The organism is Paenibacillus cymbidii (genome assembly GCF_004764705.1).
Lineage (GTDB): Bacteria > Bacillota > Bacilli > Paenibacillales > NBRC-103111 > Paenibacillus_AN > Paenibacillus_AN cymbidii.
In genome coordinates this window covers 115343-173013 of record NZ_SHLX01000004.1, presented here as the reverse complement: position 1 = coordinate 173013, position 57671 = coordinate 115343, and the positions used below count along the sequence as shown (strand labels likewise).

The 57671-nt window shown below is 56.5% G+C and carries 50 protein-coding genes and 1 pseudogene (2 of these 51 running past the window's edge); 6 read left to right on the top strand and 45 right to left on the bottom strand.

Features of this window, described 5'->3' with window-relative positions; genetic code table 11:
- On the bottom strand, positions 1–1403 hold the 5' portion of the coding sequence (locus EXY20_RS07760; protein WP_167859064.1) for an S-layer homology domain-containing protein. Its footprint begins 2050 nt before the window's first position; only the first 1403 of its 3453 coding nucleotides appear in the window; its start codon is at positions 1401–1403; its stop codon lies off the left edge, out of view.
- A gap of 184 nt (positions 1404–1587) precedes the next feature.
- On the opposite strand from EXY20_RS07760, the gene EXY20_RS07755 reads away from it, so the two are divergent.
- The 3 genes from EXY20_RS07755 (at position 1588) to EXY20_RS07745 (ending at position 5805) form a co-directional block, all read left to right on the top strand.
- Positions 1588–4209, top strand: a complete 2622-nt coding sequence (locus EXY20_RS07755) for a LuxR C-terminal-related transcriptional regulator (protein WP_135549392.1) — start codon at positions 1588–1590, stop codon at positions 4207–4209.
- Between the two features lie 121 nt (positions 4210–4330).
- Positions 4331–5515 (top strand): hypothetical protein, encoded by a 1185-nt coding sequence (locus tag EXY20_RS07750; protein ID WP_135549390.1) that lies wholly within the window; start codon positions 4331–4333, stop codon positions 5513–5515.
- Complete coding sequence (locus EXY20_RS07745; RefSeq protein WP_135549388.1) at positions 5512–5805, top strand: CD3324 family protein; 294 nt, start codon at positions 5512–5514, stop codon at positions 5803–5805. Before EXY20_RS07750 ends, EXY20_RS07745 begins: the two co-directional genes overlap by 4 nt.
- A gap of 48 nt (positions 5806–5853) precedes the next feature.
- Here EXY20_RS07745 and EXY20_RS39765 read toward each other — a convergent pair whose 3' ends face one another.
- From EXY20_RS39765 to EXY20_RS07625, 23 genes and pseudogenes are all read right to left on the bottom strand, one after another.
- Positions 5854–6393: an ABC transporter ATP-binding protein gene (locus tag EXY20_RS39765; RefSeq protein WP_235885435.1), complete on the bottom strand. Its 540-nt coding sequence runs from the start codon at positions 6391–6393 to the stop codon at positions 5854–5856.
- Between the two features lie 400 nt (positions 6394–6793).
- A pseudogene (locus tag EXY20_RS39760) lies at positions 6794–9429 on the bottom strand (ABC transporter transmembrane domain-containing protein); the annotation flags it as partial.
- 202 nt (positions 9430–9631) lie between these two features.
- Positions 9632–9871 (bottom strand): ABC transporter substrate-binding protein, encoded by a 240-nt coding sequence (locus EXY20_RS07725; protein WP_135549380.1) that lies wholly within the window; start codon positions 9869–9871, stop codon positions 9632–9634.
- Positions 9872–9948: 77 nt separating this feature from the next.
- Positions 9949–10473, bottom strand: coding sequence for an ABC transporter substrate-binding protein (locus EXY20_RS07720; RefSeq protein WP_167859062.1), 525 nt, complete (start codon positions 10471–10473; stop codon positions 9949–9951).
- Between the two features lie 136 nt (positions 10474–10609).
- Positions 10610–11437, bottom strand: a complete 828-nt coding sequence (locus EXY20_RS07715; RefSeq protein ID WP_135549373.1) for a helix-turn-helix domain-containing protein — start codon at positions 11435–11437, stop codon at positions 10610–10612.
- A gap of 108 nt (positions 11438–11545) precedes the next feature.
- A complete protein-coding gene (locus EXY20_RS39755) occupies positions 11546–11701 on the bottom strand; it encodes a dihydrofolate reductase (RefSeq protein WP_235885409.1) in 156 nt (51 codons plus the stop codon).
- A 728-nt stretch (positions 11702–12429) separates the two neighbouring features.
- A complete protein-coding gene (locus tag EXY20_RS07705; RefSeq protein ID WP_135549371.1) occupies positions 12430–12936 on the bottom strand; it encodes a DUF1854 domain-containing protein in 507 nt (168 codons plus the stop codon).
- Positions 12936–15125, bottom strand: coding sequence for an ABC transporter ATP-binding protein (locus tag EXY20_RS07700; RefSeq protein ID WP_207671237.1), 2190 nt, complete (start codon positions 15123–15125; stop codon positions 12936–12938). Before EXY20_RS07700 ends, EXY20_RS07705 begins: the two co-directional genes overlap by 1 nt.
- Before the next feature lie 170 nt (positions 15126–15295).
- The gene (locus EXY20_RS07695) at positions 15296–16300 is read right to left on the bottom strand and encodes a mannonate dehydratase (protein WP_207671236.1); all 1005 of its coding nucleotides are present in this window, start codon (positions 16298–16300) and stop codon (positions 15296–15298) included.
- Positions 16297–17289, bottom strand: a complete 993-nt coding sequence (locus EXY20_RS07690) for a glycoside hydrolase 5 family protein (RefSeq protein WP_135549369.1) — start codon at positions 17287–17289, stop codon at positions 16297–16299. Before EXY20_RS07690 ends, EXY20_RS07695 begins: the two co-directional genes overlap by 4 nt.
- Before the next feature lie 10 nt (positions 17290–17299).
- A complete protein-coding gene (locus EXY20_RS07685; protein WP_167859061.1) occupies positions 17300–17995 on the bottom strand; it encodes a cyclase family protein in 696 nt (231 codons plus the stop codon).
- Between the two features lie 46 nt (positions 17996–18041).
- Positions 18042–18809, bottom strand: a complete 768-nt coding sequence (locus EXY20_RS07680; RefSeq protein ID WP_135549365.1) for an SDR family NAD(P)-dependent oxidoreductase — start codon at positions 18807–18809, stop codon at positions 18042–18044.
- Positions 18810–18845: 36 nt separating this feature from the next.
- Positions 18846–19826 (bottom strand): C-terminal binding protein, encoded by a 981-nt coding sequence (locus tag EXY20_RS07675; RefSeq protein ID WP_167859060.1) that lies wholly within the window; start codon positions 19824–19826, stop codon positions 18846–18848.
- Positions 19827–19849: 23 nt separating this feature from the next.
- On the bottom strand, positions 19850–21853 hold the full coding sequence (locus tag EXY20_RS07670) for a hypothetical protein (protein WP_135549361.1): 2004 nt from the start codon (positions 21851–21853) through the stop codon (positions 19850–19852).
- 40 nt (positions 21854–21893) lie between these two features.
- Positions 21894–22775 (bottom strand): carbohydrate ABC transporter permease, encoded by an 882-nt coding sequence (locus tag EXY20_RS07665; protein WP_135549359.1) that lies wholly within the window; start codon positions 22773–22775, stop codon positions 21894–21896.
- A 12-nt stretch (positions 22776–22787) separates the two neighbouring features.
- A complete protein-coding gene (locus tag EXY20_RS07660; protein WP_135549356.1) occupies positions 22788–23687 on the bottom strand; it encodes an ABC transporter permease in 900 nt (299 codons plus the stop codon).
- Between the two features lie 76 nt (positions 23688–23763).
- Positions 23764–25485, bottom strand: a complete 1722-nt coding sequence (locus EXY20_RS07655) for an extracellular solute-binding protein (RefSeq protein WP_135549354.1) — start codon at positions 25483–25485, stop codon at positions 23764–23766.
- A gap of 149 nt (positions 25486–25634) precedes the next feature.
- Positions 25635–27314, bottom strand: a complete 1680-nt coding sequence (locus EXY20_RS07650; RefSeq protein WP_135549352.1) for a response regulator transcription factor — start codon at positions 27312–27314, stop codon at positions 25635–25637.
- On the bottom strand, positions 27307–29043 hold the full coding sequence (locus tag EXY20_RS07645; RefSeq protein WP_135549350.1) for a sensor histidine kinase: 1737 nt from the start codon (positions 29041–29043) through the stop codon (positions 27307–27309). Before EXY20_RS07645 ends, EXY20_RS07650 begins: the two co-directional genes overlap by 8 nt.
- Before the next feature lie 155 nt (positions 29044–29198).
- Positions 29199–29591 carry a VOC family protein gene (locus EXY20_RS07640; protein ID WP_135549348.1) on the bottom strand — a complete coding sequence of 131 codons (393 nt, stop codon included), beginning with the start codon at positions 29589–29591 and terminating at the stop codon, positions 29199–29201.
- 6 nt (positions 29592–29597) lie between these two features.
- On the bottom strand, positions 29598–29969 hold the full coding sequence (locus EXY20_RS07635; protein WP_135549342.1) for an ArsR/SmtB family transcription factor: 372 nt from the start codon (positions 29967–29969) through the stop codon (positions 29598–29600).
- The gene (locus EXY20_RS07630) at positions 29966–30610 is read right to left on the bottom strand and encodes an SRPBCC family protein (RefSeq protein ID WP_207671235.1); all 645 of its coding nucleotides are present in this window, start codon (positions 30608–30610) and stop codon (positions 29966–29968) included. The genes EXY20_RS07635 and EXY20_RS07630 overlap by 4 nt, the downstream gene beginning before the upstream one ends.
- Positions 30611–30714: 104 nt before the next feature.
- The gene (locus EXY20_RS07625; RefSeq protein ID WP_135549340.1) at positions 30715–31605 is read right to left on the bottom strand and encodes an AraC family transcriptional regulator; all 891 of its coding nucleotides are present in this window, start codon (positions 31603–31605) and stop codon (positions 30715–30717) included.
- A 126-nt stretch (positions 31606–31731) separates the two neighbouring features.
- Between EXY20_RS07625 and EXY20_RS07620 the strand changes: the two genes are divergently transcribed.
- Positions 31732–32481 (top strand): phytanoyl-CoA dioxygenase family protein, encoded by a 750-nt coding sequence (locus EXY20_RS07620; RefSeq protein WP_135549338.1) that lies wholly within the window; start codon positions 31732–31734, stop codon positions 32479–32481.
- A 67-nt stretch (positions 32482–32548) separates the two neighbouring features.
- On the opposite strand, the gene EXY20_RS07615 is transcribed toward EXY20_RS07620, so the two are convergent.
- From EXY20_RS07615 to EXY20_RS07545, 16 genes are all read right to left on the bottom strand, one after another.
- Positions 32549–34183: an apiosidase-like domain-containing protein gene (locus EXY20_RS07615; RefSeq protein WP_135549336.1), complete on the bottom strand. Its 1635-nt coding sequence runs from the start codon at positions 34181–34183 to the stop codon at positions 32549–32551.
- A 413-nt stretch (positions 34184–34596) separates the two neighbouring features.
- Positions 34597–35058: a GyrI-like domain-containing protein gene (locus EXY20_RS07610; protein WP_167859059.1), complete on the bottom strand. Its 462-nt coding sequence runs from the start codon at positions 35056–35058 to the stop codon at positions 34597–34599.
- Positions 35058–36071, bottom strand: coding sequence for a hypothetical protein (locus tag EXY20_RS07605; protein ID WP_135549334.1), 1014 nt, complete (start codon positions 36069–36071; stop codon positions 35058–35060). The genes EXY20_RS07610 and EXY20_RS07605 overlap by 1 nt, the downstream gene beginning before the upstream one ends.
- A 32-nt stretch (positions 36072–36103) precedes the next feature.
- On the bottom strand, positions 36104–36334 hold the full coding sequence (locus tag EXY20_RS39750; protein WP_235885408.1) for a sigma factor-like helix-turn-helix DNA-binding protein: 231 nt from the start codon (positions 36332–36334) through the stop codon (positions 36104–36106).
- 41 nt (positions 36335–36375) lie between these two features.
- Positions 36376–36711 (bottom strand): RNA polymerase sigma factor, encoded by a 336-nt coding sequence (locus EXY20_RS39745; protein ID WP_235885407.1) that lies wholly within the window; start codon positions 36709–36711, stop codon positions 36376–36378.
- Between the two features lie 314 nt (positions 36712–37025).
- Positions 37026–37838 (bottom strand): Cof-type HAD-IIB family hydrolase, encoded by an 813-nt coding sequence (locus EXY20_RS07595; protein ID WP_135549332.1) that lies wholly within the window; start codon positions 37836–37838, stop codon positions 37026–37028.
- Between the two features lie 124 nt (positions 37839–37962).
- Positions 37963–40797 carry a right-handed parallel beta-helix repeat-containing protein gene (locus EXY20_RS07590; protein ID WP_167859058.1) on the bottom strand — a complete coding sequence of 945 codons (2835 nt, stop codon included), beginning with the start codon at positions 40795–40797 and terminating at the stop codon, positions 37963–37965.
- Between the two features lie 74 nt (positions 40798–40871).
- The gene (locus EXY20_RS07585) at positions 40872–42518 is read right to left on the bottom strand and encodes an extracellular solute-binding protein (RefSeq protein WP_135549327.1); all 1647 of its coding nucleotides are present in this window, start codon (positions 42516–42518) and stop codon (positions 40872–40874) included.
- 106 nt (positions 42519–42624) lie between these two features.
- A complete protein-coding gene (locus tag EXY20_RS07580; protein ID WP_135549325.1) occupies positions 42625–43518 on the bottom strand; it encodes a carbohydrate ABC transporter permease in 894 nt (297 codons plus the stop codon).
- 36 nt (positions 43519–43554) lie between these two features.
- Positions 43555–44508, bottom strand: a complete 954-nt coding sequence (locus tag EXY20_RS07575) for an ABC transporter permease (protein WP_207671234.1) — start codon at positions 44506–44508, stop codon at positions 43555–43557.
- A gap of 225 nt (positions 44509–44733) precedes the next feature.
- Positions 44734–45504 carry a response regulator transcription factor gene (locus EXY20_RS07570; RefSeq protein WP_167859057.1) on the bottom strand — a complete coding sequence of 257 codons (771 nt, stop codon included), beginning with the start codon at positions 45502–45504 and terminating at the stop codon, positions 44734–44736.
- Positions 45505–45541: 37 nt separating this feature from the next.
- Positions 45542–47404 (bottom strand): cache domain-containing sensor histidine kinase, encoded by a 1863-nt coding sequence (locus tag EXY20_RS07565; RefSeq protein ID WP_135549320.1) that lies wholly within the window; start codon positions 47402–47404, stop codon positions 45542–45544.
- A gap of 167 nt (positions 47405–47571) precedes the next feature.
- Positions 47572–48861 carry a sialate O-acetylesterase gene (locus EXY20_RS07560; protein ID WP_167859056.1) on the bottom strand — a complete coding sequence of 430 codons (1290 nt, stop codon included), beginning with the start codon at positions 48859–48861 and terminating at the stop codon, positions 47572–47574.
- Positions 48862–49050: 189 nt separating this feature from the next.
- Positions 49051–49398, bottom strand: coding sequence for a VOC family protein (locus EXY20_RS07555; RefSeq protein ID WP_135549316.1), 348 nt, complete (start codon positions 49396–49398; stop codon positions 49051–49053).
- 46 nt (positions 49399–49444) lie between these two features.
- Positions 49445–49888, bottom strand: a complete 444-nt coding sequence (locus EXY20_RS07550; RefSeq protein WP_135549314.1) for a protein-tyrosine phosphatase family protein — start codon at positions 49886–49888, stop codon at positions 49445–49447.
- A gap of 95 nt (positions 49889–49983) precedes the next feature.
- A complete protein-coding gene (locus EXY20_RS07545) occupies positions 49984–50400 on the bottom strand; it encodes a MerR family transcriptional regulator (protein WP_135549312.1) in 417 nt (138 codons plus the stop codon).
- 96 nt (positions 50401–50496) lie between these two features.
- On the opposite strand from EXY20_RS07545, the gene EXY20_RS07540 reads away from it, so the two are divergent.
- Complete coding sequence (locus EXY20_RS07540) at positions 50497–51339, top strand: SDR family oxidoreductase (protein ID WP_135549310.1); 843 nt, start codon at positions 50497–50499, stop codon at positions 51337–51339.
- A 98-nt stretch (positions 51340–51437) separates the two neighbouring features.
- Here EXY20_RS07540 and EXY20_RS07535 read toward each other — a convergent pair whose 3' ends face one another.
- The 5 genes from EXY20_RS07535 to EXY20_RS07515 form a co-directional block, all read right to left on the bottom strand.
- Complete coding sequence (locus EXY20_RS07535; protein ID WP_235885406.1) at positions 51438–52463, bottom strand: AraC family transcriptional regulator; 1026 nt, start codon at positions 52461–52463, stop codon at positions 51438–51440.
- A 254-nt stretch (positions 52464–52717) separates the two neighbouring features.
- Positions 52718–53743 carry a BadF/BadG/BcrA/BcrD ATPase family protein gene (locus EXY20_RS07530; protein ID WP_135549308.1) on the bottom strand — a complete coding sequence of 342 codons (1026 nt, stop codon included), beginning with the start codon at positions 53741–53743 and terminating at the stop codon, positions 52718–52720.
- Positions 53744–53795: 52 nt separating this feature from the next.
- A complete protein-coding gene (locus EXY20_RS07525; RefSeq protein ID WP_135549306.1) occupies positions 53796–55652 on the bottom strand; it encodes a DUF4838 domain-containing protein in 1857 nt (618 codons plus the stop codon).
- Positions 55653–55682: 30 nt separating this feature from the next.
- Entirely contained in the window at positions 55683–56384 is a 702-nt protein-coding gene (locus EXY20_RS07520; protein WP_135549304.1) for a sugar isomerase domain-containing protein, read from the bottom strand.
- A gap of 30 nt (positions 56385–56414) precedes the next feature.
- Complete coding sequence (locus EXY20_RS07515) at positions 56415–57182, bottom strand: sugar isomerase domain-containing protein (RefSeq protein ID WP_135549302.1); 768 nt, start codon at positions 57180–57182, stop codon at positions 56415–56417.
- Positions 57183–57401: 219 nt separating this feature from the next.
- Here EXY20_RS07515 and EXY20_RS07510 point away from each other — a divergent pair, with 219 nt between their 5' ends.
- Positions 57402–57671: the start of a DeoR/GlpR family DNA-binding transcription regulator gene (locus EXY20_RS07510; RefSeq protein ID WP_135549300.1), read on the top strand. 492 nt of this gene lie beyond the right edge of the window; only the first 270 of its 762 coding nucleotides appear in the window; its start codon is at positions 57402–57404; the stop codon falls past the right edge of the window.

Genomic DNA, 57671 nt, shown 5'->3' with positions numbered 1-57671 from the left:
CGCCCGCTGTCTACCGCAATGCCCTGCGGCCGGAAGTAGTAGCTGCCCGCATCCGTTTCGCCCTCCCACGTCAGGCGGTCGCCGTTCGGCAGCAGCTTGACGACGAGATGACCGACGGTGTCCGCCACGTATAGGTTGCCGGCGTCGTCGACGGCGACCGCCCGCGGCTCGCCGAAACCGCCCGCCACCAGCGCCGTCGTCCCGTCGGTCGAATTGTACTTGTACAACTCGCTGTAGCCGGTGATGTAGAGGTTGCCGAACGAGTCGGAAGCTACACCATAAGGAACGAAGGAATCGGGATCGTCCGGGTTGCCCCGCTCCTCGATATAGGCCAGCTGCGAATCGAATTTCTGCACGCGATTGTTGCCGGAATCGGCCACATACACCGCTCCGTCCGGGCCAACCGCAACCCCTTCGGGATAATAAAACTGCCCCGCTTCGCCGCCGAGGCTGCCCCAGGTCGCCACATGCCGCAGCTCCGCATCCAGCTTCTGCACGCGGTAATGCAACGTATCGGCCACATAAACGTTGCCGCTGCCGTCCACCGCGATGCCGTAAGGGCCGTCGAACTGGAGATTGCGCACTCCCGTTCCGCCGGGCGTCGACGTCACGCCGTTCCCGTCCCACCGCATCGCCACGTTGCGATCGTTGTCCGTCGTGTAGATCGTGCCTTGCGCATCCACATCGATGGCGGCGATCGAATGGGAATCGGCCGTACTATAGTCGCGAATGAACGTTCCCTGCGGGGTCAGCTTGACGATGCGGCTGCCGTCCTCCACGACGTACACGTTGCCGTTGTCGTCAACAGCCACCGCGGAAATCGACACGAACGGCACCGCAACGTCCGATGCGTCGATGTATGTCGTCCAGGCGGTGACCGAACCGTCTTCGCCCACCAGCCAGACGGCATTTTCGTCTTCATCGGCCGCATAGAGCACGCCACGCGCGGAGTCGAACGCAAGCCCCGTAATGTAGCCGAATTGTCCGCTTCCCCACGTCTGCAGCGGCAGCGGCGAAGCACCGGCTGTGTCGATCATGGAGACCGCGCCGCCGCTCGAGGCATAAACGATGCTCGTGACGCCGGCAGCGATTGCGCGCGGGGTGAAGCCGCCTTCGCCTTGCCAGACGGCGAGAATCGTCCCGTTCGCGTCCAGCTTCACGATTTGGCGGTTCGTATAGTCTGCCGCATATACATGGCCTTCGCTATCCGTATCCACGTCCATGATCGATTTGAACGTATAAGCGTGCTGCGGCGCAAGCCGCTCGAATGCGTATCCGGGAGCGATCTCCGCGGCCGCCGCCGGACCGGGCCGCAGCGGCAGTCCCGCGGGGAGCGCAAGCAGCGCCGCCAGCATGACAAACAGCATGCGCCGCATGAGTTTATTGCGTTTGCTTAGAGCCACGAAACATCCATCCTTTCGGTTCAAATGAGAGTCCTCTCCCATCGTAGCACGGCGTTCCGCGGCAAACGATTAACCAAAGTTAACTCTTGCACTCGATCTTGCCGGGACAATGCGGTTATAATGGGGCTACCATTTCAAGCAGAAACGGCATGAACGAAACGCCGTTTACCATAACGGAGGAATCATGACCCTATCCCGCGATCGCGACCCGATTTTGCTCCATGCGAAAATAAGCCCTCCCGCCGCCCGCATGAACCTGGTGGCGCGGCAGCGGCTTGTGGCGAGCCTCGAGGACGGCGCACGCGGCAGGCTGACGCTGCTCATCGCCCCCGCCGGCTATGGCAAAACGACGGCGCTGAGCCAGTGGGCGCAGCAAACAGCCAACGCGACGGCTTGGCTCTCGCTTGGCGAAGCGGACAACGATCCCGTCCGTTTCTGGCGCTATGTGGGCCAGGCGCTTGCGGACGCGCTGCCGCCGGAGACGGGCGAGCGCGCCTTGCAGTTGGTCCGCACCGCGCCGAGCCTGTCGGTCAGCACGTTTCTCGACGCGCTCCTTCATGAGCTCGACCTTGTCGAACAGCCGACGGCGCTCGTGCTCGACGACTTCCACGCCGTGAAGGACGCGGGCATCCATGACGGACTCGTTTATTTCATTGCGAATATGCCGCCGACGCTTCGCCTTGTGATCGCAAGCCGCAATGAATTGCCGTTTCCCACGGTGCAGTGGCGCTTGCGAAACGAGTTGACGACCGTCGATGCCGAGCAAATGAAATTCACCTTGTCCGAGTCGGAGACATTCTACCGGGAAACGGCGAGTTTGCCGCTGTCCTCCGGCCATGTCGCCCGGCTGCAGCAGCAAACGGAAGGCTGGATTGCAGGGCTGCAATTGCTGGCGATTTCCTTGCGCAGGGCAACCGACTACGATCGTTTCATCGCCGGCTTCACCGGCTACAACCGCGACATCGCCGATTATTTGTTCCACGAGGTCATGTCCGGGCTGCCTGCGGACATGCAGGCGTTCCTGCTGCGCACCTCCGTCCTGGAACGGCTGGACGCCGCCGTCTGCAACGACATTACCGGACGGACGGATGGCGCGCGCATGCTGGAGCAGTTAAAAGCATGGAACTTGTTCCTGCTGCCGCTCGATGATCGGGACAGCGCGTACCGCTATCACCATCTGTTCACCGAATTTCTACGCAATCTTGTCGGACGGCAGCACCCGGACCTGCAGGCGGCGGCGCACCTTGCGGCCAGCCGCAGCCTGGCGGCGCGCGGCTATATGGACGAAGCGATCGATCATGCGTTCGCCGCCCGCGACTACCGCACTGCCGCAGACTACTTGTCGCGGCATATCGCCGATGTGCTGCAGCGCGGTGAATTTCCGACGCTGCTGCGCTGGTTCGACTGTTTCCCCGAAGCGGTCGACGTAACGCCCGAGCTGTCGCTCCTGCACGCCTTTGTGCTTGTGGTCACCGGCCAGGCGGAGCGCGCGGAGCGGCAACTGGCCCGGATCGAGCGACACTTCAGCGGCATGGAGTCAGGCCCGGAGCGCCGGCAGATTCAGAGCGGGCTGCTGTTCGTCCGGTCGAATCTTGTGTTCGCCAGCGGCCAATTCGCACAGTGGTTCGCCTTCAGCGAAGGCATTCTCGACGAGCTGCTGCCGCACAGCCCGATTTTTTACAACTTCAATTACAACAAGTCGGAGCCGCTTGTGCGGCGCACCGCCTTCGGGCTGCGCGGCGCACTGTCCGCGGAGACGGAAACGATCGGCAAGCTGTTCTCGGGCGTGCTGGAGAAACACGGCTGGGGCGATTCGCTCATCAATCTGTATGTGCTGCAATCGATGGCCGAAGGCTTCTACGAATGGAATCGGCTGGAGGAAAGCCAGGCGCTGCTGCACCGGCTCGAACGGGTGCCGCGCCTGCGGCATATCCCCGGGCTGTACGTGCCCGGTCGCATTACCCAGGCGTACCTCTACGCGGCCACCGGCCGGCCCGAGCTCGCTCGCGACGCGATGGAGGAAGCGACCGCGGCGGCGCTGAAGCTGCCGGAAACGCACTGGGCCGCCTATTTGCGCGCCTGCCGGCTCCGGCTTCATCTGATGCTGGATGAGCTGCCCGCCGCAAAAGTGGCGGCTGAAGCCCTCCACCTGTCCGCCAAGGACAAGCCGACCTTCAACCGGGAATACGAGTATATCGCCTTTGCCCGCTTGCTCGGCGCCCGGCACAAAGAAGCGGAAGCGCTGCGGCTGCTTGAATTGCTGCAGCCGCAGGCGCTTCGGGAGAACAGCCTGGCGAGCCGGGTGGAAATCGCGATCGCGCAAGCGTGTCTGCAGGAGCAACGAGGGCAGCGGAACCTGGCGCTGGTTGCGCTGCACGAAGCGCTCACCGTCGGCGAAGCGAATGGCTACGTCCGCAGCTTCGTCGATGCCGGCAACTCGATGGCGAAGCTGCTGCAGCTGTACGCCGCAAAGGCGCAGCAACCGGACGCGGCGGCGGTTTTTGCGCCTGCTCCGGCCACGGCCGCTTATGTGCAGCGGCTGCAGGATGCGTTTCCGACGGTCGTATCGCCGCAAGCGGCAGCCGTGCCGTCGTCTGCTCCGGTCGAGCCGCTCACGCGCACGGAGCTTGAGCTGCTGCAGTTGATCCGGGAAGGCGAATCGAACCGGCGCATTGCCGCCAGACTTCATCTGTCGGTCGGCACGGTCAAGGTGTACGTGTCCCGGTTGTACGGCAAGCTGGGCGTCTCCTCTCGCACGCAAGCGCTAGCCAAGGCGCAGGAATGGCGGCTGCTTCGCGAGGAATAGAATAGGCAATGTTTTATGGCCTATTTCGCCAAATTCGGGCAGCCTCTCCAAAATAACCAGTGAAATCACTGGCTATTTCGGCTAAAAGACCCGATTGGGGGCCTGACGGAGCAAATAAGCCATGTTTTCGCTGGTTATTTCCGAAGAGGCCGGCCAAATCGGGCAAATAGGCCATTTTTCATTGGTTATTTTCGTTATTGGGCCCGGCATGGTGCCGCGGCCGCTCTTCCTTCCCTGCCAACCCTACCTCTATGTTAAGAATATTTCATACGGATGTTCAATATTTCGTATGCTTCTGCCATGTGGCATGATTGAAATATACATTTTCGTAGGAGGTTGGCTTGGTATGGCAATAACCGATTATATCGTTCGGCCAATAACGCCGGAAGACGATTTCGAACGAATCGAATATTTATTTTACCGAACTCATATCGAGGGCAAACAAGAATGGATGGCTAAACACAAGATTGCCTATAGAAGAGAGAATTGGAGGCAGCTCTTGTTTCCCGATTCAGGCGGGAGTCGGCCGGTAGTGTTAAAAGCATTGTCTCTAAGCGGTTTTGCGGCCGAAAAAGACGGGGTTGTGTCCGCCTTTGCGACCGTAGGTATTTCAACGCAATCGCGCAACGGTTATTTGGATTACGGCTTCGAACAGGGTTGTAGTCACATGTTGAAAGAGCTGTTGGCGTGCTGTGGAACAATGGTGAAAGAAAAAGGCGGCACCCGTATTTACAAATTAACGGAAATGCCCTTGGGTCACATTCGAAACGATCAAATCAGCTTATGGGAGTCTCATGGTTTTGAGTGCAATCCCTTCTATCATGTGTTTGTTGATAACCGAAATATCGTTTCATGGAATCCGCCAGAAAATGTAGACTTGAGCAAGATCCAACTGCCTTCGAAGATTGAAATTGAAGCGATTGCAAAACTATTGGAGGAGGATCGCGAGTTTTTCCTTGCCGAAGAATTTCGGGGGAACTTCGCTCAATTGACTCCGGATCATGTATTCCTTTGCTTGTATGATGACGAAAAAGAAATCAAAGGAATCTCCTACTATAAAGTATGGGCAAAACAAGAAGGCTCTTTCGTGGCGGCGTTTGGAGTCCATTTTAGACCGGAATATGAAGTTTCCCGAGATGAAGTACGCAAACTCATTCAAGCGACGTTAGTATCCATGCAGCAAATTGGAGTAACAGCAGCCTGGGCGAGAGTATCTTCACAAAACTTCAACACGATCCTGGCGACAGCAGCCGAAGGATTTGAACTCTCGCCTAACCATAATGTCGTGATGGTCAAGCCGGTATGAGCAAATATGTAAACGCCAAGCGGGTGCTGCCGGAAAGCCTCGTTAAAGAAATCCAGAAGTATGTTCAAGGAGCTCACATCTACATCCCCAGTACAGAACGCAAATCATGGGGGACAGAAAGCGGGATCCGGGAAGAACTCGAACAACGCAATTTGGAAATCATAGTCAAGTTTAGAACCGGGCACGAGATTTCTACCTTATCCGAGCTGTACTGTCTCAGTGAAGAGCGAATAAAAGCCATCGTCTATGGAAGTGAAAACAAACTTGATTTGCCACTACAAAAAACATGACTGAGCGCTGTTTTCTCAGTCATGTTTTTAATAGTCTCTCCAAGGCAATCAAACCCGACTGGAAAACGTTTGGTTTCGCGCCTGGCTGCTTTTCCCCCAGAAGGAGCGGTATAGACCTTGGGCGGCAAAAAGCTCGTCGTGCGTACCCTTCTGTACGATGCGCCCCTGCTCGATCACGACAATCTGATCGGCATGTTGAATCGTGTTGAGGCGATGGGCGACGACAATCAGCGTTTTGTCAGCCGACAAGGCCCGAAGCGCCGCCTGGATTTCCGCTTCATTCTCGGGATCGATGCTGGCCGTCGCTTCGTCCAGCAGCACGATCGGCGCGTTCTTGAGCATCGCGCGGGCGATGGAGATACGCTGCTTCTCGCCACCGGACAACGTCGAGCCGCCTTCGCCGACCGGCGTATCGTAGCCCTGCGGCAGCGCGGCGATAAAATCATGGCAGCGCGCGGCCCGGGCAGCAGCCTTGATCTCTTCCGTTGTCGCTTCCGGACGGCCATAGCGAATGTTGTTGCCTATCGTATCCTGGAACAGATACACATCCTGGAACACCACGGAAATATGCTTCATCAGCGTGTCCATCCGCATCTGCCGCACATCGGCGCCTCCAATGAGGACAGCGCCTTCCTGCACATCCCAGCGTCGTCTTCCCTCCCCCCGACGGGCCAACCAGCGCCACCATGCTGCGTGCGGGAATAAACAAACTAATGCCGTTAATTGTTTTTCCGGACAAGGGTTGTCCCGTCTCTTGCTTGTTATAGGAGAAGCCGACTTGCTGCAATTCCACATCGAAACCCGCCGGCCGCTGCTCGTCCGCCCGCTTTGGTTCGCTCAGCGGCGGCTCGTCCAGAACCTCCGTCAACCGTCCCGCGGAAGCCAAATAATGACGACGGGAGATCGTATAGTCGAGCAGCGGAATCGGCTCATGGAAGCCCGGCATCACAATCATAAACAAAAGCAGCGCCATGCCTTCCAGGGTCCCTGCCGCATACAGCGCGCTGCCAACCAGCAAAACCGCGGCAAACCCGATCTCAAACACCGAATCGTACCACGATTGGTACGGGGTTAACCGATTCTGTACGGACAGATTCGCATCGCGATATTCCGCCATCGCCGCTTCGTAACGATCAAACCGCGTATCGCCGGAAGCAAAGGAGCGAATCAGCGGAATCCCCTGGATATACTCGATGATCCGGCTATTCGCCGCCGTTCGTGCCGCGGTCTGCCGTTTCATCGTTTCGTCAAACACGCGGTTGATCTGCGACGTCATCCACAAGTAGACCGGTACTCCCGGCAAAGCGCACAAGGCAAGCCGCCAATCCAACCATACCATGACGAAAAACAGCAGCAAAGACGCCACCAATCCGCGAATCACTCTGGCAATGGAATCGTAAACGGCAATTCCCGCTACATCGTCCGTCAGCCTCGTCTGAATCGTTCCTGCCTCCCGCGACAGGAAGAAGCCCATCGGCAACCTGCGCAGATGCTGCCCCAAATAAATGCGCAGCCGCTTGGTGACCGCCTGATCGTAACGCTCGAATCCTCGGAAGGAAGCGCTCATCAGCACGATCTGCCCGAGAAGTGTCAGCAGCAGTAAACCGGCGTACCGCCATGCGGCTGCGATTTGCGACTCGGCTAACGAATCAATGACAAGCGCTACCGAAAGCGTGGTCCAGCTGATCAGCAGCCCGGCAATCAGCGGATACAGGCACGCCCTCAGCAAGTGCCCCCGCTCCGTCCCCGCAAGCTGCAGCAGCTTGCGCCAATAGCCGCTCGCTCCCGTCAGTCCGGCATAAGCTTGGTCCTCTCCCCTTGCATCCGCTGCGGCAGCCGGCGCCGCAACGGCTTGCCCGCGTCCCTCATCCCCACGTCGAACATCCTCTGCCGCCGCGATCCGGTTCCCGCGTTCCGGCGCGATCCCATGCTCGGCCGCGATGAACGCTTGCCACATCGCCGCATAACGCGCGTTGCCCGCAAGCAGCTCCTCATGCGTTCCCGCCGCTTCTACCTGGCCTTCGTGCATCACGAGAATTCGATCGGCCTGCGCAAACCCCAGGCGGTGAGCGACTACCAGCAGCGTCTTCGGTTTCCCGCCCGCCGGATGCAGCAGTTCGGACAGCGCCTCCTGAATATGCGCCTCATTCTCCGCATCGACGAATGCCGTCGCTTCGTCCAGCAGCAGAATCGGCGCATCCTTGAGTATCGCCCGCGCAATGCTGATCCGCTGCCGCTGTCCGCCGCTGAGACGCCCGCCATTTTCGCCAAGCAATGTTCCGTATCCGTTCGGCAGCGCAGCAATAAACTCGTGGCAACGAGCCGTCTTCGCCGCGGCAATCACCTCCGCGTCCGTCGCTCCCGGCTTGCCGATACGAATATTTTCAAGCACCGTGTCATTGAACAGGAACACTTCCTGAAATACGCACGACACTTGTTTGGCCAGCTCCACGAGGTCATCTCGCGCACATCCACCCCGCCGATCGTTACCTTCCCGCCGCCGACATCCCTGAAACGCGACACGAGACGCACAATCGTCGACTTGCCCGATACCGAAGCTCCGACCAGCGCAGTCACCTTGCCTTCCGCAGCCGCAAACGACAGCTTGCGGAGCACCTGCCTTGACCCGTCATAAGTAAACGCGACGTCTTCGAACCGTACATCATGACGCTGCGGCACTTGCGGCTGCAAAGGCTCCGCCAACGACGGCTCGTTCAGAAATGCCGTCACACTCTCCATGCTCTGTTTGACCGTATCCATCGCATGACTGCCGCTGTGCACCGCGTTGAATACCGTTTTGCCGAAGCTCAGCGTCATCAGCACGAAAAAGACGAACACCGGAATCGTCAGACTTCCAGCCGCGTACAACCAGATGCCCGCAGGAACAACGAACAGCAAGCCGGCCCGCGACAAGCCCACGACCACCCCTTTGTACCGCAGCATAACCAGGTTGATCGCTTTCATGTTCGCCGAAGTGTCTTCGATGACAGCGCGGAACTCGTCGCAGCTTTCCTCGGAACGGGCGAATGTCTTGATGACCTTCATGCCGTAAACATAATGCAGCACCATCCTAATCACCCGAACCTGCTGCTGCTGGAGCCCGGGGCCCAACACCTTGAGCCTGCCAACCACCCACTTGAAGCTGAAATACACGACCGTCACATACAATAAGGCTGCCATCCCCATCCGCCAATCGACCGCGAGCATGGCGGCCACTGTCAGAAGAGGCACGGCTGTCGAAGCCGTCATATCGGGAATAAAATGGGCGATGCCGCGCTCCAGCCGCTCCACTTTTTCATTCATCGTGTTTTTGATCCGGGCCGTGTCAATTACCTGAAAAAAACCGAGCGGCAGCGTCGCCAGCTTCCTTGCGAGCGCGATGCGAATGTCGTACAGCACCGGAAAAGCGGCATAATGCGCGAACTTCGTCGCCTGTGCGAACAGCCAGCTTTTGCCCAGTATCGCCGCAAGCGCAGCCGAGCCCAGCACCAAATAAGACTGGCTTTGCAGCCATCCTTCCCCTGCGCCGAGCACTTTCTCGGCAATGAGGTACACAATCAGATAAGGAACAAGGCGGAGCGCAGTCGAAAATACAGCCAGAACAGCCCCCGCGATCAACAACATCCGCCGCTTGCCCAGGAAGGACAACAGCCGTTTGAGCGGCGGGGCTTCTTTTGCGCTTCTCGTTGCTCTTGCTTCAGCCAACTCCCGTTCTCCCCTCTCATGCAAACAGGCACATCCCGGCCAGGGCGTGTCTGAAAACCCGCTCAGGCGCATCTTCGGGGCTTCCATACACACCTACGGGTGCGCCTGTTTACTCGGACATTTATTTCATGGCATTAACGACTGCATCAATCCCGTACGTTTGGCCGATCGGGCCGATGCCGAGAGCAAGCTCGCCATTGATTCCGTAAACGCGATTGTTTTTGACCGCTTTAAGGCTTTTCCAGACCTCGCTCTTCTGCCAATCGTCAGTAAGCGCGGGGAGAGACTTATCCGTCCAATTAAAGTAACCGAGGACAAGATGATCCGGATTGATGGCGCTTAAGCCTTCCAGCGTAATCATTGCCGTGGCCGCCAAGCCTTTATCGGATGGAGGCGTCAGGCCAAGCCCTTTGTAATACTGAGGAAGCGAATCGGCGCTCAATCTTGACGGACATTGATTTTTTCCTCGTCGACCCATACGGTCGGGGCAATTTTCTCCAGTTGATCCTTGATCGCGGCGTTCGTCTTGCTCCCCGCCACAATAACGTCCGGCGCATAGGCGAGCATCGATTCCAGATTCACCTGGGCGCTTTCACCCACAACCTTCAATTCCTTGAATTTGTCGGCGTAAGGCTTGTACACTTCCGATTCCAACGACGATTTTGCCGCGGCGAACGGAACCGTCAAGCCGACCGAAGGCACGTCGAACAGAAACATCATTTCCATAAATGTCCAGGATGCTACGCCTACCTTCAGCGGCTGCTTCTGAATCGTCAGCGTTTTGCCGGCACTCGTGATATCGCGAGGAAAGGCCGATTTTGTTGGCTCCGGCGACGGTTTAACCGATTGCGGGGCGACGCTCGGCGACGCGCCTCCATCCTTCGTCCCTCCGGACCCCGATCCGCATGAAGACATCACCAGCACAATCGCCAACATCATAATTCCCAGTATACTTCTTCTCATCCTTGTTCCCCTGCCCTGTTTGTGTGATTTTGATATGATAATGATTATCAATATTACTCTCACAGTATACAAACAGGCTTCCCGAAAAGGAATAGAGGATTTCCCCAAACATATCTGGACAATTTCTGCAAACGTGCTAGCGCATTCGCTGCTGGGCTCTGCTTTGTTTGGGCGGCATGCCGGCGTGCACGCGATATATTCGGCTGAAATAATTCGGATCGGCATAACCTACCGCTTCGGCAATTTCATGAATGCTGACGTCCGTAGAAAAAAGCAGTTCCATCGCCCGATTCATCCGATAACGAATCAGGTAATCAATCGGGGCGATTCCCGTATATTTGTGGAACAGGTAGGAGAAATATTTTCCCTTCATCTGAAAACGCGCCGCAAGCTTGTCCAGCGTTAGCGGCTCCGCATAATGCGTCTGGATGTAAGCGACAGCATCGTCGACGAGCGCGGAGCTCCCCTGATTTTGCAGATCGCGTTGCGATTGGAGCAGCATATACAGCATCCGGTAGAACAGGCTTTTCTTCTCCAGAATGCCCATGCTGTCCGGTACGGAAGCAACGCGCAGCAACTGCTCCTGCACTTGCAGCAATTCGGAAGCAAGCTCGACATGGAACAGCGATATTTCAGTCAACAGCTTCGTGTTCAACGCTTCTACAGACGCGGGCAAATAATGAATGAGGAAATATTCGAAGCCCTCATCCCCTGTGCGAATTTCCAATCGCTTGTCCAGCGCGCCGACAAACCCGCGGCCGGGCGTCAGCCGATGGCATTCCGTTTCGTTGAATATAAAGTCGGCTTGCCCCCTCAGTCCGATCAGAATGGCGCATTTGGAGGTTGGTTGGCGGACATGACCGCTGAAAATTTGATTCGCTTCCTTGGCTGATCGGAAGACGCCATATACATCGACAGGCAGTTTTAAAAATTCATTCGCCAGTTGCTCGTATAAGTACGCCATATCGGATCACTCCACGGATTCATTTGCTAAATACCCCCTCCATTTTATTGATAATGAATATCATTATCAAACTCTTTGCGATAAATAGAATACCTCAAATCGATTCCATCACAAGTCCGAATTCGTGCCTCTTCTCACCGGCTCATACGTCAGCACAACGACTCCCGTATCAAACCTTTGCAATTCAATGAGCTTAAGCTCTTGCCGCGGGATTCCTTCTTTAAAAAGACGTTTTCCATTCCCTATGACGATGGGATGAATCATCAGCCGCAGCTCGTCGATGGTTCCACGCCAGATGCTCCAAAGTTGTTGTCGCCACATATTTCGGCAGGCTGTTCATCCGATCGGCGAAACCGTGTTCATCCGTCCTTGAAGGCCAGGCATCTGGAAAACCTTGATAAGTAACGCGCCCCAAAAGAAGGGCGTCGCAGGAAAAAATTTCTTCGACTTTGTACGAAAAATACTGTTCATTGGCGAAGGGAAAACTCCACCCGCCGCAATCGACAGGACAGGAAGATTTTTTTTCATGTTAGAAAAGTCGCTGGCGTTTCTCCAACCCCCGCTCTTCGCTCCCGCTCCCTCACGAAGCAGACACGTCTCACAAAACGCGGTATTCTCCCTCCACCAACTAACAAATTCGCTTTTTATGCCGCTCCGATGAAGCTCCCTGAAAAAATAGTCCCTATTTTATTGCTTATTTCCCCAAAACAGGCACGCCCTCCAAAATAGCCAGTGAAATCACTGGTTATTTCGGTAAAAATGCCCGATTAGGGGTATGGCGAAGCAAATAAGCCATGTTTTCACTGGCTATTTCCGTCGAGGCGGGCCAAATCGGGCAAATAAGCCATTTTTCATTGCCTATTTTGATTTCCCCGACCCGGCGTGATGCCGTGGCCAATCGCGGTGCGCAGGGCCGGATTTCATCCTTTCCGATAGGCTAAAAAGCCCGCGATAAACGCGGACTTGATTGCCTCCCTTACCCCCGATTCCGCTCACAAAATATCTTTCAGCTGTTTGCGGCTGTGGCCGTCCAGCGCCGTCCAGTCTCCGATTTCGCACCGTTTGCCGGTCATGTCGGTCAGGATGAGGCGATTGCCGCCGGGGAACTGCGTATATTCGTGCAAATTGCGCATCGCAAACCGCGTCGGGCCGCGGTTCGTCTGCAGCTCCCAGATCCACAAGTCGTTTTTTTGCTTGACGCTGTCGACGCGCGTAACGATCGGCATAAAATAGCGCAGCTGCAGCTCGTGAAGCAGCTCCGCTCGGCTTTCTTCGTCAAGCTCGGCGATGTCGCGGACGACGCCGATTTCATCGCCCGAAACTTGCCGGATCGAAATGTAGCGGGTCGCATAAGTAAACGGAAACGCGCGGTAAACGACAACTTCGCGGTACGCGTTCCCGGAGACGACGGCCTGCAGCACGCCGCCCGGACCGCGGCTGAACGACAGCCGGTCCGGGTCCAGCATCGCAATTTCGTAAGGATCGCGCGAATCGCCCATCAGCCTTCCACCCCTTTGATTTTGGACGTTTCCTTCTGCGCCTCGACCAGCTTGAAATACACGCCTTCCCGCTCCAGCAGCGCCTCGTGCGTGCCGACTTCGACGATGCGGCCGCGTTCCAGCACGACGAGCCGGTCGGCCCCGCGAAGCGTCGACAGCCGGTGCGCAATGGCGAACGTCGTCCGCCCTTTGACAAGCCGCGAAATCGCCTCCTGGATTTGCCGCTCGGTTTCCGTATCGACGGACGCCGTCGCCTCGTCGAGAATGAGGATGCGCGGATCGTGAATGACCGCGCGGGCGATCGACACGCGCTGCTTTTCGCCTCCCGACAACCGGTGGCCGCGTTCGCCGACGCGCGTATCGTACCCATCCGGCAGCCGGACGATAAAATCGTGGGCGTTGGCGATTTTGGCGGCACGCATAATGTCCTCCGGCGTTGCGTCCGGCTTCGAGTAGGCGATGTTCTCCGCGATCGTGCCGTCAAACAGGAAGGTCTCCTGCAGCACAACGCCGATCTGCTTGCGCAAATCCGATTGGCCGATCAGACGCAGATCGACGCCGTCGATCGTCACGCTGCCATCATCGGGATCGTAGAACCGGCAAATCAAGTTGATGAACGTCGATTTGCCGGCGCCGGAGTGCCCGACCAGCCCGATCATCTCCCCCGCCTTCACGTCGAGCGCGATATCTTTGATGACCGGATGATGCTTTTCGTAACCGTATGTTACACTGCGAAACGAAACATCGCCGTATACACGCCCGATCGGTTTCGGCTCGGCGGTATCCGGCACCTCGGACGGGGTGTCCATAATTTCGAACACGCGGTCGCCTGCCGACAGCGCGTGACTCGCCCAGTTGATCATTTGGCTGACCCACTGCAGCGGTCCGAACAACATCGCGAGATAAGCGATCAGCGCCATCATCCCGCCAAGCGACATGCTGTCCTGCAGCACGGAGCGGCCGCCGTAGAACCAAATCAGCGTCGTACCGGCGCCGGCCACCAGCGAAAACAGCGGAAACATCCCTTGCCACAGCCCTTCGATCCGAATGTTGTTGCGCACGACATCGCGGTTGGCTCCTTCGTAGCGCGCCATTTCCACGGGTTCCTGGCCGAATGCCTTTACGACGCGAATGCCTTGCAGCGAATCGCCGACAAGCACGTTCAAGCGAAAAATCGATCGCCACTGCTGGTACCACCGCCGCCCGATCATCGGCCAAAGCGTCATCGAAACGACGACCATCACCGGCATCGGCAGCAGCGCGAGCAGCGTCAGCTTCCAGTTGAGGTTGAACATAATGATAAAAATGGCGGCCACCCGCAGCGTTTCCCCCGCCACCCAAATGACGCCGTCGGTCATAAACTGGCGCATCGCCTCCGAGTCGCTGTTGACGCGGGCGATGAACTGCGACGTTTGGCGCCGGTCGAAGAAGGACAGCGACAGCCGCATCAATGCGTCATACACGTCGCGCCTCAGGTCGCCCATCAGCTTCGAGCCGACCCAGACGCCGATCAGCCCGCGCACTGTCTGCATCGCTGCGAGCACAACGAGCGTGGCGGCCAGCCCCGACACGACCGCAAACAGCGCGGACACCGGACCGCGCGGCTGCAATACATCGTCGAGCAGCACCTTGGTCAAGTATGGCGGCACCAGCTCGACCAGCGTCGTGATGAGCAGAAGCACGGCCGCGGCAGTCATCTGCAGCTTATACGGTTTCGTATAGCGCAGCATCCGCACGATCACTTTCCCGTTGTTTTTGCAGACCGGGCACGTATTCGAGCCTTCGCGCAGCGGGGTGCGGCATTTCGGGCAAAGCCGCGGCATGTCTTTCTCCGAAGGAGCCGGCCGCTCTTCGTCTTTGGCGACGGCGGCCAGCAGCTTGGCGGCAAAACCGAAGACGGACCCCAGCGTGGCGGTATAACGCAGCAGAACGACGGGGCCGCTTTCGGTATCTGCCAGCAGCGCGCCGCCGCCGATGCCGGTCACCGCCCGCGCGTCCGACACTTCCGCAACCGCTACGCGGAGCACAAGCTCCCCGCTTTGCGTCCACACCGTCGCCTCCTGTTCGGTGAGCGCGAGCCATTGTTCGCCGAAGCGGCCGTCGCCGAGCAAATCCGTGCCGGCGCAAAACAGCAGCTCCCCTGACAATTGCGCGGCAATGGCGTTAGGAAGCCGATCAAACATCGACATCGTACATGTCCCTCCCGGCAATGAAAGCGTTCCATTGCCACATGGTTCCATTAATTCACAGACATGCACATGTCGGCAAGCGAAAGTTTTGATTTAGTCATTTGGTGCCGCGGCGACATCGAATAGGCCCATGCATTCCTTCATGGGCCTACTCGATCGTCTCTTGTGCCTTATCGTTCCTGATCCGCGTACGCCGCCATTCGCAGCAGTCCTTGCATGTACCCGATGGCATGTCCCCGGGCGCGATGCCCCCAGTCGGTATCATTGACGACCCGCGGCACATGGTCATCGAGCAAAAAACCGTTGAAGCCGACTCGCTTCAGCCTGACGATCACTTCCGCCGGGTCGTAGTTGCCTTCTCCGATAAAACATTCCTGAAATGCCGGGACCGAACCTTGCACATCGCGGAAATGGACATACAATATTTTCCCCTTCGGACCAAAATAATCGATCATTTCCATCACATTGCTTGCGCCGTTCACCATCTCCGAACAGCACCCCAGGCACAAATTCAAGCCCCATGCCTCGCTGTCGGCCAGCGCCATCGCCCGTTTGAAGCTGTCAACGCCATGAAACAACCGCGTTACGCCGTCCAGCTCCCGAAGTGGCGGGTCGTCCGGATGAAGCGCCAGCTTGACGTTCGCTTCTTCCGCAACCGGAATGACAGCTTCCAGAAAATAGGAATAGTTGCGCCACATGATCTCTTCATCCGCAATGCGACCTTCGCGGTTCGCCGGATAATCGATCAAGTTGATGCCCTTGGCTGCTTCCCGATTGTCAAAAGCGGTGACCAGCGCCCCGCCGCGTCCTGCTGTCGAGAGCGACGTGCGCCACACGAAGTTGGGCATAAAATGATGGCCGAGAATCGGAATGCCCGCTCTGCCAGCATGGCGAATGGTCGCCTGGTAATGCTCGATCTGTTCGTCTCTGCCCGGAAGACCCAGCATGATTTTATCGTAAAATGGGATCGGCACGTTTTCGATCGCTTCCAGCTCAAGTCCGTATGACTCGACTTGCAGCCGCATTCGCAGCAGGTCCTCGAATTCCCAACGATGTTCCCCGGGCAAATACGGCGTATTCAGCTGCACGCTGTCGACGCCCAGCTGCTTGAGGAAGCGCAACGATTCATCGTCAACGTCGCGCAATTGTCCCCCGGCGACACGCATCCGTTTCATTGCGCGGCCTCCGTTCCGGGCACCTTATTGTACGCTTTAATGATGTCATGGCCGGGCCTGACGGACCCGTCCTCCAAGACGAACGGCATGTATCCGCGGTCGCCCGGCCGCGCGTTCCGGTCTGTCCGGTCGCGTCTTGCGCTGACCATTTCGCCGGCGCACAGCTGCCAGGCGTACCAGCCGATCCGGTAGCTCTGCAGCACTTGCAGGCTGCTCTCGATGCAGGAGCGCCGCACCTCGTCATCGAGACTCCCCTGCAACGTTTCATTGCACAGCAACGGTTTGCCCAGGCGGTTGGCCAGCACGACAAAAGATTCCACGACATCGCCGTACATCCCCTCCTCCCATCCCGGGTACGGATGAAAGGAAATGACGTCCATCGCTCGGTACAACTCCTCCAAATACGGCGAAGGCGACCCGAGCAGGCCAAAAGTGATTGGCTGCGCAGCCTGGACGCTTTTGGCGATTGCGGTGCAGTGCAGCCAAAATTGCTGCTCCTGTTTATAGAAGGCCGGGAGCATCGCTTCCACTCCCGCAAACTTGGGGTAATAAAACGGTTCGTTGCAAAGATCCCACATCAGAATCGTCGGGTCGTGCCTGAAACTCGACATGAACTGAGTGATGTAAACCGCATGTTGGTCGGAAATTTCGTCGCGCAGCACCTCGCCCAAATCCATTTGTCCAAAAGGGTAGTTCACATCCGTCCAGCGATTGTACAAGGTCGGCACGAGCGTCAGGCGATACTTGGCCGCCAGCCCGACAATCGATTCCGCCTGCTTCAGGAATCGGCCTTCGTTGCGGTGGAAGCTTACACTGCTGAACCAGATACGCAGGCTGTTGGCCCCCAACGCCTCCGCATAAGCAAACTCGCGCTCCCATACCGCAAACTGAAATTGATCCATTATATCGTTCAGGATAAAGGCATAGGAAGGAATATAATTAAACCCGCGGACATGGGCATACGGGTTGCGTTCAAGCTTCGATGTCATTCAAGCGACCTCATTTCGATTGTAATGACGGCTCCTCTACTTCAGCCAATACCGTTACCGGAGAACTGTCCGCGTTTGCGATGAACACGGGCACGGCGAGCACCCGCTTCAGCTCGCCTCCTCCTTGCAGCGCCGTGAAATCCAGATCTTCAATAATGCATATAGAATGCGAATGAAATGAGCCAAGCAGCAATTGATGGGCCAAAACGCCCTCTTCCGGATGCACGTAAGAAGCAAGCGAAATCCAGTCCAAGGCGATCGCCTTCAAATTCGAACAATGGTCCATCAGCAACCGGCAAGCTTCGGCGCTTATTCCCGGCCCTTCGCCGGCGTATCGTTCGGGATCCGTACGCCGGCAGGCGCTGAACCCGCTGCGGATCATCAACAGATCGGCGCGCTGCAGCCGGGGCAAATGCGGAAACAATTCCGCCGCCTGCACCAGTTCGCCATATGATTTCGGAATGTCGAGCAGGTACGGTTCGTCGTAAATGAACGTCTCCAGTGGCAGCTCGCAAAGCCGCGGACCATGATCGTTAAAGTGCTTGGGGCCATCCATATGCGAGCCGAAATGATTGTGCAGCGCAACAATCGTTTGGTTGGCGATATCTCCGGCCGCAATGGATGTATAGGCTTCGGTCTTCATCGTAAAATTGCCCGGCCAGCCCGGGTCTCCTTCGGCCATCGTGTATGACAAGCGGACAAACATCGCGTACGCCTCCTCTGGATACTTTCGCTTCCACCGATACCGCGGGCTAAAGAGCCAAATAGCCGCCGTCCACCGCAAGATCGGCCCCCGTAATAAACGACGCGTCGTCCGAGGCGAGAAAAGCGACCGGTCCCGCCACTTCTTCCGGACGGCCTTGTCGGCCGAGCACATGAATGCTGGCGACCCTCTCGTTTTCGGCTGCGACATCCAGGCCAAACTTGGCGCAATAGCTGTCGAACGCCCGGGTCCAAATGTAGCCGGGACAGACGCTGTTGACGCGAATGCGGTCATTCGCCAAATCGATCGCCCAACATTTGGTCAGGCCGCGAATGGCAAATTTTGTTGCATTATAGGTCGCATAGTGCGCTTGCCCGACAAATCCGCTGATCGAGGATAGATTGATCACACTCCCGCCGCCGCTTCTTTGCAGCAAGGGCAGCGCATATTTAGTCACGTTCGACGTGCCGACGATGTTGATTTCGTTCACTTGCCGCCAATCGTCGGTCGTTGCCTCGACGCCCTTGAAGACGAAAACAGCGGCATTGTTGACCAGCACGTCAACGGCTCCCGCGCCTTCCGCGCCGATTCGCTGAAACGCGGCCCGGATCGCGGCTTCGTCGCCAATATCGACTTGTTCGAATCGCACCGCATGTCCGGTTCGGCTTTGGATGCGGGCTGCCGTATCGTTTCCTTCCTCCGACCGGTCGAGCAGCCAAACGGTCATGCCCTCTTCGCTAAGCCGCTGTACGATCGCTTCTCCCAGGCCTTGCGCGCCGCCCGTCACGACGGCTGTTTTGCCCTTTAACCCCCGCATCGCGCTTCTCTCCTCTTTACCGGATAACTGTATCGTTCAGACGCGATTGACAATATGCTTCGGCTGCTGCCCGTTGAACAACCGGCAAATTTCCATTGCCGCATATTGCTGCAGCCGTACGATCGAATCTTCGGAATACCAGGCACAGTGACTGGTCACGAGACAATTGTCCAGCTGCAGCAGCGGGTTTCCCGGAGCGGGAGGCTCCTCCTCCAGTACGTCCAAAGCCGCACCGGCAATACGCCCTTGCCGCAGTGCCGCCGCAAGAGCGTTCGTGTCGATGACGCCGCCACGCGACGTATTGATCAGGTAAGCCGATCGTTTCATCCCGGCCAGCGTCTGTGCATTGAATAAATGCCTCGTTTCTTCGTTAAGCGGCAAATGGACGGAAATAACATCGCTTTCGCCAAGCAGTTGCTCCCGCGTCACGCCACGCACGCCGCAGGCGGCAAAATCCGCCGCTTGCACATAAGGATCGCAGGCGATCACCCGCATGTTGAACGCTTGAGCGCGAACGGCGACTGCCCGGGCAATATTGCCGAACCCGGCCAAGCCGAGCACCTTGTCGCGCAAGCCGAGCACGGGTGCGCACGGCGCATTGTCCCAGATGCCTTCCCTCACTTGCCGGACAATCGCCGGAATTTTACGCACGACGGACAACAGCAAAGTAAATGTATGGTCCGCCACTTCCTGAATGCCGTAGTCCGGCACATTGACGACCGGAATGCCGCGTTTCGCCGCCGCTTCGAGGTCGACGCTGTCGACGCCGATGCCATAGCGGACGATAATGCGGCATCGCTCCAGACCGGCGATGACGGCGGCGTCGATCGGTGCGTATTGCGTCAGGATCGCGTCCGCATGGCGGCACAACGCCAGCACCTCGTCCGCTCTCCTGCATTGGCCGGTGACGAAGCGAAACCCCAAAGGCTCAAGAATGTGCCGTTCCCGCGCCAAATCCGGAAATGTAAAATCGGTAACCGCAACAGTCCGTTCTGCCGCTATTGATGCTGTTTCCATCGATCCCTTTCCTTTCCCCGCCATCATTGCTCCCCAAGGCTCCATTCGACAACGACGACGGACAGGCTTGGCAGCTTCGCGCGAAGCTGATCTTCGTCAACAACCGTTTCCGCTCCGCGCGTAGTCATGACTGGATGCGGCAACGCGCCGCCGGATTCGCTCCATACATGAAAATCGTTGCAAGTGTCGAAACCGGGATTAAACACAATCATCACATAACGATCCTGCTTTCGCTTCAGCCATACCGTTATCGGTCCTTCGCTGCTCCATTGCAACGGAATCGACGGGGCAAGCATCCGTTCGGAGAGACGCTGCAGCTGCCGCATGCGCTGCGGGGACAACACATGGTGCCAAGGCATATGTCCGAGCACGGCCACAGGAGGTTTTCCTTCCGGTCGGAACAAGGTCACCGCTGCGCCCAGCAGTTCCCCGGACACGTCGAACAAACGCGACATGATTTCCATCCGCTCCCCCGCTTGCTCCGCCGGTTGCAGCGCATAGCTTTGCAAGCCGTAATACGTCAGCGTTGCCGCCCGGACATAATCTTCGTATCCCCCGTTGAACGGATGATCGGTGAACCGCTCGTACACGCCTTCCCGGTAACTGGCAACGTCGCGGATGCCGATGAGTTCGCCCAGCTGCCGCTCGACATAAATCCGGGCCGCCTCCGCATCCATCAGCAGCGGTTGCTCGCAGAGCGCGATCAGCTCGCCATCGCTCATGCCGCGCGCCGCCTGGCCCGACAGCAGGCTGCCGCCGTCTTGCGGTCTGCCGCCGCTGAACGGCAAACCCGCCCCCATCAAGCTCAGCGCGCTGCGATAATGCGGCGCCCGCATCGCCAGCAGATCGTCGCCGGCCGGCAAATGGGCGAAATGATCGCGCGAATACGGGGTGCACCAGCCTACCGGAACGCTGCCTGCGACGATGGCTTGCGCCTGATCCAGCAGCGGCTCGTGAACAGACAACGCATCCAGCCAGTTGCGATAGGGCTCGAGCGGGTTGCCCGCCATGTCCAGCACGTTGAACATGATGCCCTCCACGCCTGTCGCCAATACGGTCAGCAAACATTCCAGACCGGTAATGGCGGCGCTTTTGGCCCCGATCGTATACGGATAATTTTCCACTTCATAGGTGGCTCGTATGCCTGGCGGAAGCGCCGCGCAAGCCATCGCCACCTGATGCGTTTTGACCAGCAATTCGCGCGGCTGGTCGTCGGTCCAGAATCCGCCTCCCGGACGCAGCCAGCCGCCGGCCTTGCTTGCGCCGTCCGCCCAGTCGCCGCCGAGCAACTGGTCGAACCAGTCGCGCAAATCGACGCGGGCATCGTTGTAGCTCGCGAGATCTACGGTCATCAATCCGATTACCGCCTGCGGATGCGCCCGGGTTAAACCTTCCGCACATGCGCGCAGCAGCTCGTGGACGACGCGCCGGTTGCGGTCAAGCCATAAGGAACGGGTCCCGCTGTCGCGCTTCAACCGCGCCGCTAGCTCTTCCCGGGTCAACGGCGAATCGGGGGATGACATCTGCCGGAAGGAAGCGACACATGCCGGACAGAAGCAGCCCCACCGCACCGGCAAGTGGCCTTGCAAACGAACGTCGTCGTCGATCCAATATTTGTCGGCCCGGCATTCGCCGTATCGTTTATATTTCTCCCGCGTGTACGCAAGAAAACCGGCATCGGCCGGACAGCTGCAATACCGCGCAACGCTGCCGTCTTCTCCGACCATCGTTTGCCAGGGCGGAACCGGCGCCAATCGCCCGCCTTCGTCGGAATGTCCGATCGTATTGAGCACATTAATCACGGGTACGAATCCCGCCTCCCGGGTCGTCTCCACCGCCCAGGCAAGCTGCTCCGCCCTGCGCTCCACTTCCTCAAGCGGAATATAACGCCAATCCGTGCCGTCTCCTTCGGTAAAGAAGCTGATCTCGTGCGTAAGCCCGCGATAACGGTCCAGAAACTGCAGCAGCCGCAGCAGCTTCTCCCGACTTTGATACTGCGGCCAAAATACCCGCTGGGTATAAATCATGTCCGGCTCCTCCATCCCGCGTCCATTTGCTGCCGCATCGTTATTCCTTTACGCTGCCCAGCACGATTCCTTTGACAAAATACTTTTGCAGCAGCGGGTAAACGAGCAGGATCGGCAGCATGCCGATAAATATTTGCGCCGACTTCACCGTGCGGTCGGATATTTCCGCCATGGAAGCCCAGTCGGCCGTCGGCATCGACGAACCGCTCGCGACGATAACCGTCTGCAAATAACTTTGCAGCGGATAATGCTCCGGCTTGCCCATCAGAATAAGACCGTCAAACCAGCTGTTCCAGTGCCCGACAAGCGAAAACAGCGCAATCGTAGCCAGCGCCGGCAACGAAGTCGGCACGAATATTTTCCACAGCACCGTCCAGTGGCCCGCTCCGTCGACATAAGCCGACTCCTCCATCTCCCGTGGAAGCTGGCGAAAAAAGTTCAACAGCAGCACGACGGAAAAAACAGGTACGGCGCCCGGCAGCACCAGCGCCCAGATCGTGTCAAGCAAGCCCGTCGAACGAATGACGACATACCATGGAATCAGCCCGCCGTGAAACAGCATCGTGATAACAAAAAACCAGGCATACAGAGTACGAGGGCGAAAGTGGCCGGATTCCTTCGACAGCGGGTAGGCAAGCAAAATCGTCAGCAGCATTTGCACGCCGCCCCCAACCGTTATGCGTTCGAACGAATTGAGCAGGCTGCGCCAAAATTGATGCCGCTGCCAAACGTAATCGTAAGAACGCCATGTGAACTGCACGGGCCACAGCCCGATCTCCCCGGCCGTAGCCGCCGTGCTGGAGCTGAAGGACACCGCCAGAATATGAATGAGCGGGGCGATGCACAGCAGCGACAATACCACCAGAACGGTATGATTGACGACGAGATACGTCTTGCGATAGGCGGATTCGTGCAAAGGCATACCGTACCTCCATTAAAAAATGCGATAATTGGCGATCCGATAAGCAAGGTAATAAGCAATCGAAATCATCGTGAACGATACGACCGATTTGAACAGACCGATCGCCGTGGCGAAACCGAACTGGTTGTCGAGCAGACCGACCCGATACACGAACGTATCGATGATGTCGCCGCTTTCGTAAACTTGCGGGCTGTATAAATTGAACACCTGTTCGAAGCCCGCATTCAGCACGTTCCCGAGACTGAGCACCGTCATGAGCACGATAATCATCCGCATGCCGGGAAGCGTGATATGAACCGTTTGACGCCAGCGGTTCGCGCCGTCCACAACGGCGGCTTCATAAAGCTGCGGGTTGATGCTCGTAATCGAGGCCAAATAAACGATCGTGCCGAAGCCGAATTCTTTCCACACATCGGAGACGACCAATGTATAAGGAAACCAGCGATTATCGCCAAGAAAATAAATCGGATCGACGCCGATCTGCCGCAAGATGGCATTGACCAATCCGTACCCGGGCGACAAAATATCGATCAAAATGCCCGACAACAACACCCAGGACAAAAAATGCGGCAAATAAACGATCGTCTGCAGCGTCCGCTTCAGCTTGGCATGAATCACTTCGTTCAACATCAGGGCAACGACGACCGGAACGAGCAAGCCGGCGACAATTTTCATCGAAGCGATGTACAGGGTGTTCCATACGACGCGCAGCGTGCCGGGAAACTGCAGCGCATAGTCGAAGTTGGCCCATCCCACCCATTGCTGATGGCCGAACAATCCGCGAGCCGGAACGAACTTCTGGAAGGCGATGACCATGCCGGCCAGCGGGCCGTACGAATAAATCAGCACGAGGATGAAGCCGGGCAGGATCATGAGATGCAAGGGCCACGTATTTCTTTTGCGAAAATGCATCGCATTTCCTCCGATCCGCCCTGCGGAATTTCCGCAGGGACCTGCCTTCCGTCCCTGCGGAAATTCCGCGAACGCCTTATTTTTTCTGCGAGCCGTACCAGTCGTTCACTTCTTTGGTCATCGCCGTTCCGCCCAGCGCGTTCCACTGCTCGACCACTTTGTCGAACTCGCTCACTTCCTGGGCGCCGAGAATGATTTTCGTATACGTTTCGTTAAGCAGCTTGTCGAGCGTCGCCTTCTTCTCCACCATCGTTGGCGTCGGCGCGCCGGAAAATTCGTCGGAAATGAACAGCTTTTCGTCGTTATACTTTTTCATCGTCAAATAGGAGCCTTGCGTTCCGAATATGCGGTCGTACCCCCACAAGCTCTGATTGCCCGCTTTATAGCCCGCCACTTTCTCGAAATAACCTTTGGCTTCGCCTGTCAGCTTGGAGCCGTCTCCCGAAACGAGAGCGCTTTGCATTTGAAGGTACGCATCCAGGTTTTTTTGTGGCGGTTCGGGTCTGTTGAGCGCAAGGTGGAACACATTTTCCCCTTTGGCATTGATGTAATATTTTTCGTATTCGTTGTTTGTCGTTCCCCAGTTTTTCTCCATGAAAATATTGAAGATTTTCACCAGCGCTTCCGGATTTTTCGCCCCTTTCTTCACGACCCACCAGTTCAGCGTCGCACTCATCGTCTGTGGCCTTGCCGGTTGATTATCGAAGGAAACGAGCGGGAACGCGGTCCATTGCGCATTCGGGTCTTTGTCGTGATTCGTCTGGAACGGGTACACCGGGTTCCATTGCTGGCCGAAATTCAGTCCGTTTCTGCCGGACACCGGATCTTCCGCCACTTTGCCGGAATCCTTGACGCCGAATTCTTTATCGATCAGCCCCGCCTTGTACATGTCCTGCAGCTGCTTGAGCGCATCCTTCATCGCCGGCTGCACGCCGCCGAAGACGAGCTTGCCGGAAGCATCCTTCACCCAAATGCGCGGATAGGCGTGATAACCGTTGAAGAACCCTTCCAGTCCCGCATACCCGCCCCACAAATCTTTGAACATGGCCAGGCCGACCGTGTCCGCCTTGCCGTTTCCGTCGGGGTCCAGCTTCGCAAACGCTTCGGCGATTTTGACCACATCGTTCATCGTCTTCGGCGGGGTCAGCTTCAGCTTCTCCAGCCAGTCCGTGCGAATCCAGATGAAGTGCGCGCCGTCAATGGAGCTGTTCGTTTCCGGAAGCGCCATCAGCTTCCCGTTGATCGTCGCCACATCGAACGGCGTCGTGCCGCCTTGCGTGAGCGATTTTTTCAGCAAGGGCGAAGCGTACGTATTGTACACTTCGGTTAAGTCCGCCAGCAAACCGGCATCCGTCAGCTGCTTCAGCTCCGTCAGATTGACCGGGAACACGTCGGGAAGATCGCCCGACGCGATCGAGACCGTTTTTTTCTGGTTGAACTGATCCGACGGAACAGCCCAGACATACTTCAATTTGATGCCCAATTCCTTCTCGTACAGCTCGGTAAACATGTTTTTGTCGTAACTGATGCCGTCTTTGGTCAAATTTTGCACCGTGGCGTTGATCGATTTGATCGATGTCAATTCGATCGGCGGATCGTACTTGCCCAGAGGATCGACCGCCTTGGCAGGCGAAGCGGACGTTTTGCCTGCGGAGCTTCCGGGACTGGCGGATGCTGTTGCTTTGGTTTCGCCGGCAGGACTGTCGGCCTTGTTCGACGACGTGCAGGCAGCCAGCGCCAGCATAACGATCAGCACCGTCGGCAGAAGCGTGTGAACCTTGATGAAGCTGCGATTCATTACGTGAACCCCTCCTGTTTGATTGCAAACACGCGGTACCAACCTGTTTGCTTGCTTTAAGCATAGGCAATATGCAGGCGCGCAACAACGCGATTCTGTTGCCTTCGGTTGACTTCCGTTGCCATGTTCCCGGGCGCCGTGCCGATTGCCTACCGTTCTTTCGTTTCCGCCTTCATCTCCGCATACTTGTCCCTGAACTCCTGCGGAGTCAGCGAAAACATCTTCTTGAAGTAACGGGTGAAATAAGCCGCCGCTTCATATCCGACCGCCGCTGCGATTTCCTGAATTTTCAGATGACCGGCGGAGATGAGCAGCTCCCGGGCCTTTTCCATTCTCATCGTCGTAATATAATCGGACAGCAGCATGCCTTTTTCCCGCTTATACAGCTTGGACAGATAGGTGGGACTGTGATGAACCAGCTCGGCCAGCGTCGTTAACGACAAGTCCAGATGGATATGGGTCTGAATATAACGATCCAAATATTGCACCACCTTGCCGGTGCGTTCGTCGTTGCCGGATTCGAGGCTGGCGAACAGCAGATCGGTCAATCCGCGAAAATAACGGATGACGCCCTGCCAGGAAGAATGCTCGTTCATGACCATCAGCTTGTTCAAGTCCGCCGGTGCCATTAATAGCCGAAATTGTCCGTTGCGGTTGACGTAAGACATGAAAAATAAGGCCAACGGATAAAAAGCTTCGAACAGATGAAATTCCTTGGCCGGAAGCTCCAGCCTCATGTAGTCGTCCAGAACAAGCAGAAACTTGTCTTTCTGGCCTTTCTCCAGCCATCCTTCCAATTGGCCCAGCAGTCGGCCGCGCTGCGTTCGGACCGTCTGATACTGGGCATCGCCGTCGTTCTCCGTCTCGTGTTCAAGCACGATCACTTCTTCCTCCAAGCCGTACCGGTTGCCGAGCAAAAACTTCAGCTTGTTGAACCGTGGCTCCAGCATGTCCCATTCCGTTTCGCTGTTTGCCATGACGAATGACAGCGAAACCTTGAGCAGCTTGCGGCACGTCTCCTGAATCGGCTCCAGCGTCTGATAGGTGTAATGCTTCAGCTTGTCCCAATGCGCCATGGCGAAGCGCTCCGGCACGTCTGCCGTATCCGCGGGCTGGATCAACCAAATCATCGTTTGAGAATCGTAGCTGATGGCGGCAACGTTGCTTTCGCTTTGCATATACTCTTCCACGATATTTTGAATGGCAAATACGAATAAGGTGCGATCCGAGCTAGTATAGTGCCCGTCCCAGCCGTCGACTCGTCCGATGAGCAGCAGCAGCGGCGCTTCCGGCTCCAGAAGAATGTCCAATTCGGCGAATTTATCTGCGCGCGCTTTGGCCGTTTGCCGCTCGCCTTGCAGCATGTCCAGCAAATACTCTTTCTGCAGCATCGGCAGTGCCAGCCGCATATTCGCTTTGGATTTCAGCAAAAAATGCTCGTCCAGCAACGAACTTTCGATTTCGCCAATTGCCTTCTCGACCGCTCGCACAATCGTCTGGTCGCCATCGGTTTTCACCAGATAATCCACAATCCCGCCACCGCGTATCGCCTCTTTCGCGTAATCAAACTCGCTGAATCCGGTCAGGAAAATGATTCGGCATCTTGGCCACTGCCGGCGAATTTCCTTCTGCAGCTGAATGCCGCTCATGCCCGGCATGCGAATATCGGACAGCACAATGTCCACTCTTGTGCTCTGCAGCCACTCCATGGCCTCGATCACGTCATACGCCCGCAGCAATTCCAGATCCGGGCGCTCCAGATCGGCGATTAATCGGTACAGGCTGTCTACAATCATCGGCTCGTCGTCCACAATCAACATGTTATACATGGCTGTCTCCTTCAGAAATCGGAATCGTCCATTCCACCCGCAACCCGCCCCATTCTCCAACAGAAACCTGCAACCCGGCCATTTCTCCGTATTTCAGCCCGAGTCGGCGATGGATGTTAATCAATCCCGTGCTTTCTCCTTCCTCGTTATGCGTCAGATGTTGTTGCAGCAACGAAAGCTGCTCGGGCGTCATTCCCGCGCCGTTGTCCTCCACGAATATGCGCAGCCCTGCAGCGGTTGGTTCCAAGCCGAAACGCAACCGGCCGCCCCTTATGACATCGTGCAGCCCATGCTCGTATGCATTTTCCAGTATCGGTTGAAAAATGAGCCGGGGAATCCGCCTCTCCTTCCATTGCGACGGCAGCGGATCGAATTCGACTTGAATGCGTTTGGGAAAGCGGTTTTGCTGAATTTCCATGTAAGCTCGCGCATGTTCGTACTCCTTGTCGAGCGGCACTTCATCCTCGGAATTTCGCGTGATGTACTTGAAATAATCGCCCAAATGCGCGGAAAGCTTGAGGCCGTTTTCGCTGTCGCCGGCGGCAATCAGATGATGCAGCGTAAAAAAGTTATTGTACAGAAAATGCGGGTTGATCTGGGATTGCAATTGCTTCAGTTCGGCTTTATGCAGCCGCAGCTTCTGAACATACAATTCGTTGATCAACTGATCGAGATTGCGTACGGTCTTATCGAACTGCTTGAACAAATAACCGAATTCGTCATTATTTTTGTGGCGAATCGCCACCTTCATATTGCCTTCCTCCAAGCTGCGGAACGCTTTCAGCAATACTTTCAACGGGCTCTGGATCACCCGGCGGATCCCCAGCGAAAACATCAGCACAATAACGAGCGAAATACCGGATAATAGCCAGAACCAATTGTTGTATGTGCGCAGCTTGCCCAAAATAATGTCTTCCGGCAAGAAGACGAACAGCGTCGCATCCAGCAGCGCGGACTTCTCGTAGGCGATGAAATAGCGATTGCCTGCAATATCGCGAGAATCGGCATAAATCCGGCCGGCGTCGATTTGCCCGACGTTCGTCATTTGTTTAACCGCGTTAATCGTTTCCACATCTTGGCCGTTGTTTATTTCCCATTCTTTGTTCACCAGCACCGCTCCGGCATTGGCATTGATTTTGCGCAAGCTTCGCTGGATTTCCTCTTTCGACAAATTCATATTGAGAATAAACAGGGGCGTATGCTCCGAATCGTTTGCCGGCAAACTCGGATATGACACGTTGATGAATAAACTCCCTTCTGCCCCGTTAACAATTTGTTTGCGCGACAACCGGTTCAAATATTTCAGCGATTCGGGCGATGTTTCGCTGACGGAGCCCGTTGTCGACAAGGTTCGTTCAATGAGCGGAATGTAGGCGGTTACATTTTGGATGTACTTGCTGGAGTTGCTCAATAACCCGATCCGGTTCAGGATGCGGTTGATCGCCTCCGTCTTTTCGAAATCGGTCATGTACGTGGCAAACGAACTGATCTTCACCAAATCCTGATCATAAATATTTTCGTTCAACAGCTTGGTGATCCGCTCCAGCTCCTGTTCGAACGATTGGAAAAAAAATTCGGTTTGCGAAAAAACCGATTGCGAGATTTGCCCCTTCACTTCCTTCTTCGCCAATTCATTCAGCACAAGACTCAAAGAATAAAGCGGCAGAATGGCGATCAGAAAGGTAAATAGCAGTTTTTGGAAAATGTTTCGATTGCGAATGAACGCCACAACAGCCCCGCCCCCCGATGGACAAAATAGTTGCTCAACCTGGTAGTAGTCCTATTTTCTCTCACCTTTCCTTGAAGTACAACTACAAAATGGAGTTGTGAAAAACAAAAAAGCCACGGTTGGTTGAACCGTGACTCCCCTTTGGATGGGCGTCATTATAGCAGATTGATTTGCCAGGAAATGCCGAACTTGTCCACGACCCAGCCGAACTTCCGGCTGAACTTGTAATCATTTAATGGCATTAAGATAGACCCGCCTTCGGATAATTGCTTATACAGCCGGTCTATTTCCGCTTCCGAATCGGCGATGATGTAAAGGGAAAACGAAGGGGTAAACGTAAAGGCGTGCTTCACACTACTGTCGATGCACATGTATTCCCGGCCCTTTAACGTAAACGTGGCCTGAAACACGCTTCCTTCTTTCCCTGCCTGGTTCGCTCCATATCGGGAGATGCTCGTGATTTCCGAATCCTCGATGATGGAAGTGTAATAATTCATCGCTTCTTCCGCTTTTCCTTCAAACATCAAAAAAGGCATTACTTTCTCCATCCGGACTCATTCCTTTTCTTTGGTTTTATTGACCTCGATTGATGAACCTTCGCTTTTCCGCAGCTTTTTGCCGCGGGCAATTTCGGTTTCGAGCGCGCTGAGCTTCGGCTCCCAGAAGGAGCGAAACCGATTGAGCCAATCGTCCACCTCCACCAGCGGGCGGGCGTTGAGCGAATAAATCCGCCGCTGTTCGTCAACCTTGACATTGGCGAAGCCGCTGTCCCGCAGTACCCGAAGATGCTGCGATACAGCAGCCTGGGTAATGCCGAACTCCTGCTGAATCACCTCGACAATGTCGCCGGAGCGTCGCTCGCTTTCGGCGAGCAGCTCCAGGATGCGACGTCGTACCGGGTCGCCAAGAACGTCAAAAGCATTCATTCGATTCCCTGCATTTCGCTGCCTGTGTAGAACGCCGTAACCCGTTTCGCCGCTTCCCCGGCCTGGGACGGAAGCTCGCCGGCGGCAACTGCCGCACGTCGCCAGTCCTCGCTGCAGTCGGTCATGAACGCTTTCCCTTCGCTGGAGGCGCCAAACGCATGTTCATCGATCCGCTCCGCATCGTTATCCGAAAGATGAAACGCCAACCCGGCCAAAGCGAGATCCCAACCAACGCCGACGGCACCCGGGCCAAACTTTTTCCAGTGGTCGTCGATCGGGCAAATGTGGGACAACGTGAAGCGGGAGCGCTCTCCCTCTTCCGCGGCTATGCGCAGCTCGACCCAGCTTAAGCCGCCCGCGAATTCCCAAGTCACGGCAAAATAATGCGGCGGTTCGCATGCGGTAATGACGCCGCCGGCATTATGTTGAATTTGGAACCGGCCCCCTAGCGACAATTCGCCGCTGACTGGCGCAAACCAGCGGGGCAACCGCTCCGGATTGGTCACGGCATCCCACAGATCGTCCGGCGTCGTATCGTAGAAACGCTCCAGCGTTACGTTGCGGGCGGGCTTCCCTTCCCGTTCAAGCTCAGACACCGTGCGGGTTACCGCCCCAAAACACCCTTCCAAATCAACCATCATCCATCATCTCCATCTGCCGTCCAATTATACCAGCTAATACTTATACAAGTTTTTGCTTATATAAAATATAGCTTGTATAAACGGGAATGTCAACAAAGGCACACCTATTGCCGCGGCCTCCCTTCGTTTCTGCGGTATTCCCCGGGGCTTACGCCTGTTACGGAGCGGAACAGCTTGTTAAAGTGGCTCAAATCGTCAAACCCGGCATTCATCGCAATATCCATGATTTTATGATTCGTCTTGACGAGATCTTCGCATGCGCTCTTGATGCGCAACCGATTGCGATAGTCGATAAACGTAAATCCGCTATATTGCTTGAACTTGGTGGAGAACGAAGTCGTTCCCATGCCGCACAAGCGGCTCATCTGCTCGAGCGTCAGCGGTTCGGTTCGGTGCAGCGAGATGAACTCCCCGATTTGACGCATCATCTGAAGCTCGTCGGAGGCGTCCAGCGAAGTTTGCCGATCCGCCCGATCGTTGCAACGGCTCAAAAAAATCAGGATTTGAATGAGCGCGGTTTTGATAAACATCTTGTAGCCTTGTCCCCGGGTGCGGTCTTCTTCGACAAGAACCTCGATCATGTGCCGGAGCCGGAGTCGGTCGGCTCTTTGCAGGTTCAAATGCGGCTGCTCCGGGTTCGTCCTGCGGATGAAAGGCTCGGCGTAAAAAAATTGAAAAAACGAATCGTTGGCGGTCAATACGGCAAGCTCCCGCCCGATGAAGTCCCGATCGAAAATCACATTGTACACCATAAACGGCTGATTGTCGCAAACATGATAGGCATGAGTCGTGCCCGGCTCTACCAGGTAAGCGTCCCCCTCGGAAATATCCAGAAGAGTGCCGTTAATTTCATGCCGCCCGCTGCCCTCCACGACCAATACGAGCGCCATATATTCTTGCGTATGAATATCGATCGGTTTGGCGACAATCGCCGGCATGGCGCGGAAAGGAAAGGAAGGATCGTCCATAAATTCATCGTTGCGATAATACCTCATCTCCTCCCCCTCCTCCCTTTTCACTTGAAATATACGCCTGTTTTCGCTGAAAGATCGCCCTGTCCGATCGAACCGTAATTTTCTACACTTTGCTTAATCAACTTGAAAGGGTGATGCCAATTGCATTTGTCTGAGCATGTAGACGAATTTAACCGGCAAGGGTTTACGGTCATACGCGGAGCCATGAGCGAGGAGCAGGCCGATCTCATTCGCGCCGGCGTCCTGAGCGCTTTCGAAGGGCCCGAGGACGGCTACGGAGCGAATATACGCACCAAAATGTTCGAAAAGGGCAAACCGTTCGTCGAGCTGATCGGGCAACCGGTTGTCGCCGATTTCGCGGAGGAGGTGCTCGGCGGCAACTGCCACATGTTTTCGATGAACTCGCTTCTGACGCCGAAAGGCAGCGGGATCGATGTATGGCATGTGGACGAAGAGCTGTTTTTCCCGCTGCCGGACGATGTGGAGCTGGATCCTCGTATTCCGATGCCTACTTTCCTTTTCACTTGTCTCTATTATCTCGTGGACGTGGAAGCGAACATGGGGCCGACCCAGCTCGTACCCGGCAGCCACCGCAGCGGCCAAGAACCCGCTCCCAAGCAGAATCCGCCGATTTACAAAGGACAAGAACCGGTATCCATTACCGCCCAAAAAGGAGATTGCCTGATTTTCACCGGACAAACCTGGCATCGGGGGGCAAAAAACGAAAGCGACAAGCCGCGCGTTGTGCAGCAAGTCACGTACAGCAGACGCTGGGTGTCGCAACGATTTTATCCGTTCGTCAACTACCGGATGCCGGATGAAGTTGTGGCCTGGGCCGAAGGCAATCGTCGGCTCACCCGGATGCTCGGCTTCCATCCGCGAGGGCCGTACGGGTGAAGCAACAAGCTCGACAAACGGCAGCTGCGGCTGGGTCACCCGACTCAGCCGCCTGTCGTTTCGGCGATTAAGCCGGTTCATTATCGATTCGCTCCAGAACAAGCACCCAATCCTGGAACACTTTCGTGATGCCGGTAGCCCATTTGCCATCCGCATCCGGTGCGACGCGGCCCAAATCAAGCTCCGTCCCTTTCGAGGGATCGTAAAAGAACGCGCGGTAAGGGACATCCGGCTCGATCTCGCGGATTTCGACTCCGCTGAACGCCAGCAGGAACGGCATATAGATGAGACGCACCTTGCCCGGGATCCCTGCCGCGAGTGGCTTGGCGACAATCGCCGCGTCGTCCTGCACCGGAGGCAGCCACTCCGGATGCGGCTCGAATGTCCACCAATCATACCGCTCCAACAGCTTTTTGCCAAGACCGACTTGCTTCGATCCGGGCAGCTCGGCGGCTTCCCGCCAGAACGTATGCCCCCATGCCAATCCGTGCGGCGATTCGCCGTAGGGCAAATCTTCCGAATTTACCTGCCAGATTCCGTTCGCCCCGTACGTGTGGCCGCACGCTCCGCTCAGCACGCACGACCAGAACAAAAACCGCTGGATTTCCTGAAAGCTCGTTCCCCCGATCCCTTCATAACAAACCTCGGAGTTGATGACCGGCGTACGCGGCTCCCGGGCGACGGACGATTGGACCATTCGAACCGTCGGCTCAAGGGAAAGATAGCCGCCGTGTCCGGTCTGCAGCATATCCAGATCGAGAATAGAAGCATCCTCTACCATGTTGTGGCCGTATTCGGTCGGATGAATCGTAATCATCCTGCCGTAGGGATCGGTCTCTTTCACATAGGCTGCCATTTCCGTCCACTCCCGGTGCATGCGCTCCGTATACGCTTTTTTCAATTCCGGGTCCTTGAACGCATCCCATTGGTAATACGGCATATCCGCTTCCCCGGCCAAACACCAGGCGACTGGATAAGCGCCGTAGCGTGCGATCAAATACTCCCACTGCTTGCGAATGACGTCTTTCCCCGCAAAGTCGAAGTAATAGCCCCAGCAGGCGACGATGCAGGGAAGAAGCCCCGACTCGACCATCCACTCGAGCTTCCGATCCGCGCTGTCGAAGAACGCCGGGTTAATCCGCGCGAAATCCGCTTCCCACGCTTGCCCGCCTTCATTCGCTCCCCGCGGGTCGAACGGCCCCATATCGGGATACAGGCCGCCGATCACCTGAACGACGGTGAACCCTTTGTCCACCCGGTCCTGCGCAAGCCACTTCACGTCGTCCGGCCACTTGAGCCGGCCCGTAAACGCCATCCACCACGTATCGCCCAGCCAAAAGAACGGCTTGCCATCCTCGTGAACCAGGTGCTTCCGGTTCGCTGCCGCGCGTGGGCTTCCATGTCGGTACAACGGGTTGTTTCCTTCATACGGTACGACTTCAATCGTTCCCTCCTGGCCGTGCAGGTCCGGGTTGCCGGGGTCCGAACAAACCGTGCGGTAGCGGTGCGTTCCGACCTGAGCGGACGAATAGCGGAACCGCCACGTTTGCCCGCCGCCCCAGAAGGCCGGGACGATCCGTTCCCGACCGTCCGGAGCCGTAACAATCGCGCTTAAGCTGATTTCGTGAAAAGGATCCGCATAGACGGCTTTGCCCGATTGATACTGCCATTCGACGACTTGATTTTGCCCCACATTCGCCATGGTAAACCTTCTTTCGTCTTAAAATAGGTTTGTGCTGCGTGGAAATTTGCCGCCTCTGTATTTGGCGTTTTCCCATCGCTGTCGGTGGAAGGCGATCGCTTCCCGGGAGCTTCTTCGATCATCACGATGAGATCCGATTACTTCGCCGCAACCGATTTGCTGATTTCTTTCAACCGCGGGAAAGCAATCTTGAAAGCGCTTTACTTTCTTCGGACAAGCCTCCCTCCATATATGTTCCGCTGGCGCAATAGGAAAATATGGTTTATTTTATCCTGTATTTAGGGGCGGCACCAGCAGGTATATTGGCCTTTTTATGCGTTTTTTTGTTGTGTTGCACTGGAAGCAAAATGGGAAGAAACCCTCCCATGAAGAATGGCCTTTCTGAAGTCGTTGGCTTCCGCCGAATGATGCGATTATCGGATGGTATCGTACAGTTCGATTTCGATTTCGTTGAAATCGGTTGAGTACCGCTTATGGGAGATTTCCAAATGCCAGGCGCTCCGGAGGCGTTCCCACCCGTGCTCCGCTTCCCAGCGATGCAACGTTTCATAGGTGTTCCGGATGGATGTGTTAGGCCCGGCGTGCCGGATCATCGCATATTTTTGGGCTGGAATCGTAAGTGCGACCATGCCTCCCGGGATCTGCCCGAACTCTTCCACCTCGACGCACACCCAATAGCCGTCGTCAGCTTCGGTTAATTCCTCCACGACATACGCGCCTACGAAACATTGCGGATTTACGATGCCGGAAATCTCGTTCAACCGTGCTTCGAGCCGATGGGTTGCCTTCGGGATTTCGATCGCATACTGATCGCCCGGGCAAACAACACGAATGCCGATCAGCTTCATTTCGCCGAGATCGACGATTGCTATCATTATATCACCCACTTCTCCGAATGATAGGCTTTCATAAAATGGAGGAACTGCTCCAGAACGGCGACGCCCTTCGTCTCCGCTTCTTGCGCCGCTTTCAACAACACGATCGCCCGATCGGCGGTATCCGGATCTTTGGGTGTCCCGCCCTGCGGGAACGGGAACATCGCGCCAAGCTGAGCGAATGCGGCGGCAACCGCTTCGTAGTGGATCTCGGCAGCGGCGGCGTACTGGCGGACTTTTCGTTCGACGAAATTTTCCCCGTTCCACTTGACGACCAACTCTCGCAGGAACTGCGCCGCAAATTCGCGGGCGTCGGCGATTACTTGCACGTTGTAGGCGTTGCCCAATTCGTCGGCGGACCGGTTTGTCATCGCTTTGATCCACGCCTCGTAACCGGCGAGCCCCATCGCGAATCGGTTTTTGAAAAAGTCGCCGTCGCTCCATTCCCGTCCCCGCGCATGATCCACGATCATGTCCAGCGCCATTCGCAGCATCTCGTATTTGGAGTGCGGCAAACTTTCGCTGATCGTGATCAGGAACAACACATGAATTTTCGGATTGGCGAACTTTTCGTAGGTGATGGTGCCGTCCTGGGAGACGTCCTTGGCGTAAAACAGCTGTTGCTCGTCATCATAGCCGTAAATCAGACCGAACTCCGGGACGAACAAATCCACGGCGATCGCCGGAACGCCCTTGTCGATCGTCTCTTGAACAAGCGCCATTGTCCGTTCGAGCAGTTCGGGCGTCGGCGGGGCTGCCGCCTCCCCCATGTTGCTGATAAAGCCCAGGTTGGCGAGATTTCGCCTGAAAATATATCCCCCCGGAAAAGAGGTCGGTCCCGAAATATCGACTTGCTGCGGATCGATATTCATGCGGAACGCATGCCCGGTCAGTCCCATGACGTCGACAAGCGACAAGTATTTCTTGTCGGTATAGCTGACGGCTCCATGCAATGCGAATCCGGCTGACGTCCATGTCTGGCTCCAATTGTCTTTGCGTTTGATTTCGTTCACGGTTCGTTTCTCCCTTCCAAGTCGATTACAGTTTAGGGCGGTGACGGCAGCACATTTCGGCGCGGCAAGCCTTGCTCCGCTCTGCGCCTGACGTAGAGCGAGAGGGTGACGCGCGTGCGCTCTTGGCGCAGCTTCGCCCGGGCGCGGGAGATGCTGTTGTAGACGCTGGCGGACGAGGTGCCAAGCAGCCTGGCGATTTCCGCGGGCGGCAGTTCGCCGAAGAAGTGCGTCTCGAAGATGCTTCGCTCTCGTTTGTTAAGCACGTGAAGCAGCGCCCGCAACCCGCTAAGCATTTCGCTGCGCATCAGGCACTCGGCCGGATCGGCGCGGCGCTGCGACTCTTCGGAGGCTGTGTGCCGAGATGCATAAACGCACGAATGAGCGCATCCTGCACCACGTCTTCCGCCAGATGGATATCCCGGACCATCCGGTTCGCTACCCCGAGCGCGGCAGCCCGATGCTTGCGGACAAGCTCGTCGAATGCCTCGTGGTTCCCGGCTCGCGCGCGTTCGACCAATTCGTTCTCCGTCATCCGCGGGGCTTCCGGCTGGACATTCTTGTCCGGCTGATCCCCCCGAAGCAGCACCCGCCGAGGGGCTTCGTCACGCCCCGCACTTTCCCGCCACTCCAACACCTTCATCCCCACGCTCTCCTGACCCTTCGAATCGGCCCTACTTGGACTGACACCGTTAAAGCGAGAAATCTAACTACTTTCAAGTATAGCATCCGGGGTTCGTCGCAATCGAGACAGAAAAAAACAAAGCCGGCGCTCTTGAGAGCCTACTTTGCTCCTCAACATACTTGCTGCTCCGCTCAGAGGAGAGGGAATTGCGTCACAGGAGCGTTTCCCCGGCCTCATCTTTCGGTTGGGAGCGAAATGTCTAGCGTCAAAAAGGCAATAAAAAATCATAAAAGATGGCCTATTTCGCTAAAAATGGACAGTCGACACAACATTCACAGAACAAACTTCTCCAGCGCTGCGGCAACTCCATCCTCGTCATTGGATGCGGTAATGTGCTTGGCACAATGCTTCAGTTCCGCGATTCCATTCCCCATGGCAACGGGAAATCCGCACATGCGGAACAACCCCAAATCATTAAAATCGTCGCCGAATACCATCACATGTTCCGAGTCTACCCCGATCTCCTCCAATACCGCCTGTACTGCACTTTCTTTGGAAGCCGACCTGTGCATGATTTGCACCAATACCCCTTCATCGGTTGCGATCACATTAACCTGGTCGCCGAATTTCTCGCCAAGCTCTCTCCAGTTGCTATAACCCGTCACCAGTATTTTGGTAGGAGAAATGGAGCGGATCCAATCGGAATCGACTATCTGCGGATGAGGGTCGTTCGGGCGGGCGCCAAACTGGGCAAGTACGGAGCCGGAAAGCGATGTGCACATATACCAGGAGTCGTTCACTTCATACGTAATTGCGGGATGAGGCTCATGCTGCGTGAGGAATTCGTTAATTTGACGGCTAATCTCCGCCGGGATGCTTATGTGCTGTCGGGTCATCTTCGATTTGCATGTAACCAGGGCGCCGTTGTAAAAAACCATGTGGTCGACAAAATCGATATCCTTTACAAACTGGACAGCCGCTCTCGGCGGCCGCGCCGTAGCGACGATAATTGGAATTCCCGCCTCAAAACACCGCTTAACCGCACGATAATTCCGAGGAGAAACGGATTTATCGCTGCCCAGCAACGTTCCGTCCAAATCCAGCACAATGGCCTTTATATCCGACATTGACATCCCCTTCGTCAAAAAGTAATTCTTCCTATTGTACGTTACGAACAATGGAATTGGTAGGCCCACGATCCTATTAATTAGCCGCTAACCGAATAAAGGCAGCCGGGCTTATGGCCGGCTGCCTGCTGCAATTCGTAAGCTACTCGACAAGCACGTCCATCGTCGCGCTTGCCGTCGTTCCGGAGGCATTGACGAGCTCGGCGTAATACGTATACGTGCCGGGAACCCGGCCCGCGACCGGCGTCGCCGCCGATTGAGCGTTCGGCGTTGCCGCCGTCAGCGCTTTCGTTTCGATCAGTGCGCCATTCTCGTACAGCTTATAGGATGTGGCGTTCGTCCCCCACCACATGTTCATCGCAACCGTATAATTGCCATCACGGTCCCAGTTGTCGTTCGAGAGCACCGGCGCGCCCGGATTCGCCGCGGTTACCGTTACCGTTCTCGGCTCGCACGCCGTTGTGCCGTAGCTGTTCGTCAGCTCGCAGGTATAAACGTAGGCGCCGTTTGGCCGGCCGCTGATGGAAGTGCGCGCGAACTGGGCGTTCGGCGATGTGCCGGACAGCTGCTGCGCGTCGATAAGCTTGCCGTTCTCGTACAGCTTATATGCCGTACCGTTGTTCCCCCACCACATGTTCATGCCAACTTCATAATTGCCGTCCGCAATTCCGGTGTCATAGCCGTTGTCGTCGGTCAGCACCGGCGCGCCCGGCGCAGCGGTCGCTCCGAGTGTCACCGGACTCGTACCCGCGTAGACGCGCACTTCGTTCAGGTACAAATATTCCGGCACCGTCTTCACGATTGCGATGTACTGGAAGCCGGCCGTATTGTCGACGATCGTCGACCATGTCGCCTGATGGGCGATCGCCGGTTCGCCAAGCGAGCCTAACACGGTATGGCCGAGCGACATGTCCGGATTGTTCGAGCCCCAGATTTCGAAATTGCGCCGGGCCGCAATCTGATCGACCGAACCGAGCCGCGTGACGATTTCCACCTTGCTGATCCGGTAAGAAGCGCCCAGGTTGACGACCCACCAATATTTCACCCCGCCCGCAATCGCCGGAGACCAGCCCGGTTCGTCCGTGCTGTCGTCGACCGCCTTGCCGCTCGTATAATTCGCATCGTAATTCGACACGGCAAACGTCTGTTTATTCCGTGCCTGGTTTACCTTCGGACCGGCGCCTTCCTTGATTGCCTGCGCCCGCGAGCTCCAGGCGTCGCCGCTGACGGCGAAATTGCCGGTGACGATGTTGGCGCTTATGACGTTGCCGAGCGGCACGTTGTATTCGTTGCCGGTGAACACGTTGCCGTAGTTCGGCGCATTTTTTGCATAAAAGGCGCTCACCGTATCGGCGATGACGTTGTCGCGAACCGTTTTGTAAACGCTGCCGTTGTCCAGGTAAATGCCCGCATACGGATAGCCGCCTTGATAAGGCGACAGCGCAATATCGTGCACATAGTTGTGATGGAACACCGTGCCGTCCATTTTGCCGAGTGTATAAATGCCGCCGCCGTCGTCGTGCAGCTTTGCCACATGGTGAATATGGTTGTAGCTGATGTCATTGTAAGAAGCCGTCGTCACCGTATCGTACCAATTCAAGCCAAGGCTGATGCCCGTATACGGCATGTCGCGCACTTCGTTGAAGTCGATCGTCAGATGGTTCGGCTTCGTGGCGAGGATGCCGACCGCTTCGGTATAAACTTGCCCGACTTTTTCCACCAGGTTGTTCGTAATCCGGTCCAGGGTGCTGAAGTCGGAAAATACGTAAATACCGCCCGCCGCCGTGTCGGTCACCGTATTGGAATCGACTGTATTGTGATGCAGCGTGCCGGTCAGCAGCAGCCCGTGCGCTCCCGATTGCCGGAACGTATTGCCGAAGACGCGAATGTTGTTCGCGTTGTTCACCCACATCTGCCCCGGCACGACCGACCAGGCGTCCGTATGCAGCTCGATCGCCGCCTGCTGGGTCATGAAGCCTTTGTCGTTCGGGCGGGTCCAGTTCGATTGCTCGAACGTCAGGCCGCGAATTTCGACGCGCGTGACGGGTGCGGCAGCCGTGCCGTCGATCTTCAGCAGCGTCTCCACCTTCGGTACGTACACGCTCGTCTGCGCCGTCACGTCTTCGCCGCTGCGCGGTTTGTAGTACAGCATGTGGTGCGCCGAGTCCGTCGTATCGAGATACCATTCGCCTTCGGCGTCAAGAAACTCGTAGGCGTTCTCCAAATAGTAATAAGGATGCGGCTGGTTCGCATTGTTCAGAATCGTGTCCGTTCGCTCCGGCGCCATAACGCGAATCGATGCCTCGCTGCCGGTGATGGCGACGCTGTCGATCCGCAGCCGCTTCTGATGCCAATGATCGATCTTGACGACTTCCACCCGATTCAGCTGGCCCCAGCTCGCCCAATCGGCCACTTCGGAAACGGCCACCTTGACACCCTCCGTCTGCGAAGCAAGTACGTCGTAGTACGGTCCGGCCGTGTCCGGATCGGTTACGTTCGGCGTCCGCGCTCTGACGGCGCGCGAGCCGTCGACGTAAATTTGGCGGAAGTCCGCCGTGCCGACGTCGGCCTTGTAAATGTTGTACGTCGCGTCGTGAATCGTCCAGCCGGTTACCCGCTCGCTGCCGCTCAGAATCGGCGTTTCGTTCGGGTAGTTGCGGTAGATGACATTGTAGCCGTTCGTGCCCGAATCGCTTGCGTTCAGGGTAAATGTGTCTGTCAGGCGATACGTGCCGCCACGCAAATAAACGATCAGGTTGCCCGGCATGCCGGAAGCTTTGGCCAGCCGTTCCGCGCTTCGCACTTGTGTCAGCGAGCATGGCGCGGACAGCGTACACGCCGTGCCGGTGCCGTCCGGCGAAGCGTACAACGGCGTCATCTGCGCAGCCAGTGCGCCGGCCGGAAACATGGCGAAGGCGCCGCCGATCGCAAGCATGGCGCACATCCAGAAGGAAACCCATTTGTTCGCGCGTTTCATCATCACACGTCCTTTATCATCGTTTTTGGCTGATGCCGAACAGGAGGGCAGGCCCTCCTGCTCGGTTCGGCCGCTTATTTATTCGATGCCGCCAGCTTGTCGTTCCACATTTTGCCCAGTTCGTCCACGCGCAGTTTTTTGAACCCGGCGATGAAGGAATCCCAGTCTGTCATCGGCTTCTGGCCCAGAATGAACTTGATGACGTTTTCGCTGATGTACGTATTGAGCGGTGTGCCGATTTCGGCGAGCTTCGCGCTCTCCTCTTTCGTCCAGAGCAGAATCGGATTGGTGTGCAGGAAGCCGATCTGATCCATTTTCTTCAAATTGTCGATATCGAAAAACGCCTGCTGCTGCTGCCCTTCTTTGAAATTGAGCAGATTGTAGCGAATGTAAGTCGGCGCGACGCCGGTCAGCCACCAGGTGAAGTAGCCGTAGTCGCCGAGCTTTTTCATGCCGTCCGGGTATTTGCCGTTGGCGTCCATCGTCCACACGCTCTGCACCTTGTCAAGCCGGTAGCCCGAAGGCGTCTTCGAATCGCGGGTGAACGTTTCGCCTTCCTTGCCGAGATAGAAAAATTCGATGCCTTCGTCGCTGTACGTATAGTCCATCGCCCGAATGATGTCGTCGATGTGCTTCGACTTCTTGTTGATGACGACCGGCGAACGGTAGCCGATATTGAAATGGTCGCCTCGTCCGATCGACGGCATGTAGCCGTCCACCTTGAACGGGAAAATCGGCTGCACGTCGATGTTCGGGTCGTTCTTCGGATTGAGCTGAGGGGCGGAACCGAGCTGCTCCCGTTCGAGCGGGTATTTGCCGCTGCCGTAACCGGCGAACAGCTCCGCGTCCTTCATCGTCAGGAAGTTCGGATCGAGCAGCTTCTGCTCGTAAGCCCACCGCTCGAACTCGACCCACATCTTGTAGCGCTTCTCCTCGTCCACCGGCGAAAAGACGTACTTCTTGAGCGTCGGTTCGTAACGCATGCCGTCGCCGACGCCAAAATACGTTTGCGTCGTCCAGTTGTAGTACGTGTAGCCGAGCCTCGTCGACGTGACCGGCCCGCCGGTCTGTTCCTTCAAAGCCAGCATCGCTTTTTTCAAATCGTCGACGGACTGGATTTTGCTTGCGTCGAGTCCTGCCTTCTTCAGCATATCGTTGCGCACGTACCACAGGCTGCTCGCCGACTCGAAGTCCTGCACGAGCGGGAACCCGTATATTTTCCCGTCGACGGGGTTGCGCATGCGCTTTTCGATGTCGGGGTACTTCTTCAGCCATTTGGCCAGGTTCGGCAGCTTGCCGTTCTTCAAATAATCGTCCAGCGGCACGAACAGGTCGGGGCCGTAGTTGTTGAACGACTTGTCGTCGGAAAAAAACTTCATCATGTCCGGCAGCTCGTTGGATGCGAGCGTGATGTTCATCTTTTCGACGAACGAATCGCGTGGCGGGCTGTTTACTTCGAACTTGACGCCCGTTCTTTTGCCCCACTCGACGAATACCGGCAGATCGCTGCTGATCGGCAATCCCGGGTCCCAGGCGGTCATGAAGGTGACGGTCGGCGCTTCTTTCGGCACGGCGGAAACGGCAGGAGCCGAAGGCTTCGCCGATGCGGCTGCTCCGGAGTCCGAACCGTTCGAGCTGTTAGAGCTGCAGCCGGCGATCACGGACGTTGCGAGCAGAGCCGCGAGCGTACCGCCGGCCAGTTTGTTGCGGAAGACGTTCATGGATGGACCTCCCTAAAAGTGTGAACTGAACTGCTGCATGTTCCGAGCTGATCTTGCACATGCGCCATGGTTCTTGCCGGGCATCCCTCCTTTCGCGGTTTTCGCGCTATCCTTTGACCGAACCGACCAGCACGCCTTTGACGAAATACTTCTGGATGAACGGGTACACGAGTACGATCGGCCCGATCGTCACGAATATCGTCGCCATGCGTATGCCTTCCATCCGGCCGAGAAAGCTTGCCATGTCCGTGGAGTGGTTGGCGGTGTCGATCGCATCGACGGACAGCACTTCGTTGGCGATCAGAATGCGCCGCAGCACGATCGTCAGCGGCTGCATGCCGGGCGACGACAAGTACAGAAGCGGTCCGAAATAGGAATTCCACAGCCCGACGCTGGCGAACAAGGCGATCGTGGCCATAATCGCTTTGGACAGCGGCAGCACGATGCGGGTAAAAATTTGCCAATCCCCCGCCCCGTCGAGAAACGCCGATTCGTACAGCTCGTTCGGGATGCCCTGGAAGTTGGTGCGGAGAATAATGATGTTCCAGAACGTAAACGCGGACGGCAGCGTGACGGCCCACATCGTATCGAGCAGCCCGAGGCTCTTGATGTTCATGAAGGCGGGAATGAGGCCGCCGCTGACGAACATGGTCACGGTAAAATAAATCGTGATGACGGTTCGCCCTTTAAACCGTTTAAGCGACAACGGGTAAGCGGTAATGCAGCCGATCGCAAGCACCAGAAACGTGCCCGTCACCGTGTAGCGAATGCTGTTCCAGTAGGCGGTTACGATCTGGTTGTCGTGGAACACCGCCTTGTACGAGCCGAAGTTGACGCCTGCCGGCAGCAGACCTACCTTCTGCGCGCCGATCGCGATCGGGTCGCTGATGGAAATCGACAGCATGTAAACGAACGGAAGCAGAATAGCGAGCGTCAGCAGCGAAAGCGCGCCGTAATTGAAGATGTCGAACAGACGGTTGGCGAAGCCGGTGTTTTTCATGGGTGGGTGAACTCCTTCAAAGGTTTTGCGATGCGCCTACCATAACGATTGGCCGTTCGCCCGGCGGCTGAGGCGATTCGCCGCATACAGCACGAGGAACGACGCAACGCTGTTCAGCAGGCCGACCGCGGTGGCGAAGCTGAAGTTTCTTTCCACGATCCCCCGCCGATACACATAGGTTTGGATCACATCGCCCGTTTCGTACAACGCGGGGTTGAGCATCAGATACGCCTTCTCGAAGCCGACGTTGACGATATCGCTGGCATGCAGGATGAACAAAATCGTGATCGTCGGCATAATGCCGGGAATGCTGATATGCCGGATGCGCTGAAAGCGGTTCGCGCCGTCCATGTAACTGGCTTCGTACAGTTCGGGATCGATGCCGGTGAGGGCGGCGATGTACAGGATCGAACCCCAGCCGATGCTTTGCCAGATGCCGCTGCCGATGTAGAGCGAACGAAAGTACGACGCATCGTTGAAGAAGGCGATCGGCTCGATGCCGATGGAAGCCAGCAACAGGTTGACCGGACCGTCGGCCTTGAGCAGCTGCACCATCATGCCGACAACGACGACCATGGCGATAAAATGCGGCAAATAGCTGATCGATTGGAACCAACGTTTCCAGCGGCTGCTCGTCAGTTCGTTCAGCATCAGCGCCAGCACGATCGGCGGCCAGAAGCCGAACAGCAGGCTGTAGCTGCCGATGACCAGCGTGTTGCGAATAATCCGCAGCGCGTACGGGTCATGGAAGAAGCTGACATACTGCTTCATACCGACCCACGGGCTGCGGTCGAAGCCGAGCACCAGATCGTATTGCTTGAACGCGATCAGAATGCCGTACAACGGTTTGTAGTGAAACAGGAAAAATCCGACGATGGCAGGAAGCACCATCAAATACAGCACATAGTTTCGCTTCATCGCCGTTGCGATGCCGCCGTATCGATTACCGGCGCTTGTTGCGGGTTGCGGCGCTTTAGTCGCTTCGTTCATCCGATCCTCTCCCCGGTCGCATGCTGTCTGTTGTTATCGCTTTCATATTGGAGTATAGAGGTCGGCGAACGTCATGGACATGGAACAAACTTCAACGCGAATGGAAAAATCGACAATCCGAAAGCTCGGTGGAAAAGGAGATCGTTCATTCGTCAGGAGCGCATTTCGGGGACGCCAAAAAGCGGCCCACCCGTAAGTTGGACCGCCGAGCTTCATAACTCGCCTTTACTTCATGTACTGCGACGGCGACTGGCCTGTCGCCTTCTTGAACACTTTGCTGAAATAGAACGGATCCTGGAAGCCGACCGCATCGGCCACCTGCTTGAGCAACACGCCCGGCTGCGCGTCGATCAGCCGTTTCGCCTCCTCGACGCGGAGGCGGGTGACGTATTCGCCCGGCGTTTCGCCCGTGCGCTTGCGGAACAGTGCGCTCAGGTAGTGCGGCACCAGCCCGAACCGCGACGACAACTCCTGCAGCAGCACCGGACTGGCGAAATGCTCCTGCAAGTAGCGTTCGACGTCGGCAAGCAGCTTGTCGTGATGCACGGGCGGCATTTTACCGTCCGCCGCGACGGCATCCGGAATGCCCGGCAATGGCCGAATGGCCTTGTGCATCCGCCTCGCTTCGCATTTGCGCGCCAGCACCGCCAGAAGCCGCCGCAGCTCGTCTTCATTCACCGGCTTGACCAAATAATCCTCCGCATGAAGCTGAAGCGCCTTCTGGGCGTAGTGAAAATCCGGATACGCGCTCAGTACGACGGCAATCAAGTCAGGGTCGACGCTTCTCGCCTGCTCCAGAAACTGAAGGCCGTCCATTACCTGCATGCGAATGTCGGTAATGACCGCGTCCGGCTTCAGCCGGCGCAAGCTATCGAGCGCATCTTCCCCGTCGAAAGCCAGGCCGACTACCGCAAATTCATCGCTCAATTCTTCGACAATACCGGCAAGCGCCCGGCAAAACGGCACTTCGTCGTCAACGATCATCAATCGGTACATCGTCGTCTCCTCCCCCATGGACACGCCTTCCCGCCGCTTACGGTTTCGGCGCCGCTACCGCAATTTCCACCTCGGCTCCGCCTTCGGGCAAGTTGCGCAGCGCAAACCGCAATCTCGCTCCGAATGCGATGTGCAGACGCGCGTATGTGTTGACGATGCCGCTTCCGCCTCCGCCGCGCTGTCCGTTATCGGGTGAAAGCAGACTGCCGTAGGAAGAAAGTACGCTTCGTTCCGCCCACGCGTCCAGCACGGAATGCGCAAAACCCGCCCCGTCGTCGCGAATCGCGATGCGCCAGCCGTCATCATGCATGCTTCCGATCACCGACACCTTCCACGGACGTTTTTTGTGCACGAACGCATGTTTGATCGCATTTTCCACGAAAGGCTGGATCGTCAGCTTCGGCAAGGCGATCTCGTCCATCGCGGCCGGCACCTCGATTGCAAAAAGCAAATGATCTTCATACCTCGTTTTCATGATCGCAAGGTAATTGTGCGTATGCGCCATTTCGTCGCGGATCGTGGCCGGCTTGTCGCTGTCGTACGTTACGTAGCGCAGCATTTCAACCAACATCGTACAGACGCGCAAAATAAGCGGATTGCCCGCCGCGCGGCCCATCACGCCAACAAGCGACAGCGTGTTGTACAGGAAATGCGGGTTGATCTGCGCCTGCAGCGCAATAAATTGCGCGTGCAGCTCGCGGGAATAGGACTGCACCGCCACTTCCTTGGATTCCTCCAGCCTGGCGAGCATTTTGCGAAACGTTCGATACAGCTGCGCCACTTCGTTCTGCGTCGACTGCACGTCCAGCTTGCGCAGCATGCCGTCCGTTCCTCCCTGATAGCCCGGCACTTCGCTCATGACGCGGCTCAGCTGCCGAAGCGGGCGAACGGCCAGCCGGGTGGAATAATAAATCGTCGTCAGCGACAGCAAAATCAGCATCAGCGCAATGGCGGCAAACAAATATCCCGTTCGGCGAATCGGTTCCATCAGCGTGCCGTACGATTCGGATACCGCCACCGTCCACTCGGAGTTTCGCGAGCGGTTGACGGCGACCACGTTGCGGGACTTGCTGCCGGAATGAAGCGTAAACGACTGGCCGACCTGGGTATGGATGTCCCGATAGAACAACTCGGCCGTCGCCTTCTCCTCCGCGGTTGCGGCAAGCGGCGAAGGAACGACGAGTTCGCCGTCCCGGCCGAATACCCACACTTTTTTGTCGCCGCTCCGGAAGCCCGGATCGTAACGCATCGTTCCCATTGCGGCCAGCTGCGCATACGGCACCTGAATTTCCACCAGTGAATGAAAGTACCCGTTGGTGTCGATGCGGCGAACGAGCGATATGACTTCTTTGCCGCCGTTGCCCCACGGATCGGGATGCGGCGCCAGCAGCAGCCGATTGATCGGCACGCCGTTTGCAGTCGCGCCTACGTCCAGCTCGCGAATCCATGCCAGATTGGCGATGCCGCTGCGTACGTTGGCCGGGTCGGCATAAGCGCCGATGCTCAGCTGCGCGCCGGTGCGGCCGATAATGGCGATCCGGTAAAAGGACAATACGTCAACACCGGCAATCGAACTAACGATTTCCTGCAAACGCCCGGCGACGGCGGCATTTCGCTGAAAATACGAGCCCGGCTGCTCTTCGAAAGCAAGTAAATAAAACGTGTTGGCGATATCCGCATTGTTTTTGATCTGCGTGGTCATCAGATCGGCGGTGAACAGCAAATTGTCCATTTGCGCGGCTACCCGCTCGACATCCTTGTTGAGCGAAGCCAGCAAATTCGCGTAGGCGATGCTGCGATCCCTCGCATAGAAGGCGCCGAGCGTAACGCCGATCAACAGAATGACGATCAGCGAATAAGTGACGAACAGACGTGTTTGCAAGCTGATGCGGGCGAGCATGTCATCCCTCCGGCCTTGGAAGCCAGCGTTTGCTGCGCGCAACCGCAAAAGGAGCGGCGAAATCGCTCGCTGCTCCTCTTCTGCCTTCCGCTTTCCATGCTAGCGCCGGAATCGTTCGAAGGGAATGGAAAATCGGATAGTGTTCATGGAAAAAACGACAATCGGGTTCACCAATCCGTTCTATTTCGGCTCCCGTCAAGATGCAGGCGAAACGGTCTTGCCGGCAGTCCGGCGGCGCTCTGCAAATTGGCTTGCGGAAAGTTGGCCCAAGCGTAACGTACCGCAGCCGGTTGCTTGACCCGCTCGCTTCGAACGACGACGGAATCGCCGCACAACGACGCTTCCGCAGGAACGAACTGCAGCGACGCATCGGCGATTTCGAATCCGCACAGCTCGTCCCCATCCGCCTGAAGTCCATTGTCGGCATGCTCGAAACGAACAATTGCCGCTTCGTTCTCCATGCGCAGCTCCCGGCAAACCGGCGCCGTTCCTTTCGTGTCTCGCCCGTACACCGTCTCAAGCGCCAGATGCGCAAGCCGCTGTCCGACCGGTTTCTTGTCGATCGGATGAATATCGTCTCTCACGCCGCAATCCAGCGCAACAACCATGCCGGCATTTGCGACCTCGTCCGCCACTTTTGCCTGGGACTCGCGAAGCAGCGGCCACTCCGTTCCCGATTCGTTTCCTTGCATGCCGTAAGCCGGCAGCTGAACGAACAGAAACGGCAGACATGCATCGTTCCACAACGAACGCCAATTGCCGATCAGCCCTTTCAGCAGCTTCTCGTATGTTATCGGCCGGTTCGCATCGCTCTCGCCCTGGTAGAACAGGAAACCGCGGAGCGCGTAAGGCACCGCTTTCAGCAGCATTGTGCCGTACAAGCCGTACGGCCGCTGGAACGTACGCGGACTGAAAGGGGTCGGCGACGGGTATGAGCCAAGAGCCGCGCCGGTCAACCCCGCTTCCAGCTTGCGCACGTAGTCGGCGACTTTTGCCTGATGGATCGCATCTTCGATCCGGAATGCGGCTTCATCGAACCGAAGCACCTTTTCGCGAAACTCGTCGATATAAACTTGCAATTCCGGGTCCGACGCGAGAACATTTTCGGACACCCAGCACGAAGCCGAAGTGCCGCCCCAATTGCAGCCGATGATCCCGATCGGTACCGCCAGCTCCTCATACAGCCGTCTGGCGAAGTAATATGCCACCGCCGAAAAATGTTTTGCCTGCTTCGGCTCGCACACTTTCCAGCTTTCGCTGCCGCGCGTTTCCCCGCCTTCGCAGGCAATCTTCGGCATGTCATAATAACGGATGCCGGGCATGTCCGCTTGCGCCAATGCCGCTTCCGCATCGGCCGACCGCCACAGCGGCCATTCCATATTGGATTGCCCGCCGGCGAGCCATACATCGCCGAACCACACGTCGCGGTAAACAACGGCTTCGCCCGCCGCCTCCATTGTTCTGTTCCGCCTCCCCCCGCTCCTTCTTGTCCCGAATGCGCGCAGCATTCGCGTGATGAGCGTATCATCCCCCCGTCTGTCCGCCCATGGAAAAATCGATCCTGTGCATGCAAGAAACTACAATCGCAAGTCAGACGAACAAGGAGCAGTCGCCGCGGCGATCTGCTCCCTGTTATGACGCTATCGCTATTTCTCCCAAAGCTCGACCAATCGTCCGTCAGGATCTTCAATCCAAACAAACTTGCCGTATTCGCCGCTCTCTTGTTTTTTGGCAAGCGGTACGCCCAATTGTTCCAGATGCTGAATCGTCTCGTCCAGATTATGTACTTGAAAATTTAACATCACTTGCTGTGCGGTTGGAAAATAATTGTCATCCTTAGCAAAAAAAGAAAAGATCGTCTCATTGCCCGATTCGGGTTTTATTACCGTTCCATTCCAATCTCCGATTTCAATCTGCAATACTTCCCGATACCATTTTTTCACAACTTCAAGGTTTTTCGTTCTCCAGAATACTCCTCCAAACCCTTTGATCATCCTTTCATCTCCTGCCTGTCGACTATTTGTGAACGTGGTTTCCGGGTTACTCGTTCGGATAGAGCTTGTTCAGTGATTGCAACTGAATCGGCTTGATTTCAATTTCGCTGCGGATCGCTTTGGCCATCGCTTCCGCTTCGGCAATCGTCCGGGCCAACCCGAGCGCGATCAGAGTGCCGGCAGCAACGGCACCGGTCCGCCCCCGGCCCCCATTGCAATGAAACGCTACTCGCTTGTCTTCCCTGTACGCCTGCGTGATTGCCTCGATAGCCAGCCGGAATCCTTCCTCTTGCGTGATGCCGGATTGATCGGCCAACGGGATTTGAATCCATTCCGCATTCGCATCCGGGTAAGCGCATGCCGCTGCATCTCCGCGCAGATCGACGATGACGTCGATTTCCTCGTTTTGCACCATGGCTTCCACATCGGCGGCAGCACCCATATAGATTCGATCCGGAATCAACGCGTGATAGTTTTTTGCGGACGACATGATTGATCTGCTCCATCCTTCGGTGAATTTGATATCCATTATAATGCAAGCCTGGCGGGAAACCAATGCAGGACCCGCCTTTGTGTTTAGAATGGTTAAGGCGTGGTGGATTGGGATTGCCAGGCCGTCATCATCGCGTGCGCTTTTTGCGGATCGTTCGTCAGTGCCTTCCGGTATTCCAGCATCATGTTCAGCGTTTGCAGCATCTGATCGTATTCTTCCTTCTTCCGTTCGATTTCGCTCATCTTGTTGCGGATCCATTCGATGATTTGCTCATGGGTGCGCGTCCCGGTGTCGTGATCCTGCAAAACTTCCTTCAACTCTGCAATCGAACAACCGATGCCCTGAAACTTCTTGACAAGTTTCAGCCGTTCGATCGCTTCCTCGGAATATGCCCGATAGTTGTTTTCCTCTCGCCGCACATGCCGGCTGTCCAACAACCCTTCCTTTTCGTAAAAACGGATCGTGTGGGGCGTCAACCCCGCCTTTTCAGCCAGTTCCTGAATTTTCATCAACCTTTCTCTCCTTCGGGACTATCCTTAGAGTTTACTTTATAGTTTATACTCCCATTATCAAGTCATCAACCATTTTACGAGGAGAGATTGCCAATGCGAGTTTTCGTGACAGGAGCGACAGGTTATGTCGGTTCCGCCGTCGTTCGCGAGTTGATCGGCGCCGGACATCAAGTCGTTGGTCTGGCCCGTACGGACCATGGCGCGGCGCTGCTGAAGGAGGCCGGGGCCGAGGCGCTGCGCGGAGTGCTGGACGACCTTGACACCCTCGGCCATGGCGCCGCAACTGCGGACGGGGTCATTCATTTGGCGTTTACACCCGATTTTTCGCAATTTGCCGAAGCGCTGCAAACCGACCTGCGTGTCGTCGAAACGATTGGGGCTGCTTTGGAAGGGACGGGCAAACCGTTTGCCATTACCGCGCACTTTAACGGCGAGGCGTCGAACAACGCGGCCATCGCACTGGCCGAGCGCGGAGTGCGGTCAGCGGTTGTATCGTTATCTCCGTCCGTTCACGGCGAAGGAGACAAGGCGTTCGTGCCGCGATTGATCCGCCTCGCCCGCGCCAAAGGCGTTTCCGCCTATGTGGGTGACGGGTCCAATCGATGGCCGGCCGTGCATCGGCTTGACGCCGCGCGCCTCTACCGCCTCGCGCTGGAGAAAGCGCCGGCCGGATCCTGGTTGTTTGGCCGCGCCGAAGAAGGGGTGCCGTTCCGAGACATCGCCGGCGTCATCGCCCGGCATCTGGACGTGCCGCTGGTCGGTCTTTCGCGCGAAGAAGCGGACGCCCACTTCGGTTTGGACGTCCCCATTGCGGGGCTCGATATTCCGAGCCTGATGCCAGGGTCGGGGACACATACGCAGGAATTGCTGGACTGGCGCCCTGCGCAGCCCGGTCTGATCGCGGACCTGGAGCAAGGCCATTATTTTAAAGATTAATGGTGTTAATGATAGGCGGTGGCGCACGGTGCTTCATGGGCGTCCGTGCGCCAAACCTCCGCTAAAACAATCCGTGCCTTTTCAGGAGCCGCCGCAACTTAAGTCGTGTGAACTTCGGACAACTTTTTAATGGGAATGTACAGGTCTACTTTTGCCTTGCCTGCAAGATCAGTGGCGGGGTTGTTCATGCAAAACTCGAGGGCATGTCGATCATCCGGTTCATAATCACTGTTGGGCAACCATTGACCGTAAATGCTTTGATAAGCAATGGCGAACTTATCGATCGTATCATAAAACTTGTATAAGGCATACAGACCACCCGGCAACGTTTTGAATGCTATGCCAGTATCGGCTTTTGGGGAAAAATTCGCAGGAAGCGTTACGCAAGCATCATATCTGCAAATGTTTTCGTCGGTTACATTTGGGTCGTCCAACGAGATTCCTATGAAATATTGCGTCGGTGGAAATAAATTGTTTTTCTCAGCCCATATGCCAAGTGTTGCCCAGGCTTGATGCGTTTCCAAATAACTCCCCGTATGTCTTACGAATGCGACCTCGTAATCGGGAAGTTCTTTTAGCTCAATGTTCATTTCCCACACTCTCCTTAGAAAATTATTTTTGTTGGTATTGATACCAACATCATATTTTATAGAAGGTGGGATATCTTCAGGATTATTGCCGGACAATAGCTGGTTATTGCTATGTTCTTGCATTTCCTTCCTCATCTTGCTTGGAGTCGTTTGATATAGCCTTTTGAAAGAAGCATTGAAATTGGAGATCGAACTGAACCCGCAGAGCGTTGAGATTTCAAGTATCGTTTTATTGGTAGTTTTAAGGTAATTCACCGAGTGATACAAACGCCTTTCCGTTAAATAGGTCATCGGACTTTTATTTAAAATCGCCAAGAAAACTCTGGAAAAATGAAACTTGGAAAAATGAGAAATGCCTGCCAACATCCCGAGATTTAATTGTTGATCGATGTTTTTTTCGATAAAATCAAGAACCGTCTGCATACGGTCTCTGTAATCATTATTCACTTGGGTTACCTCAATTCCGTCGTGATGAGTAAACAAACCATCATCGTTATTGTACAACAACTCTATTGTGCGAGCGTAATAGGCCATGTTTTATTGCCTATTTGGCTAAAAGCGGCCATCCTCTCCAAAATACCCAGTGAAATCACTGGCTATTTCGGCTAAATGGTCTGATTTGGGGGTCAGGCGGAGCAAATAAGCCATGTTTTCACTGGTTATTTCCGACGAAGCAGGACAAATCGAGCGAATAAGCCATTTTTCATTGGCTATTTTCGTTATCCGCAAAAAAAAAAAGGCCATCCAGCAAAGGAAGGCCCTGACTTAATCATGATTTACAATACTGCCTATAACGTTCCGTTCCAATCGACACGATACCGGTACCGATCGAACTGTTCGGCGATCGTACGCAACGTATCGTCGTTCAGCGCAGCGTCTTCGTTCGCAGCTCCGGTCTCCGCCGCCCCTCCGCCTGCCGCGGCTTGCGCCTCCAGCGCCGCTGCGATGACGCCGCCAATCACCGGCTCGAACAGCGGCAGCCGAATGTCCGCGTCCGGCTCCCGCTCGCGGATCGCGGCGCAGAAGCTGTCGAACATCATACGCCCGCTTTTCCATACGCTTCCTGCGAGCGAAATCGTTTCGCCTTTCATTTCCGGCTCCCGGTTCATCAACGCAAGCATTTGCGCGGCCATTTCCGTTCCGGCGTCGCGCAGGATGCCTGCGGCTGCCGCGTCGCCTTCCTTGGCGGCTTGCGCCACCAATTTGGCTACCGACGAAATGATGCTGCGGGGAGAAGAGTTTGCATACAGGATCGGAACGATGTCCCACAGCGCCGCCAGTCCAAAATGCTCCTGAATCAGCCCGGTAACGGCGGTTGCCGGACCACGTCCCTCCACCTGTCGGATCGCCGCGGCAATGCCCCTTTGCCCGACATAATAGCCGCTGCCTTCATCGCCGATCCAGCTGCCCCAGCCGCCTGCTGCGCGCCTCAGCCCGCGGTCCAGGGCGAACAAGGTCGCCCCGGTTCCAGCCAGTGCCACGAAGCCGCGCTGTTTCTGCGCGCCGGCGAGAAGGCAGGCCTCCCCTTCGCTCAGCCGTTCTACTCGACGAACCGTGCAAGTTTCCTTGATGATGCCCGTAAGCACATCGGTCGAAACGAGCGCCGTAATGTACACGGTATCCAATGTAGCGCCGGAATAACCTTGCAAGCAGCTGTCCAGACATTGACGGATCGAAACGGCAATCGTGCCGGCCGATTCGAAATTTTCGTTCGCCCCGCCGCCGGCGCCTGTGCCGAGCAAACGATACTCGTCATCGAACAGAACCGCCCACGTTTTGGTACCGCCGCTGTCGATGCCAAGTCGAAGCCCCATCGATCATCCCTCCTTCCTCTGTGCTCCTGCTTGCCATTATCGCTCTGCCCCGCTATTGTTGTTCCGCTGCCTTCTGCCGCTGCCGCTGCAAATATTCATTTTCCGCCTCTAACGGGCTTGATCCGCCTTCATATCTTGCAAAATGGCTGAAATGAATCCCTTGGCGCAGCTCCTCGATCGGTTTGGAAAGCTGCCGCCCTTCGCTGATTTCCGTGATGCCGCATGCGATCACATCGTCGCGGAACCGGTCGATCCGTTCGGCGCGGCCCGGCGTATCGAGCGGCATGACCGCAAGCTTCGCGTAGCGGATCGAAAGCCGCGAAGCGCGCAGGCGCTGCAGCGTCGCTTCATCGTCGGCAAGCGCTTCAGCCTGGTCGTAGCAGCGGTCGGCCAACTCGATGATGTCCGGCGTCAAATAATCGTTGTCCACGCGGTCATAGATGCTGGCATGATGGCAAAGATTCCCGCTCTCGTCCCGTTCCATGACTTTGCCGGCAAGCGCGTCGATAAACCGGCGCAGATGGAACCCGCCTCTTCCGTAATAACCGGCGAGGAACTCGTCGATCAGCAAGTTGACATCCGCCTCGGGATTCCACAGCAGCTTGGCGATGACGTAATGGCGCAGCTCGGCAAACTCGCCGCCGCCTCCTGGAGCGTTGTCGCCTTGCTCGAACAAGCCTTTTACATTGTTGCGAACGAACATCCGCATATTCGGCTGCAGCACGTGCAGATTCGGAAACGGCATCAAATAGTTCGAAAAATTAGTGACGTAATCCCACACGTACAGCCGGTTGCAGATGCGACCCCATTCCGCCAAATCCTCCACGAACGTCGCTCCGGTGCCGGGATCTTGCTTCAGCAGCATTTTTTCGCCGCACTGTTCAAGCGGGTGGGAGAAGCAGCACTCGATGCTGCACAGCCGCACGATCACGTTCGGCCGCGGGCGGACGAGCTTGGGCGCCTTGCGGGTATACTGATACGCGAGCGTGTCTACCGCAAGATGCGGGTAGTCTGTTTCCAGCGCTTCGGCGACCCGGTTTACGAACCGGATCAGGCTGCCGCTGTAATTGCCCTCCTCCGCGTCGACCGTGCTGCAGGCGGCGCATTGGCAAGGATTGCGGCTATCGTTCTGCGAGACCGACACGATGCGGGCGTCCGGATTCGCCGCGACCCATTCGCGGATGCGGCGAAGCGAAATATCGAGCACATCCGGGTGGGACAGGCACAGCTGCGCATGCTCGCGCAGACGGACGCCGTCCACCTCCGCATAATACTCCGGATGCTCGTCGAAATATTCCTCCGGCGGGACGAGCTGGTAGAACGAGTGTACGAACGGGCCGACATAACCGTTGTGGCCGCCGCGCTTCTCGTCCAGCGGGGGAAAATGGCCGTTGCACTTGTTGCGCGCCGCCCATTCCGGCTTCAGCGCATCGAAGGAATACGCTTCGCGGTATTCCAGCGCCGGCACTTGCCGATCGTCGATCGCTCCGATTTCGATGCGGCTGCGCCGGGGAATGCGGCTGACCGTCGAACTGAACCAGCGGCAGCCGAGATACGTCTCGAGGAACGTGTATACCCCGTACATCGTGCCGCGCTGTCGGCCGCCGGCAATGAGCAGCCCGGTTTCGCTCGTGCGGATGAGAAACCCTTCGTCCCCGAGCGTTTTCGCTTCGGCGAGCCATTCGGCTCCATCCGGCAGCCGCGTCCCGAAGCCGATCCGAATTTCGCGCGCCGCCTCCGCTTCTCCGTCGTCGCAGATCGGCAGCGTGGCACCGCTCATTTCGCCCAAAAACTTCTGCAATTCCTCCGCCGCATAAACTTCCGACGGCGAGGCGCCGCGGCTCACCACGATTCGCCAATCGGAACGGCCGTGATCGGCCAGGCAATGCAGCACCCGCTCCTGTTCCATTGTGCAATCCCCCTTCCCCTGCAGATCGGATTAGTAGCCCAACTCCTGGAAGCGGGCTTTGGCTTTCTCCACTAATTCTTCCCCGTTCGGCATGCTGACGCTGCGATAAACGGTCGGTTCGATGCCAAGCGCAAGCAGGTGCTCGATCACTTGGGCGATGAAGCACCAGCCGACGACAGCCGAGGTGAAGCCGGAAGTAGGCATGATTTTTTCGCCGAGGCCTTCCACCTCAAGGGCAGCGTCTCCCTTCATTGTATGAATGTCGAGGACATGCTCGCAAGCTTCATACAGTCGTTGGCCGCTTGGATGCTGCGAAGGCGTTTGCGACGTATAGTCCATCGCCGTCATTGCGATCGTGACGATGCCGCGTTTTTTTGCCTGAATGGCCATTTCCACCACCGATGCCGCCCGGCCGGATACGGAGCCGAGAAGGAGAATATCGCCGGCCTTTAGTCCGGATTCTTCGATGGTGCGCTCCGCCAGCAGGAGATCGCCGCCCGGCTCGCTCCCCGCTTCGACCGTCATAAACAGCTGGCGGATCAAGGCAAGGCCGCCGGAGCGCAGAAACAGCTCATGGCTCAGCAAATGGCCACGGTCGTGAATATAAACCGAACCGCCTTTTGCGATGGAATCCGCCGTTATTTTCGCCAGACGGTCAATCGTACCAAGCTCCTTATGTTCGATCGTATCGAGCAATTCACGGTATACGGACAACAGTCTGTGGGAGATCATGGTTGATCCAACCTTTCGTTTAGGGGTTGATTACATGTAATGGATATGGTTTTTATACTTCGCCAGCATGTCGCGATTAAAAGCGTCGGCTCCGTCCACATTGGCGGACATAAAGACGGGAGGGGTCACTCCCCGGTCCAGCAACAGCTGTATGGCTTGCGAGATGACGGCGTGCAGCATGGCGACGCCAATGACCGTCGATGACGGGGCGGTCCGCTCCTTGAGCCCTTCCATGTCGAGCATCGCATCGCCCGGGGGAGACATCATGTCCAGCACGTGGTCCGCCAATTCGAACAGCCTTTGCCCGCTTGCGTGGCGGCTGCGAACTTGCGACGAATAAATCGTCGACGTCAGCGCCACGACCTTTACGCCTTTCTCCCGCGCATGCAGGGCCAGTTCGACCGGCACGTCGTTGCGCCCGGACACCGAGGCGACGATCAGCACATCGTCTGCGCGAATCGGCGATTCGGACAAGACGGCTTCGGCAATGCCGGAGATCCGCTCGAAGCGGGTCGTCAGCGTAACCGGCGGCGTCCCCAGCATCATTCCCGGCAGAAACAGCGGATTCATCAGCATGAAACCGCCCGCACGGTAGAATACCTCCTGGGCGAATATGCTGGAGTGGCTGCAGCCCGTAATGTAAATCGTATTCCCGCGTTCCACGGCAGCGGCGAACAGTTCGGCAACTTCGTGCATCGCACCTCTCTGCTTATGCAGCACTTCGCTCATGAGCCGGCTGATAGCCTCAAAATAACGCGCAATCTGATCGGCGGACTTGGCGGAGCTTTGGTTTTGCAAAGACCAACTCACCCACTTTCGAAAATAGTCGTAACTAAAATTACTTTCGATATCTTTCAATATAACGAATATTCGAAAATATAGTCAAGATATTTTGCAGATAAAAGCGATGACGGTTGAAATTCGAAAGAAAAAACAGTATAGTGATCGTGCAGCAGACGGACGGTCCGGAACTATGAAAGGCAACCATTCAGACGCAAAAGGAGGAAGCAGCATACGATGCATGCAGCACAACGGCAGAAACGGATCGTGGAGTTGATAGCAGAACGCGGGGCGGCGGAAGTGTCCGAGCTCAGCAGCCTCTTTAAAGTATCTGAGGTCACCATTCGTTCCGATTTGCGCCTGCTTGAGCAGGAGGGCAGAATCAAGCGCACTTTTGGCGGAGCGCTGTTGAACGAATCGGCGAGTGTGCCCTTCCAGGATTTAAAAGATTTGCTCAGCGACAAGAAGACCGCGATCGCCAAAGCCGCTATGGAGCTGATCGAAGAA

Excerpts from the sequence above, each read along its gene's own strand:
- EXY20_RS07755 (WP_135549392.1), top strand. The coding sequence starts at position 1,588 with ATGACCCTATCCCGCGATCGCGACCCGATTTTGCTCCATGCGAAAATA.
- EXY20_RS07750 (WP_135549390.1), top strand. The coding sequence starts at position 4,331 with ATGTTTTCGCTGGTTATTTCCGAAGAGGCCGGCCAAATCGGGCAAATA.
- EXY20_RS07745 (WP_135549388.1), top strand. The coding sequence starts at position 5,512 with ATGAGCAAATATGTAAACGCCAAGCGGGTGCTGCCGGAAAGCCTCGTT.
- EXY20_RS39765 (WP_235885435.1), bottom strand. The coding sequence starts at position 6,393 with ATGGACACGCTGATGAAGCATATTTCCGTGGTGTTCCAGGATGTGTAT.
- EXY20_RS07725 (WP_135549380.1), bottom strand. The coding sequence starts at position 9,871 with ATGATTACGCTGGAAGGCTTAAGCGCCATCAATCCGGATCATCTTGTC.
- EXY20_RS07720 (WP_167859062.1), bottom strand. The coding sequence starts at position 10,473 with ATGAGAAGAAGTATACTGGGAATTATGATGTTGGCGATTGTGCTGGTG.
- EXY20_RS07715 (WP_135549373.1), bottom strand. The coding sequence starts at position 11,437 with ATGGCGTACTTATACGAGCAACTGGCGAATGAATTTTTAAAACTGCCT.
- EXY20_RS39755 (WP_235885409.1), bottom strand. The coding sequence starts at position 11,701 with ATGATTCATCCCATCGTCATAGGGAATGGAAAACGTCTTTTTAAAGAA.
- EXY20_RS07705 (WP_135549371.1), bottom strand. The coding sequence starts at position 12,936 with ATGGGCGATTCGCGCGATCCTTACGAAATTGCGATGCTGGACCCGGAC.
- EXY20_RS07700 (WP_207671237.1), bottom strand. The coding sequence starts at position 15,125 with ATGTCGATGTTTGATCGGCTTCCTAACGCCATTGCCGCGCAATTGTCA.
- EXY20_RS07695 (WP_207671236.1), bottom strand. The coding sequence starts at position 16,300 with ATGAAACGGATGCGTGTCGCCGGGGGACAATTGCGCGACGTTGACGAT.
- EXY20_RS07690 (WP_135549369.1), bottom strand. The coding sequence starts at position 17,289 with ATGACATCGAAGCTTGAACGCAACCCGTATGCCCATGTCCGCGGGTTT.
- EXY20_RS07685 (WP_167859061.1), bottom strand. The coding sequence starts at position 17,995 with ATGTTTGTCCGCTTGTCATACACGATGGCCGAAGGAGACCCGGGCTGG.
- EXY20_RS07680 (WP_135549365.1), bottom strand. The coding sequence starts at position 18,809 with ATGCGGGGGTTAAAGGGCAAAACAGCCGTCGTGACGGGCGGCGCGCAA.
- EXY20_RS07675 (WP_167859060.1), bottom strand. The coding sequence starts at position 19,826 with ATGGAAACAGCATCAATAGCGGCAGAACGGACTGTTGCGGTTACCGAT.
- EXY20_RS07670 (WP_135549361.1), bottom strand. The coding sequence starts at position 21,853 with ATGATTTATACCCAGCGGGTATTTTGGCCGCAGTATCAAAGTCGGGAG.
- EXY20_RS07665 (WP_135549359.1), bottom strand. The coding sequence starts at position 22,775 with ATGCCTTTGCACGAATCCGCCTATCGCAAGACGTATCTCGTCGTCAAT.
- EXY20_RS07660 (WP_135549356.1), bottom strand. The coding sequence starts at position 23,687 with ATGCATTTTCGCAAAAGAAATACGTGGCCCTTGCATCTCATGATCCTG.
- EXY20_RS07655 (WP_135549354.1), bottom strand. The coding sequence starts at position 25,485 with ATGAATCGCAGCTTCATCAAGGTTCACACGCTTCTGCCGACGGTGCTG.
- EXY20_RS07650 (WP_135549352.1), bottom strand. The coding sequence starts at position 27,314 with ATGTATAACATGTTGATTGTGGACGACGAGCCGATGATTGTAGACAGC.
- EXY20_RS07640 (WP_135549348.1), bottom strand. The coding sequence starts at position 29,591 with ATGGAGAAAGTAATGCCTTTTTTGATGTTTGAAGGAAAAGCGGAAGAA.
- EXY20_RS07635 (WP_135549342.1), bottom strand. The coding sequence starts at position 29,969 with ATGAATGCTTTTGACGTTCTTGGCGACCCGGTACGACGTCGCATCCTG.
- EXY20_RS07630 (WP_207671235.1), bottom strand. The coding sequence starts at position 30,610 with ATGATGGTTGATTTGGAAGGGTGTTTTGGGGCGGTAACCCGCACGGTG.
- EXY20_RS07625 (WP_135549340.1), bottom strand. The coding sequence starts at position 31,605 with ATGAGGTATTATCGCAACGATGAATTTATGGACGATCCTTCCTTTCCT.
- EXY20_RS07615 (WP_135549336.1), bottom strand. The coding sequence starts at position 34,183 with ATGGCGAATGTGGGGCAAAATCAAGTCGTCGAATGGCAGTATCAATCG.
- EXY20_RS07610 (WP_167859059.1), bottom strand. The coding sequence starts at position 35,058 with ATGATAGCAATCGTCGATCTCGGCGAAATGAAGCTGATCGGCATTCGT.
- EXY20_RS39745 (WP_235885407.1), bottom strand. The coding sequence starts at position 36,711 with ATGAAGGTGTTGGAGTGGCGGGAAAGTGCGGGGCGTGACGAAGCCCCT.
- EXY20_RS07590 (WP_167859058.1), bottom strand. The coding sequence starts at position 40,797 with ATGAAACGCGCGAACAAATGGGTTTCCTTCTGGATGTGCGCCATGCTT.
- EXY20_RS07585 (WP_135549327.1), bottom strand. The coding sequence starts at position 42,518 with ATGAACGTCTTCCGCAACAAACTGGCCGGCGGTACGCTCGCGGCTCTG.
- EXY20_RS07580 (WP_135549325.1), bottom strand. The coding sequence starts at position 43,518 with ATGAAAAACACCGGCTTCGCCAACCGTCTGTTCGACATCTTCAATTAC.
- EXY20_RS07575 (WP_207671234.1), bottom strand. The coding sequence starts at position 44,508 with ATGAACGAAGCGACTAAAGCGCCGCAACCCGCAACAAGCGCCGGTAAT.
- EXY20_RS07570 (WP_167859057.1), bottom strand. The coding sequence starts at position 45,504 with ATGTACCGATTGATGATCGTTGACGACGAAGTGCCGTTTTGCCGGGCG.
- EXY20_RS07565 (WP_135549320.1), bottom strand. The coding sequence starts at position 47,404 with ATGCTCGCCCGCATCAGCTTGCAAACACGTCTGTTCGTCACTTATTCG.
- EXY20_RS07560 (WP_167859056.1), bottom strand. The coding sequence starts at position 48,861 with ATGGAGGCGGCGGGCGAAGCCGTTGTTTACCGCGACGTGTGGTTCGGC.
- EXY20_RS07555 (WP_135549316.1), bottom strand. The coding sequence starts at position 49,398 with ATGATCAAAGGGTTTGGAGGAGTATTCTGGAGAACGAAAAACCTTGAA.
- EXY20_RS07550 (WP_135549314.1), bottom strand. The coding sequence starts at position 49,888 with ATGTCGTCCGCAAAAAACTATCACGCGTTGATTCCGGATCGAATCTAT.
- EXY20_RS07545 (WP_135549312.1), bottom strand. The coding sequence starts at position 50,400 with ATGAAAATTCAGGAACTGGCTGAAAAGGCGGGGTTGACGCCCCACACG.
- EXY20_RS07540 (WP_135549310.1), top strand. The coding sequence starts at position 50,497 with ATGCGAGTTTTCGTGACAGGAGCGACAGGTTATGTCGGTTCCGCCGTC.
- EXY20_RS07535 (WP_235885406.1), bottom strand. The coding sequence starts at position 52,463 with ATGGCCTATTACGCTCGCACAATAGAGTTGTTGTACAATAACGATGAT.
- EXY20_RS07530 (WP_135549308.1), bottom strand. The coding sequence starts at position 53,743 with ATGGGGCTTCGACTTGGCATCGACAGCGGCGGTACCAAAACGTGGGCG.
- EXY20_RS07525 (WP_135549306.1), bottom strand. The coding sequence starts at position 55,652 with ATGGAACAGGAGCGGGTGCTGCATTGCCTGGCCGATCACGGCCGTTCC.
- EXY20_RS07520 (WP_135549304.1), bottom strand. The coding sequence starts at position 56,384 with ATGATCTCCCACAGACTGTTGTCCGTATACCGTGAATTGCTCGATACG.